General features: G+C 43.1%; 39 protein-coding genes and 1 other annotated feature. Of the genes, 17 read left to right on the forward strand and 22 right to left on the reverse strand.

Annotated features, from left to right (window positions below):
• Positions 1–331 precede the first annotated feature (331 nt).
• The 4 genes from yaaA (at position 332) to GKR71_RS01945 (ending at position 3,475) form a co-directional block, all read left to right on the forward strand.
• Positions 332–1,108, forward strand: coding sequence for a peroxide stress protein YaaA (gene yaaA / locus GKR71_RS01930; RefSeq protein WP_154633878.1), 777 nt, complete (start codon positions 332–334; stop codon positions 1,106–1,108).
• A gap of 207 nt (positions 1,109–1,315) precedes the next feature.
• Positions 1,316–2,311 (forward strand): aldo/keto reductase, encoded by a 996-nt coding sequence (locus GKR71_RS01935; protein WP_154609346.1) that lies wholly within the window; start codon positions 1,316–1,318, stop codon positions 2,309–2,311.
• 224 nt (positions 2,312–2,535) lie between these two features.
• Positions 2,536–2,754 (forward strand): hypothetical protein, encoded by a 219-nt coding sequence (locus GKR71_RS01940; RefSeq protein WP_132496147.1) that lies wholly within the window; start codon positions 2,536–2,538, stop codon positions 2,752–2,754.
• A 58-nt stretch (positions 2,755–2,812) separates the two neighbouring features.
• Positions 2,813–3,475, forward strand: a complete 663-nt coding sequence (locus GKR71_RS01945; protein ID WP_230085003.1) for a hypothetical protein — start codon at positions 2,813–2,815, stop codon at positions 3,473–3,475.
• Positions 3,476–3,546: 71 nt separating this feature from the next.
• On the opposite strand, the gene thrC is transcribed toward GKR71_RS01945, so the two are convergent.
• From thrC to thrL, 4 genes are all read right to left on the reverse strand, one after another.
• Positions 3,547–4,842, reverse strand: coding sequence for a threonine synthase (gene thrC / locus GKR71_RS01950; RefSeq protein ID WP_154633880.1), 1,296 nt, complete (start codon positions 4,840–4,842; stop codon positions 3,547–3,549).
• A 3-nt stretch (positions 4,843–4,845) separates the two neighbouring features.
• Entirely contained in the window at positions 4,846–5,775 is a 930-nt protein-coding gene (gene thrB, locus GKR71_RS01955; RefSeq protein WP_230085004.1) for a homoserine kinase, read from the reverse strand.
• 3 nt (positions 5,776–5,778) lie between these two features.
• Positions 5,779–8,238 (reverse strand): bifunctional aspartate kinase/homoserine dehydrogenase I, encoded by a 2,460-nt coding sequence (thrA, locus tag GKR71_RS01960; RefSeq protein WP_154633881.1) that lies wholly within the window; start codon positions 8,236–8,238, stop codon positions 5,779–5,781.
• A 24-nt stretch (positions 8,239–8,262) separates the two neighbouring features.
• Positions 8,263–8,384, reverse strand: a sequence feature (Thr leader region).
• Positions 8,323–8,418: a thr operon leader peptide gene (thrL, locus tag GKR71_RS01965; RefSeq protein WP_071992130.1), complete on the reverse strand. Its 96-nt coding sequence runs from the start codon at positions 8,416–8,418 to the stop codon at positions 8,323–8,325. It overlaps the preceding feature by 62 nt.
• A gap of 1,095 nt (positions 8,419–9,513) precedes the next feature.
• Between thrL and arcA the strand changes: the two genes are divergently transcribed.
• Positions 9,514–10,230 (forward strand): two-component system response regulator ArcA, encoded by a 717-nt coding sequence (gene arcA / locus GKR71_RS01970; protein ID WP_004905684.1) that lies wholly within the window; start codon positions 9,514–9,516, stop codon positions 10,228–10,230.
• A gap of 161 nt (positions 10,231–10,391) precedes the next feature.
• On the opposite strand, the gene creA is transcribed toward arcA, so the two are convergent.
• Positions 10,392–10,898 (reverse strand): protein CreA, encoded by a 507-nt coding sequence (gene creA / locus GKR71_RS01975; protein WP_148444759.1) that lies wholly within the window; start codon positions 10,896–10,898, stop codon positions 10,392–10,394.
• Between the two features lie 182 nt (positions 10,899–11,080).
• Here creA and robA point away from each other — a divergent pair, with 182 nt between their 5' ends.
• Positions 11,081–11,983: an MDR efflux pump AcrAB transcriptional activator RobA gene (robA, locus tag GKR71_RS01980; RefSeq protein ID WP_108479222.1), complete on the forward strand. Its 903-nt coding sequence runs from the start codon at positions 11,081–11,083 to the stop codon at positions 11,981–11,983.
• 76 nt (positions 11,984–12,059) lie between these two features.
• On the opposite strand, the gene gpmB is transcribed toward robA, so the two are convergent.
• Positions 12,060–12,707 (reverse strand): 2,3-diphosphoglycerate-dependent phosphoglycerate mutase GpmB, encoded by a 648-nt coding sequence (gene gpmB / locus GKR71_RS01985; protein WP_036950261.1) that lies wholly within the window; start codon positions 12,705–12,707, stop codon positions 12,060–12,062.
• A gap of 52 nt (positions 12,708–12,759) precedes the next feature.
• On the opposite strand from gpmB, the gene yjjX reads away from it, so the two are divergent.
• Entirely contained in the window at positions 12,760–13,296 is a 537-nt protein-coding gene (gene yjjX, locus GKR71_RS01990) for an inosine/xanthosine triphosphatase (RefSeq protein ID WP_006657125.1), read from the forward strand.
• Between the two features lie 104 nt (positions 13,297–13,400).
• Here yjjX and trpR read toward each other — a convergent pair whose 3' ends face one another.
• A complete protein-coding gene (gene trpR, locus GKR71_RS01995) occupies positions 13,401–13,718 on the reverse strand; it encodes a trp operon repressor (protein WP_036950344.1) in 318 nt (105 codons plus the stop codon).
• Positions 13,719–13,849: 131 nt separating this feature from the next.
• Complete coding sequence (gene sltY, locus GKR71_RS02000; RefSeq protein WP_195848951.1) at positions 13,850–15,766, reverse strand: murein transglycosylase; 1,917 nt, start codon at positions 15,764–15,766, stop codon at positions 13,850–13,852.
• A gap of 601 nt (positions 15,767–16,367) precedes the next feature.
• On the opposite strand from sltY, the gene GKR71_RS02005 reads away from it, so the two are divergent.
• The 3 genes from GKR71_RS02005 (at position 16,368) to ettA (ending at position 20,287) form a co-directional block, all read left to right on the forward strand.
• Complete coding sequence (locus tag GKR71_RS02005; RefSeq protein ID WP_230085005.1) at positions 16,368–17,054, forward strand: hypothetical protein; 687 nt, start codon at positions 16,368–16,370, stop codon at positions 17,052–17,054.
• An 11-nt stretch (positions 17,055–17,065) separates the two neighbouring features.
• Entirely contained in the window at positions 17,066–18,259 is a 1,194-nt protein-coding gene (locus GKR71_RS19985) for a hypothetical protein (protein ID WP_230083164.1), read from the forward strand.
• Between the two features lie 360 nt (positions 18,260–18,619).
• Complete coding sequence (ettA, locus tag GKR71_RS02015; protein WP_108479217.1) at positions 18,620–20,287, forward strand: energy-dependent translational throttle protein EttA; 1,668 nt, start codon at positions 18,620–18,622, stop codon at positions 20,285–20,287.
• A 44-nt stretch (positions 20,288–20,331) separates the two neighbouring features.
• Here the strand turns inward: ettA and nadR are convergent, their stop codons facing one another.
• The 3 genes from nadR to serB form a co-directional block, all read right to left on the reverse strand.
• Positions 20,332–21,576 carry a multifunctional transcriptional regulator/nicotinamide-nucleotide adenylyltransferase/ribosylnicotinamide kinase NadR gene (nadR, locus tag GKR71_RS02020; RefSeq protein WP_036950251.1) on the reverse strand — a complete coding sequence of 415 codons (1,245 nt, stop codon included), beginning with the start codon at positions 21,574–21,576 and terminating at the stop codon, positions 20,332–20,334.
• 173 nt (positions 21,577–21,749) lie between these two features.
• Positions 21,750–23,132 carry a DNA repair protein RadA gene (radA, locus tag GKR71_RS02025; RefSeq protein ID WP_036950249.1) on the reverse strand — a complete coding sequence of 461 codons (1,383 nt, stop codon included), beginning with the start codon at positions 23,130–23,132 and terminating at the stop codon, positions 21,750–21,752.
• Between the two features lie 204 nt (positions 23,133–23,336).
• Positions 23,337–24,314, reverse strand: coding sequence for a phosphoserine phosphatase (gene serB, locus GKR71_RS02030; protein ID WP_036950248.1), 978 nt, complete (start codon positions 24,312–24,314; stop codon positions 23,337–23,339).
• Positions 24,315–24,455: 141 nt separating this feature from the next.
• Here serB and GKR71_RS02035 point away from each other — a divergent pair, with 141 nt between their 5' ends.
• Positions 24,456–25,217: an AhpA/YtjB family protein gene (locus tag GKR71_RS02035; protein ID WP_036950246.1), complete on the forward strand. Its 762-nt coding sequence runs from the start codon at positions 24,456–24,458 to the stop codon at positions 25,215–25,217.
• Positions 25,218–25,230: 13 nt separating this feature from the next.
• Here the strand turns inward: GKR71_RS02035 and GKR71_RS02040 are convergent, their stop codons facing one another.
• Positions 25,231–26,013, reverse strand: a complete 783-nt coding sequence (locus tag GKR71_RS02040; protein WP_154600141.1) for an energy transducer TonB — start codon at positions 26,011–26,013, stop codon at positions 25,231–25,233.
• A 165-nt stretch (positions 26,014–26,178) separates the two neighbouring features.
• On the opposite strand from GKR71_RS02040, the gene GKR71_RS02045 reads away from it, so the two are divergent.
• The 5 genes from GKR71_RS02045 (at position 26,179) to GKR71_RS02065 (ending at position 35,120) form a co-directional block, all read left to right on the forward strand.
• Positions 26,179–26,715 (forward strand): RNA polymerase sigma factor, encoded by a 537-nt coding sequence (locus GKR71_RS02045; RefSeq protein WP_036950242.1) that lies wholly within the window; start codon positions 26,179–26,181, stop codon positions 26,713–26,715.
• On the forward strand, positions 26,715–27,716 hold the full coding sequence (locus tag GKR71_RS02050; protein WP_051422595.1) for a FecR family protein: 1,002 nt from the start codon (positions 26,715–26,717) through the stop codon (positions 27,714–27,716). The genes GKR71_RS02045 and GKR71_RS02050 overlap by 1 nt, the downstream gene beginning before the upstream one ends.
• A gap of 117 nt (positions 27,717–27,833) precedes the next feature.
• Positions 27,834–30,587 (forward strand): secretin and TonB N-terminal domain-containing protein, encoded by a 2,754-nt coding sequence (locus tag GKR71_RS02055; RefSeq protein WP_154633884.1) that lies wholly within the window; start codon positions 27,834–27,836, stop codon positions 30,585–30,587.
• Positions 30,588–30,634: 47 nt separating this feature from the next.
• Complete coding sequence (locus GKR71_RS02060) at positions 30,635–32,341, forward strand: ABC transporter ATP-binding protein/permease (protein WP_154633885.1); 1,707 nt, start codon at positions 30,635–30,637, stop codon at positions 32,339–32,341.
• Positions 32,331–35,120: a M16 family metallopeptidase gene (locus tag GKR71_RS02065; protein WP_154633886.1), complete on the forward strand. Its 2,790-nt coding sequence runs from the start codon at positions 32,331–32,333 to the stop codon at positions 35,118–35,120. Before GKR71_RS02060 ends, GKR71_RS02065 begins: the two co-directional genes overlap by 11 nt.
• A gap of 70 nt (positions 35,121–35,190) precedes the next feature.
• Here GKR71_RS02065 and GKR71_RS02070 read toward each other — a convergent pair whose 3' ends face one another.
• The gene (locus tag GKR71_RS02070; RefSeq protein WP_154633887.1) at positions 35,191–36,738 is read right to left on the reverse strand and encodes a hypothetical protein; all 1,548 of its coding nucleotides are present in this window, start codon (positions 36,736–36,738) and stop codon (positions 35,191–35,193) included.
• 106 nt (positions 36,739–36,844) lie between these two features.
• Entirely contained in the window at positions 36,845–37,606 is a 762-nt protein-coding gene (locus GKR71_RS02075) for a hypothetical protein (protein WP_154633888.1), read from the reverse strand.
• Between the two features lie 132 nt (positions 37,607–37,738).
• On the opposite strand from GKR71_RS02075, the gene GKR71_RS02080 reads away from it, so the two are divergent.
• Positions 37,739–38,239, forward strand: coding sequence for a GNAT family N-acetyltransferase (locus GKR71_RS02080; protein ID WP_036950229.1), 501 nt, complete (start codon positions 37,739–37,741; stop codon positions 38,237–38,239).
• Positions 38,240–38,311: 72 nt separating this feature from the next.
• On the opposite strand, the gene deoD is transcribed toward GKR71_RS02080, so the two are convergent.
• From deoD to GKR71_RS02120, 8 genes are all read right to left on the reverse strand, one after another.
• Positions 38,312–39,028, reverse strand: coding sequence for a purine-nucleoside phosphorylase (gene deoD / locus GKR71_RS02085; protein WP_006657106.1), 717 nt, complete (start codon positions 39,026–39,028; stop codon positions 38,312–38,314).
• A gap of 83 nt (positions 39,029–39,111) precedes the next feature.
• Positions 39,112–40,335, reverse strand: coding sequence for a phosphopentomutase (gene deoB / locus GKR71_RS02090; protein WP_036950225.1), 1,224 nt, complete (start codon positions 40,333–40,335; stop codon positions 39,112–39,114).
• A gap of 80 nt (positions 40,336–40,415) precedes the next feature.
• Complete coding sequence (gene deoA, locus GKR71_RS02095) at positions 40,416–41,738, reverse strand: thymidine phosphorylase (protein WP_036950222.1); 1,323 nt, start codon at positions 41,736–41,738, stop codon at positions 40,416–40,418.
• 101 nt (positions 41,739–41,839) lie between these two features.
• A complete protein-coding gene (gene deoC, locus GKR71_RS02100; RefSeq protein ID WP_154633889.1) occupies positions 41,840–42,619 on the reverse strand; it encodes a deoxyribose-phosphate aldolase in 780 nt (259 codons plus the stop codon).
• A 460-nt stretch (positions 42,620–43,079) separates the two neighbouring features.
• Positions 43,080–44,375, reverse strand: a complete 1,296-nt coding sequence (locus tag GKR71_RS02105) for a NupC/NupG family nucleoside CNT transporter (protein WP_036950218.1) — start codon at positions 44,373–44,375, stop codon at positions 43,080–43,082.
• Between the two features lie 295 nt (positions 44,376–44,670).
• Entirely contained in the window at positions 44,671–45,456 is a 786-nt protein-coding gene (locus GKR71_RS02110; protein ID WP_108479207.1) for a TatD family hydrolase, read from the reverse strand.
• The gene (locus tag GKR71_RS02115) at positions 45,449–46,525 is read right to left on the reverse strand and encodes a patatin-like phospholipase family protein (RefSeq protein ID WP_036950214.1); all 1,077 of its coding nucleotides are present in this window, start codon (positions 46,523–46,525) and stop codon (positions 45,449–45,451) included. Before GKR71_RS02115 ends, GKR71_RS02110 begins: the two co-directional genes overlap by 8 nt.
• Positions 46,526–46,667: 142 nt before the next feature.
• Positions 46,668–47,081 carry a BON domain-containing protein gene (locus GKR71_RS02120; RefSeq protein ID WP_036950212.1) on the reverse strand — a complete coding sequence of 138 codons (414 nt, stop codon included), beginning with the start codon at positions 47,079–47,081 and terminating at the stop codon, positions 46,668–46,670.
• Positions 47,082–47,423: the final 342 nt, after the last annotated feature.

Consider the following 47,423-nt stretch of genomic DNA (forward strand, 5'->3'; position numbering starts at 1 on the left):
AGGGGTGTTGGCTACATTCACTCACCCTTGCCATCTACCCGCAACTTAAACTACTTTGTGTATTATTAAGGAATTGAGGCTAGCGCCGCACCGTCCCATGATAATATCACGCATCTACGTTGCTGCAAGCGAGGAAATATCCTTGAAAGCAACTATTTGATCAGCAATCGTTTTCGCGGTATCCCTAGGAACTGAATGCATTTAGCTAGGTAGAGTAATCTCATCAGTAAACCAGATAACCACCATAAGCGCGACTTATTACAGCGATTCGCCATTTCATCTGATTTTTTGTTAAAGTAATGGATAAATTTACTATCACAAGGGTTAAGTTATGCTGATTACTATTTCACCTGCCAAGACATTAGACTACGAAAGCCCGCTCGCCATCGACACGTTTACTCAACCCGAGCTCCTCGCTGAGTCTGAAAAACTAATTAAAACATGCCGAAAACTCACGCCAGCGGATATCTCCAGCTTAATGAAAATTAGTGATAAACTTGCAGGGCTGAATGCGGCGCGTTTCGGTGAATGGCAGCCAAACTTTACCCCTGATAATGCACGCCAAGCCATCCTCGCCTTCAAAGGGGACGTGTATACCGGCATGCAAGCCGAAACGTTTTCTCCCGCTGATTTTGAATTTGCTCAGCAACATTTACGTATGTTGTCCGGCCTATATGGTGTGCTGCGTCCATTAGACTTAATGCAGCCTTATCGCTTGGAAATGGGAATTCGCCTTAAAAACAGCCGTGGTAAAGACTTATATGAATTCTGGGGAGATATCATCACTCAGCATTTAAATAAAGCACTGGCAGCGCAAGGAGATAATATCCTTGTTAATTTAGCTTCTGATGAATATTTTAAGTCTGTGAATACCAAAAAATTAGATGCTGAAATTATTAAACCCGTTTTCTTAGATGAGAAAAATGGCAAATATAAAGTCATCAGTTTTTATGCAAAAAAAGCTCGCGGATTAATGAGCCGTTTTATCATTCAAAATAAACTGACTAAATCCGAACAGCTATCTGACTTTAATCTAGAAGGCTACCAATTTGATCAAGCGCAGTCGAAAGGTAATGAATTAGTCTTTACACGACCTGAGCAAGCCTAATCATAGACTCACTACGTTGGCTTATGGGGAATGCATCACACCCTATAAGCCTCATACTCAACATACGATATCTTATTTCAAATCCCCGTCACAATCTGGCGATAAAATAATCACCTCTTAAGCTGTATAGCATTCTTTCACCAGTGAGCGCGACAGAGTTATGCCAAAATTCGAGTAAATCTTTGCCATTTATTTTGGAGGTGAGCCATGCCATATTCTGCTGCGTCACATCGTTACACAGATATGGAATATCGTCAGTGCGGTCGGAGTGGATTAAAGCTCCCCCTTGTCTCTTTAGGACTCTGGCATAATTTTGGTGACAACAAGCCAATTGAGAACTGCCGAGCCATGTTAAGACATGCGTTTGATCATGGGATCACCCATTTTGATCTCGCCAACAATTACGGGCCACCTCCTGGCTCCGCAGAACAACAATTTGGTCGCATTCTACAACAAGATTTTCGTCCTTATCGCGATGAAATGGTTATCTCCTCCAAAGCAGGTTACACCATGTGGGAAGGTCCTTATGGTGATTGGGGCAGTAAAAAATATTTAGTTGCCAGTCTTAACCAAAGTTTAAAAAGAATTGGCGTCGATTATGTGGATATTTTCTATCACCATAGACCCGATCCTCAAACTCCATTAGAAGAGACCATGGCAGCCCTTGATTTGATCGTTCGACAAGGTAAAGCGCTTTATGTGGGAATTTCGAATTACCCAGCAGAAACAGCGCAAGAAGCTATCCGTATTCTCAATCAACTGGGCACCCCCTGCCTTATTCATCAACCTAAATACTCCATGCTAGAACGTACCCCAGAAGAAGGCCTCCTCGATTTGCTCGAAGAGGAAGGTGTCGGCTCGATTGCCTACTCACCACTGGCTGGGGGTATTTTAACGGATCGTTATCTCAATGGTATTCCCGCTGATTCTCGTGCAGCAGGTAATCCATCACTGCCGCCTGAAAGACTTACATCCGCTATTTTAGCAAAAGTTAAAAAACTCAATGAATTAGCCTTAAATCGTGGGCAAAAATTGAGTCAAATGTCTTTAGCGTGGTTACTGCGCCACGACCGCATTACTTCCGTGCTTATCGGCGCAAGCCGTATCAGCCAAATCGATGACGCTCTCGGCATGATGGAAAATCGTGATTTTAGCCAAAATGAGTTAAAAGCCATTGAGCTGATCCTCGAAGACTCAATCTAAGCCCTTCCTATCGCTATCTCTTAAAATATATTTAAGGGATAGCTTTCTATTTATTATCTTTAATTTAAATACAAACGAACGAATAACATTCTGGTTTATTATTTTATATTCATACAAAACAAATTTGAGTCATTAATTAATCGATAACATTCTTTAATTATTTAAGTGAGTCATTTAAGCTTTATTTGCAGTTTAATTAATTCACTTTATAACGAGGAATTTATATGCGTAAAATCTCTACTGTCTTAATCACCTTATTATTCCCTTTATCCGCACTTTCCATGACTATATCGACCAACGCACAACAAACGGATACCGAATATCTGTGGAGCAACGGAGGAAATGGCGGTAACGGTGGGCATGGAGGCAATGGTGGTAACGGTGGAAGCGGTGGTAGTGGCGGGCATGGAGGCAATGGTGGTAACGGTGGTAATGGAAATTAAATAAACCCGATTATTTAATTATTTCCCCCTTCACATACGAAGGGGGATGGAGGATACAATGGTTAATCAATCTCTATTTCAATTTTTCTCTATTTTATTTCTCACTGCAATACCAACATTAAGTCATTCCAATTATATTCAATCAAATAAAAACACTTTATTCCATTTAAATAAAACCATTTTTATCGATAATATTTCTCAGTCTAATTCCTGCATTCCTTTTTATTACCGAAATTATTATTTCCATTTTTCCGAAAATGGCATAAATGGAACTCATGGACAAAATGGCAGTGGAGGAAACGGCGGTAATGGCGGAATCGGTGGTAATGGCGGCAGCGGAGGTAATGGTCAACATGGTGGAAATGGTGGCAACGGTGGCAGTCATGGTCATGGCAACCACGGAGGTCACGCGACGCCCGGCAGTAATGGAAATGGTGGCAACGGCGGAAATGGTGGCGTGAATGGTGGAGACGGCGGACACGGCGGTAACGGAGATGGTCTAGGTAACGGGGGGAACGGTGGAAATGGTTTCGTCAACGGCAATGGCGGCAATGGCGGACACGGAGGAAGCAATGGCGGTCATGGCGGTAATGGGGGGGATGGCTCTGGTAGTGGCGATGGCGGCAATGGAGGAAATGCAGGTATTGGAGGACAAGTGGGCAAAGGTGGTAAAGGAGGACCCGATGGCGGTCAAAATGGCACGGACGGCTCTAATTATTAGCTTTTCCTCAAAAAAAAACGGAAGCCAATACAGCTTCCGTTATTAAGATCCCCGTCAATCGCAGGTTTCAATTATTGTTTCGGTGCTAACTTCATTAAGAATTCGCGTAATTGAGCAAAATTTGACGGTAAGAAGTGAGAAAGCAGAGGTAAATCTGCACGTTCCGCCAGCTCTTTTGGCAGCGAAATTTGTTTATTTAAGATAGCTTCCACGCTCTCCTTAAATTTCGCAGGATGAGCAGTTCCTAAGAACAGGCCATATTCACCATCTTGCAGCTGATCACGCAGGACTCGATAAGCAACCGCTGCATGAGGCTCCGATAAATACCCTTTCTTATCTAACTCACGTACGGTTTCTTGAGTCACTTCATCACTCACTGCACCGTAACCTAACTCTTTCAATGACCAACCTTTGCGACGGAATAACTCTTCAATACGCGGCCAGTTATTTGGCTGGCTGACATCCATTGCGTTAGATAAAGTCGCAACGGTTTGATGTGGCGCCCATTTACCATCAACTAAATAACGCGGAACCGTGTCATTAACGTTAGTGGCAGCGATAAAACGTTTCACTGGTAATCCCATAGATTTCGCCAGCAAGCCTGCCGTTAAATCCCCAAAGTTACCACTTGGCACAGAGATCACTAGTTGATCGCGTTTTTTTGCTGGGATCTGAGCAACCGCTTCAAAATAATAACAAATCTGCGCTAACAGACGGCTAATATTGATGGAGTTCGCAGAGTTCAAATACAGGGCTTTTTTCAGTTCTTCATCATCAAAAGCGTGTTTGACCATCGCCTGACACGCATCAAAATCATCTTTGATAGCCACAGTATGGATGTTTTTACCCAGCGTACAGAATAGTTTTTCTTGCAGTGGGCTGATTTTGCCTTCTGGGTATAAGATAACCACTTGAACATTATCCAAACCATAGAATGCATGGGCAACAGCAGCGCCGGTATCACCAGATGTCGCGGTTAAGATAGTGACTGGCGCACCACCAGCTACTTGACCTAACGCTTGCGCCATGAAGCGACCGCCAAAGTCTTTAAATGCCAGTGTTGGTCCGTGATACAGCTCTAACGTAGCCACATCATCTTCAACTTTGGAAACAGGTGCAGGAAATGCAAAAGCCGTTTTAACACGCTCAGCGAGCTGCTCAGCTGGAATTTCATCTCCAATAAACGCGTTTAAGATACGGCTACTACGAGTGACAAAATCCAACTTCAGTAATTCATCAATTTCACTGGCGCTAAACTCAGGTAAGTCTTGAGGGAAAAATAGCCCTTGTTGCTTACCTAACCCTTGTTTCACGGCTTTCGCGAAGCTGACTTGTTCGTTGTTATCTTTTAAATTATACAGTTTCATCGTTTACCCTATTGTCCTTGCACCCGCCATATCTAAACGACAGATATGCACAAAGCCCTCATCATTTTGAATGTAATGTTGTTGTAGGTACTGCACCATCTCTTCTGCGATTTTTTTATCATCACAAATGGTAAAAATTGTTGGTCCTGATCCCGAAATACCACATGCCAGAGCACCAATTTGCTTCGCATGTTCTCGTGCCTTCGCAAAACCTGGCAGCAACTGAGTACGGTATGGCTCTGCGACGACGTCTTTGATCATCGTGACCGCTAGCTCAGGCTGATGAGTATGACATGCATGGATAAAGCCTGATAAATAGCGCCCATGATTTACAATATCATGGCGAGAATAGCTATCGGGTAAAATGGCTCGCGCTTCTGCGGTAGAGACTTTAATACCCGGATAGGCCATCACCCAATACCAGTTTTCAAACGCAGGGACGGGCTGAGAAATAATGCCATTTTGCTCGATGATCAGCTGTAAGCCCCCCAAGTAGCATGGCGCGACGTTGTCATAGTGAATACTGCCTGAAATACGCCCTTCTAGCTCGCCCATCATGCCAAGCAGTGCGGTTTGGTCAAATGGCTTATCTGCAAACTCATTGAGTGCCATCAGTGCAGCGACGACGGAGCAAGCACTTGAACCTAAACCCGAACCAATTGGCATATTCTTTTCAAGGGTCATTGCCACGTTCAGTTTTTTACCAAGACGCTCGCAAAACAGTTCCCAGCATTGGTAAACAATGTTGTGTTCCATTTTTTTCGGTAGCTTAGAAACAAATCGACCTTGGTTTTCTAATGAAAATGTCTCTGCCGCTTCAATGCTGACACAGTCACCGAGCAGTGAGCCATCAATCGGAGAGACTGCTGCGCCTAGCACATCAAATCCAACGCTCACATTACCAATTGAAGCGGGTGCATAAACTTTGATCACTTCTTAAACTCCCAATTTCCATGATAGGGTACGCAGCATATCCGCAAATACACCCGCTGCAGTTACATCATTACCAGCACCGTAACCTCTGAGAACTAAAGGAATTGGTTGATAGTAGCGTGTGTAGAATGCCAGTGCGTTTTCGCCATTTTTTACTTTAAACAGTGGGTCATTTCCATCAACGGCAACCATTTTCACCTGACAGCGACCTTCTTCGATAAGACCCACATAGCGTAACACTTTTTCCTCTGCTTCTGCCGCTTTTATCCGCGCAGCAAACTGGGCGTCAAGTTGTGGTAAACGCGCCATAAACTCGGCAACACTGCCTGAACTGTCGAAATCAGCAGGAAGTACAGATTCAATATTGATGTCGCTAAGTTCTAATTCATAACCCGCTTCACGGGCTAAAATCAGTAATTTACGCGCCACATCCATACCGGATAAATCGTCGCGTGGATCTGGCTCGGTGAAGCCTTTTTCCTTCGCTAACGTTGTCGCTTCTGATAAGGACATTCCTTCATCCAATTTACCGAAAATAAATGACAAGGATCCTGACAAGATTCCACTGAAATGAACTAATTCATCCCCTGCGTTCAGTAAGTTTTGTAGGTTTTCGATAACCGGTAAACCCGCCCCTACGTTGGTATCATAAAGGAATTTACGTTTTGAGCTCTCGGCGGCAGCACGAAGTTGATGATAATAATCCATCGACAATGTGTTGGCTTTTTTGTTCGGCGTGACGACGTTAAAGCCATCTTTTAAGAAGCTAGCATATTGCTCTGCGATCTCTTGGTTAGACGTACAGTCGATGATCACCGGGTTTAAAAAATGGTACTCACGCTCTAAACGGATCAGACGGCTGAGGCTAAACGCTTCTTTGGCTTCAGCTAATTCAGCTTTCCAATTATCTAAGTCAATTCCTTGCATATTGATCAGCATCGCTCTTGAGTTCGCTATCCCACAGACACGTAGATCAATATGTTTTTGTTTCAGCCACTGTTGTTGACGGTGGATCTGTTCGATCAACGCATTACCGACGCCGCCCACTCCGACAATAAAGGCTTCAATCACTTGCTCAGCATTGAACAGCATTTGGTGACATAAACGCACCGCTGAAGTGGCAGACTCATTGGCGATCACCGCAGAGATTGAACGCTCGGACGAGCCTTGCGCGATAGCAACGATGTTGATATTGCCGCGGGTTAATGCTGAGAAGAAACGTGCGGAGATGCCTTTTAATGTACGCATACCATCCCCAACAACGGAGATGATGGACAGTTGCTCCATCACATCTAACGGGTCTAATACCCCGTCTTTAAGCTCTAAATAAAACTCTTCTTCTAATGCGCCACGAGCGCGCTGTAGCTCATTTTGCGGCACGCAGAAGCTGATACTGTATTCCGACGATGATTGCGTGATCAGCACCACGGAGATCCCTTTACGGGACATGACCGAGAAAATACATGCTGCCATACCAACCATGCCTTTCATACCCGGACCTGAGACGTTGATCATCGCCATATTATTCAGGTTAGTGATCCCTTTCACTGGTGTACTAACATCCGTTTGACCATCACCAATCAGCGTACCCGGTGCACTTGGATTAGTGGTGTTTTTGATCAGGCAAGGGATTTGGAATTGTGCAATTGGGGCGATAGTACGAGGGTGTAAGACTTTCGCGCCAAAATAAGAAAGCTCCATCGCTTCTTGGTATGACATCCCTTTGAGTAAACGGGCATCAGGCACTAAACGTGGGTCACAAGTATAAACCCCATCAACATCTGTCCAAATTTCACAGCAATCTGCACGTAAACATGCCGCTAATACCGCAGCCGAATAGTCGGAACCATTACGTCCTAACACCACCAGTTCACCCTTCTCATTTCCAGCCGTAAAGCCTGCCATCAACACGAAATGATCTTTAGGGATGTTCAACTCTGCAATACGTTTAGTGGATTCATTGATATCAACGGTGGATTCAAGATAGTGACCTTTTGCTAGCAAGCTTTTCACCGGATCAATCACGGTGACTTTGTGACCGCGAGCTTTTAATACAGATTCCATGATGGCGATAGAGAGCTTCTCACCACGGCAGATAATAGAGGCGTTGATGCTATCAGGACATTGTCCTAGAAGAGTAATACCATGCAGTACTTGTTTGATTTGCGCGAATTCGTGTTCAGTCAGCTTTTTCAGCTTGTCATATTCAAACCCGGGCTGCTTTTCTTTCAATCCTTTTAAGAGATTAGCAAAAATCATTTCTGCATCACTCACATGCGTGATGACATCCTGACCTGCTGCCGTTTTTTCAATCATCGCCACTAAATGGTTAGTGATTTTCGCGGGTGCAGATAGCACCAACGCGACTTGTCCATCTGCCAATTTGCTTTCCGCGATATCAGCAACATTAAGTACCCGTTCGTCATTTGCGACTGAAGTACCGCCAAATTTAAGCACACGCATGGTATTTCTCTCCTGAATTAGCGCCAAAAAAAAGCCCACATCTTTTTAGGATGCGGGCTTTTTCATTTTTATTTTTTGGATGCGTCAGCCCGCCCCGTTTCCTGTGGTCACGGTGGTGGTGGTAATAATCGTAGTCAGGCTGATGTTACGCATAAAATTTGTTTGTCTCGTAGGGAACATTTCGGTTTCTCCCTATACGGTTAAAGTAATCACACAATAATGTCAAATTTATTTGTATTTATGACCTCAAAAGAAGCGGTAATTCAGCTCGGAGATCCACTGTATTCATCAAAAACATCTTCATAAAAAGAGAGCTAGCTTAGATATTCCAGTTGTAAAATTCATTAATTCTAAAATTAATAGATTTTAATTTTATTTAAAAAATTAGCGCCTCACATGTACAAAAAACAATCAAACACCAAATTTGATGACGGTATTTTAACCGTATTTCTCAACAGTAAATTTGAAATAAATTGCCACTGATGTCCTATCTTTCTCTCTTCGATTAATCTTGATCAAGATTTGCACCAACCTTAAAGAAACCTACTTAGTTTCAGATCAAAATTGCACATAAGAAACCAAATAGTCATTTAGTTAATTATAAGCATGCAAACATTAATTCAGATAGTTCTGAGGAGTCTTGTTATTTTTTTGTAAAACAAAATAGATTCACGCAAAGCAAGTAAGTGTAATCACCTAGTTTTTCTTATAAAAAACCAAAAATACTTTTTTTACGCGATTTTGATGTGCTAAACGAAATTTTACTCTCTGACAATTTTAAGGTGTTCTAAAGACACAAAAATCACTTACGTGACTTAGCTTAAGTTAAATCAAAATATCTTCATCCCTATTCATATCGACCTTTCTGTACGGTATCACGATGAAAAACGTGCATTATCTCTCTTTTTTCTCTTATTTTTATCGTCTATTCGATATCTCTATAACAAATAATTTTGGTATAATTATCTGCCTAACAATCATTGTTAACGTGCTACAATTGATTTTGATATGTATCAACAAAAGTTAGTTTTTTAGGTGGTAAATGCAGTATTAGCTGTTATATTGCTGTTAACAGCCCAATATTGGGAAAGTGCTTAAGTTTTGGTGAGTTTTATGACCTTCAGCCTAATGGATAGGCAACGCTAAGTCACTGAAAAATGTAAAGACAAATTTATACTCATAGACGTGTTTTTCCAGATAATCATACCAACAACCACCTAACTGGAAACGGCCTATGGGTTCAGTATTTTTATTTTAATACTTTAGGTAGCAAATATGCAGACCCCACACATTTTGATCGTTGAAGACGAGATTGTCACACGTAATACGCTGAAAAGTATCTTTGAAGCGGAAGGTTATGTTGTTCATGAAGCCACCGATGGTGAAGAAATGAACAATGTTCTTTCTGAACATGACATCAACTTAGTGATCATGGATATTAACTTACCAGGCAAAAACGGCTTACTGCTGGCTCGTGAACTACGTGAGCAAGAAAGTATCGCATTAATGTTCTTAACTGGCCGTGATAACGAAGTTGATAAGATTCTTGGTCTTGAAATCGGCGCTGATGACTATATCACCAAACCATTCAACCCACGCGAATTGACTATCCGTGCACGTAACTTACTGTCCCGTACTATGAATTTAGCGGGTGGTACAGAAGAACGCCGTCTGGTTGAGAGCTATAAGTTCAATGGCTGGGAATTAGACATTAATAGCCGTTCTTTAGTGAGCCCTGCTGGTGAGCACTACAAATTACCACGTAGTGAATTCCGTGCAATGCTTCACTTCTGTGAAAACCCAGGCAAAATCCAAACTCGTGCAGACTTACTGAAGAAAATGACTGGCCGTGAGTTAAAACCTCATGACAGAACAGTCGATGTGACTATCCGTCGCATTCGTAAACACTTCGAGTCTACGCCAGATACCCCAGAAATCATTGCCACCATCCACGGTGAAGGCTATCGTTTCTGTGGTGATTTAGACGAGTGATTTCATTCTGATTAATAAAAAGCCGGCGCAAGCCGGTTTTTTATTGGAACTTAAAATACCAAAAATATTATTCCAATTCTAAAAAATTAAAACTGAAAGTCATTCAAAAATCGCCACTCATTTTAAACATAATCAGTGGCGATTTTTATATTAAAGCACTATCACCACGGCATAATTGGCACGGCGCTTAACGCATTTTTAGGCGAGCCGTCGATCATCTTATCGGAATAGGTCAAATAGACGAGTGCATTACGTTTTGGGTCGTAAAAACGAACCACTTGGAGCTTTTTAAACACCAGTGACGTTCTCTTTTGGAAAACTACCTGCCCTTTTTTCGGGTTACGTTTCACTCGGTCATTTAGCTCAATAGGACCCACTTGTTGGCAAGAAATGGCAGCATCCGAGGTATCTTCCGCTAATCCAAGCCCACCTTTAATCCCGCCCGTTTTTGAACGGCTTAGGTAGCAAGTCACATTGTCCACATCCGGATCATCAAAGGCTTCAACCACTATCTTATGGTCAGGTCCTAGCACCTTGAATACAGTATCAACTGAGCCGATTTCCTCTGCGACTGCCATAAAAGATAGTGCAGACAACATTGATCCCAAAATGAGGTTTTTCAGTGTATTACCTTTCGCAATACCTTTTTTAAATTTGGAAGAACCCATACAGTATTCCCTTTTCAGCTTAACATCTGAATTTTAAATAACCTAAACGGCAATAATTCTGTTTATTAACTAATTCTTAAATACAACTCATTTACTATAAACGAAAAAGGTAAGTTGTTATAGAATAGCCACTCATTGATTACTCATATCTGTTCTGTGAGTCGTATTGCCTGGGGATATCCATGGATCAAACAAATATTATTCGCGACCTTCTTCGTTGGATAGATGATAACCTTGATAAACCATTGTCATTAGATAATGTTGCCGCGAGAGCGGGTTATTCAAAGTGGCATTTACAGAGAATGTTCAAGGATGTGACCGACCAAGCAATTGGTGCTTATATTCGCGCTAGACGCCTATCTCGTGCCGCGGTTGCACTGCGCTTAACGAGCCGTCCCATTCTTGATATTGCATTACAGTATCGATTTGATTCACAACAAACTTTCACTCGCGCTTTTAAAAAACAGTTCAATTTGACGCCTGCATTTTATCGCCGCACTGAAGAATGGTGCGCAACCGGTATTTGTCCACCGATCGTGTTGGATGAACATTCTCCATTGGATTATGAATTTGTCACGATGGTCGAGCAGCCATTGGTTGGTTTGGAGCAAAGTTGTTCCTATGTGCTTGAAGAGTGGTCAACTGCCTGCTCGCAAATGCGTCAGTCTTTCTGGCGCTATTATTTAGAGCACACCACCAAAGTGGCTTCTGAAGTCTTTGGCTTACATCATGCGATTCATAGTGCTGAGAAAGATGATGAGCAAACTGTGTTTTACACCACCGCAGTGAAACCCGAAGATGCGAGCTTTAGTAACACCGAATATAGCCATGTTACGATCCCCGCAGGCGAATATGTGAAATTTAATTATCGCGGTGAGACGACGAGAGAAAGAATGCAGGAGTTCCTTTACCATGTTTATGGGGTCTACTTGCCAAAACTGAATCTCACTCGCCGTCCAGGCTATGATGTAGAACACTACAAAATCAAGGATGTGACGCACAATGAGATAACGGATACGGATCCAAGAACTCACATTGAAGCATTTAGCTATTATGTTCCGATCAAAAAGCCTGAAGCTAATTAAGCAGTCATAATCAGACACCCAAAATAAAGGCGCTCCATACATTGAAACGCCTTTTTCTTTTTTGCTGTTTTACTTCTTAACCTTGCTGCTCATCAAGAGCAGGCTGAGAAAGATGTGTCACCTCCCCCGCGGTTTCCACAATCCAGCCATTGGCTAACCATGGGCTATTTTGGTAATCAACGCGAGATAACGAGCAGTTACGCAGACGTAAACGTCGTGGAGAGTTTGCAGGCACACCTAAGATACGACTTAATAATGTACTGAGCGCCAAGCCATGACTAACCAATAATGGACGGCTTCCTTCTGGTAGTTCAAGGCAATTATTTAACGCCGCAAACATACGCGTGAAAAGTTCATCCATCGATTCCCCTTCAGGAATACGACCACCTTCGACACCATTTATCAGGCTTTGACGCCACTGTTCTTCTTGCTCAGACAACGAGCCAATTTCTCGTTGCTCCAAGACACCCATATTTAATTCACGCAGACGCGGTTCTGTGATAATTTCACACCCGCACACTTGTGCAATAATTTGTGCAGTTTCAAGTGTGCGTCCCATATCACTAGTGATAATATGGGTAATACCTTCGGATTTAACCCGTTGAGCAACCTGCATGGCCTGTTGACGACCAAGTGAGGTCAGCGGGCTATCAGATTGTCCCTGTATGCGACGTGCAACGTTCCATTCAGTTTCGCCATGGCGAACAAGATAAACCTGTAACATAGATGTGTTCCGTTATTACTGTACAAAGTATGTGTTCAAAGGAAAATAATTAATGTACCAAGTTATAGCTGCAACGACGAATCCTGCCAAAATTAAAGCGATTCATCTTGCTTTCGATGCCGTTTTTGGGCCTGGCAGTTATCAAATTGAAGATATTAATGTCGATAGCAGTGTTCCACAGCAACCTATCGGTAATAATGAAACCCGTACAGGAGCAAGACAACGTGTGATGGCATCACGCCAAGTACGCCCAGAAGCTGACTTTTGGGTAGGTATTGAGGCGGGTGTTGAAGATGACATGACATTTGCATGGATTGTGATTGAGCACCATCAAATCCGTGGAGAATCACGCTCTGCCAGTATTATGATCCCAGAAAAAGTGCTTGCGGGGATCCGTGAAGGTCGTGAGCTGGGTGATGAAATGGCTGACCTTACTGGTATTGATAATATCAAACAACAAGGCGGTGCGATTGGCTTCTTCACCAATGGCGTATTGACGCGCACCAGCGTTTATCAACAAGCACTCATACTGGCTTTAGTTCCTATTAAACACGAAATTTATAAAGAGCTAAATCACATAGAAGACTAATTATACTCAAAACGATTTAAAATGCATGTGGGGCTCTTAGCAATAAGAGCCCCACATTTATTTTTAGAGAATAATCATTGGCTGCTATAAAAGATAATCAAAAACTACAGTAGCTTAGATTCCAGCCACTCTTTTACCGGAATAGGGGCTGATTTCAAACTGTTTGAACCACGAGTAATGGTTGCAATGCCTACACCGAGCTCATTTTTTAATTCACGCTGGCTCATTTCACCGCGCATTAATTCTTGAACAATCCTAACGCGAGTCCCTAAAGCCGTCCGTTCATCCGGTGTGAGTAATAGCTGAAGAATCGAATCCTGTATATTTTGCTCAAAGGCCATTTGTAGCAGTTCCACAAAACGTTGCCAATCCGCATTTTCATCGGCGGTTAACGCCGGGTCTGGTTTATATTCTACAGTCATCATTCTACCCTTCCATACTATTAAACTAGTACAAATAATAGCACAGAACACTATTTCGTATAGTTAAAAATACAGCGCTCATCTTGTTGGAGGTAAACCAAACCGACCAACAAGATGAAACGCCATACAAATTAATACTTCATATTCCATTCGTTCACGGATAACACATTGCCTTTTTCACCTAAGAAATGTTTATAAAACAAATCATAAGAGAGAACATTTTTTACATAACTACGGGTTTCTGCAAACGGAATACTTTCCACAAAAGCCACCGCATCGATACGCCCTGCGCTGTTACCTAACCAGCGAGTCACTCGTGATGGGCCGGCATTATACGCCGCACTGGCTAAAATACGGTTATTACCAAATTGCTGATAAACATCGTCAAGATACGCGGTACCTAACTCAATGTTCATCACAGGGTTAGTCAGTTGCCCTGCATTCACATAACCAGTGATGCCTTGCTTTTGCGCCGTATGTTTTGCTGTCGCTGGCATTAACTGCATTAAGCCTGTCGCGCCAACTGGAGATTGTGCTTGCGGGTTCCATGCGCTTTCTTGACGAGCAATGGCCATCGCATAGCTTTTTTGGATCATTTTACTGCGAGTGTAATTATCAAACTGTTTTTCCCATGCCAGCGGGAAACGCTCTTCAAGATGATCCCACAGTTTTGCGGTTATCGTGGCTTGAACGCTCAGATCTGCCCATTTATTATCGAAGGCATAACGGGCGAGCTGCTCTTGTTGATTAGGTGACATGGAAGAGACCAAATTGATCCACTCGGAGCGAGCCAGATTATCCATCTCCCAATACATTAACTCACGGATGCGCTGAATCTGCGGCATGCTGTGAATACTGGAATCAGGTTTCACGGCTTTATTCACCATGACTGGGTAATCCATTTTTAGCTGCTGAGCGGCAACCATTGGGTAGAATCCACGCTTCGACGTTAGCTCTCGCAGTATACTTTCACCTTCAGCCGTTTTACCTTGATCAATCAAGGTGATAGCCTGCCAATATTGCCACTCTTCCTTATTTTTTACGTCGTTCGGTAGTTGTCGCAACCATGACGCTAATCCCGTTTTATCCCCTTCTCCCAGCGCTAAACGTACGCGGCGCTCTTTTAAGGTGGCAGAGTTAGTTTCTCGGATCACTTCATCACGCCACATTGCCTGCTCAGGAGTGACATCAACTCCCATATATTGCCACGCAATGCTGTCTTTCATTTGCTGGTTTTCTGCCATATTCATTTTCTGGGCAGAGCTGATCCCTGCTAATGCAGTACGGGCTGCATCAGGGGATTGACGCGCATAGCGGCTAAATCCAGCTAATGTGGCTTGACGCGTAAAATCCGTCGGCGTCAATGTTTTCGCAAACGAGACAACCGAAGCGGGGTCATTTTGTAGTTTAACCAACGCATCAGAGATAGTTTTGTAGCTACTTGGTAAGCGTTTCGCGAGGTAAGTTGCCGTTGATGTATTACCATCTTTGATAGCAAGGTGAATACGCGCCAAAATCATATCCGTTGAAAGATATCCGGCTTTTTCCCATTCAGTAAACAGTTTGTCGCATGCTGCTGGCATGGAATTACCATTGAGCCACATTTTTTCAGCGCCCTGCCACGCGACCTGTTTATTTCCTGTCGCCCAATTCGCAAAATAGAAATTACATTGTGCTTCCGCAGGTTGTGGCGGCTCAGGGCTAAATGCCAATAACGATGTCCACTCTTGGCGACGCGCCAGCTCATTCACAAACCGACTTTTGAGGGTTTTCGCCACAGGCAACGTTGGGTATGCATCGATAAATTCTTGCGCTTGTTTTGGCGAGATAATATCTAAATCTTGCGACAGCTCGCGGTATTCCAAATACGGATACAGCGGGTAATCACGTAAGGTTGGTAATAAACGCTCGACTTCATCCATCTTATTGGCATCCCAAGCGACTTTAATTGCTTGATAACGTTCACGTTGTGCCTGTAAAGAATCTGCCCAGACTGTTGTGGATACCAACAGCATGGTGACCGGAACTGCCGCTAACCAACCTTTCATGTTTATTCGCTCCATCGCTTAAATCTTGTTAGAGATTGCTCTCAAACATACTCAAAGCATTCATTAGATATATCAATAATGTTAATGCTACCTAAAGTTTTCAGCCAGCGACAGAGGAGATTTCTTGAAATGGTTGGGTTTACAATCTTTTACTTATTCGATTCGTTAACCCTGACAACACGGATAACCTAGACCAGCCTAGGGGCAATCGGGTATAGGCCTCTGCCGACTTTCCCTAAAATAAGATAATTATAATTAGATTTTCTGCCCTACTATTGCAAAGGTCATATTCAAGAAGCAGGTTTGACAGAAACTCAGATAGTGAATATTTAAAATTTGTTGAGTTTGGCATGTTAGAAAGTTCCAAGTCGAAATGTCTCAATTAAAGTAGGGAGATAGAGTTATTTATTATCTTTTCATTTTTATTGAACAAAATTAAATTTTGTAATGATAATCATTTCCATTTACGGGTGTTATATGTAATATTTTTTTATGCTTTTTTGACAAACTAAAAGTGGATTTGTATATGAATTTTAGTTGTAAGCCTAATGTATTAATGTTCAGTATTGTGCTAATTCCTTTCTTTACAAATGCATACTCGATGCATAAAGGAGATTCGTTTGGATTTATCCCTTCTATTGCGGTACAGGATGCCGCTACATCTGCATTAATGGAAAATATTACTGGTAAAAACATCTACGCAGCTTATGCAACTGGCTTAATAAAAAATAATAAAAACAAAAAAGTATCTCAACACTTATGTAATGGAAAGGATGAAGTTGTAAATACTGCCTTAATTGGAGGGTGTTCGTTAGTTGAATCCGATTCATTTACTTTATTAGAGACTAAGCATTTCATAAATAAAAACGGTGAGATGGTAGAAATTGATGTTCATGATCCTAATACAATTATAACTCCCACAATGAGAGTAACAGTCAAATATATCACTGAACCAAATCCTCTAATTCGGCAAAACAGTTGTAATGACTATCGCATCAATGACACACCAACCTCTTGTTTTGTTTTCAAAATAGCACCTTTTATTTTTGATAATTTACAACAAAGAGAACTAGTCATTAATGCCATGGAAAACCCTTGTTCATTTTTAACCTCTGTTGAAGATGCAAAAAAATTTACCAACTTAAAATATCCATACATTTCATACTTAGGCAGAACAGGAGGTGAGGCACGTTACATTCTAGATTGTGATACAAAAAATCCAGAAACTTACTCGTCGATTGTAGATGAAAAGATGCAATCAATATTACTTATTCGCAATAAAAAATAAGGATTTTTTTTATGGCTCAACCATATATCCGTATTAATCAGTTTGAGGCTAATTACTCTGATGTAGGCGTTAAATCTGCAACAGGGCATGTTAATTTTACTTTTATCGATGGTAATGGTGTTAATAAAGGAACTTTTGGTGCAAATCTAAAAAATAAAGATCGCCCATCTGGTGTATCTAATGAAGAAAGTGATAATCGACGTAAAATCGATGCAAAATCACCGCATCATTTCAGTTACGCAAAGTTGTCATCTAATGATTTTACGAACGCGTTAAAATATGCCCAAAAAGCACATCATGAATCTAGTATTGGTAATATGAAATATGCGCTGGCTTGTGGCAATTGTGTTGACTTTGGAATGCAAGTATTTAATCAAACTACTTTAGGGCGTAGTCAATTGCCTAATTATTTACAACCAAATACTGCAGTGAGTATTTATGCAAACCTAAGTAATGCTCTTTGCTCTGGCGATAATTATCAAATTAAAGAAGCACGCAAAGTGGTATTAACCCCTAATAGATGGAGACCTGAACAATTACCTAATTGGGCTCAACCGTGTATAGATGCTGTTGTGCCAACTACAATTTCAGGGGGGAAATGGCTTGACACTAAATCAACGGATGCATGGGATGTTGCCAAGCATTTTACTATGGAACAGGGAACTTGCGAACTAGAAGTTCAGGAATTTGTGGTTAAGAACCTCACTGTTGCTTCACCGATTGTTATTAATCTAGACGGCTGTGGCATAAAAACGACCTCAATTTTTGATCAATCCGTTCAGTTTGATTTATTAGGAATTGGCCATAACGTTACCTCCGCGTGGATTATGCCAACTTCTGGTTTTTTAGTTTACAACAAACAAGGTATTGACAACGTAACTAGCGTTAATGATCTGTTTGGTGGCTCTGAGCGCATGGAAGGTTTCTTTAAACTTGTTGATTTGGACAAAGACAAAAAAGGATATATCGACAAAAATGATGAAATTTACGCTTCATTGCGCATATGGGTAAATCATCAAATGGACGGCATATCTCATGCAGGTGAAATATATACGTTACAAGAATTAGGTGTTGAGCGAATTAATACAGATTTCGACATTGTTGATTTTATTGATGAAAATAGTAACCTTATTGGCGAACGTTCTACAGCTATTATAAATGGTATCGAATGTGAAATGTCTGAGGTTTACTTCACTTATCTTTAATACCATTACTTCATATATTGGGGTCTAGCCGTTTGCAGTTCAGATCCCATCAATTATCATCCCAACCCTACTCAACACCTATTTCGAGCCTTTTGTTATATGTAATAATCGACATCAATAATGAATTAATATTGATTGCATGATGAGGTGATAGCCCCCTGAATTGTCATCACTTGCATGGGAAGTTATTGACATAAAGGCAGGAACAATTACAGTTAGACGCAATTACTTTTGAGTGGCTCGTTTTACACACTTTCGCTTTTGGAATCTCACTATTCGCCTTGAATTTATGAGTTATTACAAAGTGAATAACCGAGCGATGCGATTAAAAATTATGTTATAAAACAAAAGGTAAATAAATTGGCTCAATACGTTTACAGTATGTATCGAGTGGGAAAAGTGGTTCCCCCGAAACGTCATATTTTAAAGAACATCTCTCTGAGCTTCTTCCCTGGGGCGAAAATTGGTGTTTTAGGTCTCAACGGCGCGGGTAAATCAACATTACTGCGCATCATGGCTGGCATTGATACTGAGATTGAAGGGGAAGCACGCCCTCAACCAGGTATTAAAATTGGTTACCTGCCACAAGAACCGAAACTGAATCTGGAACATACCGTTCGTGAAGCCGTTGAAGAAGCGGTCAGTGAAGTTAAAAATGCTTTAACTCGCTTAGACGAAGTGTATGCACAATATGCCGATCCAGACGCTGACTTTGACAAGCTTGCGAAAATCCAAGGCGAGCTGGAAGCGATTATTGCCGCACAAGACGGTCATAATTTAGACAACCAACTGGAACGTGCTGCTGACGCACTGCGCCTGCCAGCTTGGGATGCGGTTATCGGCAACTTGTCTGGGGGTGAACGCCGCCGTGTGGCTATCTGCCGCCTGCTGCTGGAAAAACCAGACATGCTGCTGCTCGACGAACCAACCAACCACTTGGATGCTGAATCCGTTGCTTGGTTAGAGCGCTTCCTGCACGACTACGAAGGCACCGTTGTGGCGATCACCCATGACCGTTACTTCCTCGATAACGTTGCAGGTTGGATCCTTGAACTTGACCGTGGTGAAGGTATTCCATGGGAAGGTAACTACTCTTCTTGGTTGGAACAAAAAGATGAGCGTCTGGCGCAAGAAGCGTCAACAGAAGCGGCTCGTCGTAAATCCATTGAGAAAGAACTTGAGTGGATCCGTCAAAACCCGAAAGGTCGCCAATCCAAAGGTAAAGCGCGTCTGGCTCGCTTTGAAGAGCTTAACAGCGTAGAATACCAAAAACGTAATGAAACCAGCGAACTGTTTATCCCACCTGGACCGCGTTTAGGTGACAAAGTTATCGAAGTGGAAAACCTGAGCAAGTCTTATGGTGATCGCGTTCTGATCGACAACCTGAATTTCTCGATCCCGAAAGGAGCGATTGTCGGGATCATCGGTCCAAACGGTGCAGGTAAATCTACCCTGTTCCGTATGATTTCCGGTCAAGAGCAGCCAGATTCTGGTTCAATTACCTTGGGTGATACCGTGAAAATTGCTTCTGTGGATCAGTTCCGTGATGCAATGGATGACAGCAAAACTGTATGGGAAGAGATTTCCAACGGTCAAGACATCATGCGTATCGGCAACTTTGAGATCCCAAGCCGTGCTTACGTCGGCCGCTTTAACTTTAAAGGCGTTGACCAAGGTAAACGCGTGGGCGAGCTGTCGGGTGGTGAGCGTGGTCGTTTGCATCTGGCAAAACTGCTGCAAGTTGGCGGTAACGTATTGCTGCTCGATGAACCAACCAACGACCTCGACGTTGAAACCTTACGTGCGCTGGAAAACGCCCTGTTAGAATTCCCGGGCTGTGCAATGGTTATTTCCCATGACCGTTGGTTCCTTGACCGTATCGCAACGCACATCATCGACTACCAAGATGAAGGCAATATCACCTTCTTCGAAGGTAACTTCTCTGAGTACGAAGATTACAAGAAACGCACTTTAGGTGCGGATGCGCTGCAGCCACACCGCATCAAGTACAAAAAGATGACTAAATAATTCGTCTATTACGATCAAAAATGGCACCCTTGGGTGCCATTTTTTTATGCGGAAAGTGAATCATCCAGCATCAATAATTGCTGAACCAAAGAAACGCACTCTAAGAAGCGTGAATCGTAGTCTGACGACTCCACATGCACAAATTCAATATTATTTTTCTTCAGCATTTCAATCAGTAATGTTTGAAATTCCATTCTGTCTTTATCACTGCCTAAGCTGCGTAGACCATCTGCTACCCACGGAGTATTATTTTCCAGCAAGATAACAAGGTCAAAACGGTATTCATCGATCAGCGCCTGCACAAATGGGTGTTCTTTCCCTTCATAGCGCAAACAGAATGCTTGCGTGGTGACAAAATCCGTATCAATAAACGCCACTTTATTCGCATATTTAATTGCAAAATCAATATATTGAGCGTGACCCAACGCAATTTTATCGTAATCAGAATATTGCAGCGCCATCTCGTCACCGCCAAGGTGGCTAAATACATAATCGCGCCCATATTCCCACGCACTGGTAGTATTAAAGATATTGGCTAATTTATTGACGAGGGTGGATTTACCGCTTGATTCACCGCCTAACACCGCCACTTTACGCACAAAGAATGGCTTCACTTCGGTTGGAATATATTCCCAATAGCGGAATGGCGCTTGGCGAATTTGGTTGCCGCTAATGTTCATAAATGTGCGTTCAGGATCGATAAGAATAGTTTCGATCCCAAGGTATTTTTTATAGCGATGCACATCGTGAGGCTCGCCGGAATAGATAAAGCTCGGGTTTATGTTGTGCTTTTTCATAAAGCCTTTCATCCCGTCGCTCCATACTTCCCAACCGTGAGGGTATGGCTCTATCCCTTGCTCATCAAAAGAGTGAATATGAATATTTTTCTGATACTTAAAGGTTTGTAATAACCAACGCAGGCGGTCACTGACAGTAGGCTGTTGTGACATGGAGCTATTCACAAACAGTTCTTTATCACGAGGCTCATCATGACAGAGGATCACGTGCAACTCATCCACTTGGCTACAAGCCCGTTGAATCAAATAGATATGCCCTGTATGGAGCGGATAAAACTTACCGAAAACAACACCAATCGTTTTTTGTTGAAGCGGATACTCTAAGCCTAAAAAGCGATGAAGTGCCGCGATTTTGTGCGCGCTGGGGCTTTTAATTTTGTCGTTAATTAACTGGCTGAGATAGCCTTTGGTCATCTCGGTCGCATCCGCTACTTGCTGCAATGTGTAACCCGCACCTTTGATGGCACTCTTTAGATAGTCAAATTCAGCCATATTATTTATCCTTTCGTTTTGAGCGCCTTACAACCATTTCTACTCATAATTATCTAAATGATCCGTGTTGTCGCTGTCGCTAGGCGCTAAGTGGCGCTAATCCCTAGGAGCATACACAAAGTATGTGACTAGGGTTAGCAAGCGCAAGCAACAGCGCGGAGCATGACGATAATTTAGAATTCATCGAGAATACTAAGCGCATCCGCCAACTTCTTCACCCCATAAACCTTCATATCGGCAGGTAACTTTTTCGGCATATTGGCGTGAGGCACAATGGCCCGCTTGAAGCCATGTTTTGCGGCTTCGGAAATACGTTCTTGCCCACTTGGGACTGGGCGAATTTCCCCAGCCAGCCCCACTTCACCAAATACCACAAGGTCGCGAGGTAATGGGCGATCACGAAAACTTGAAACTAACGATAATAGCAGCGCGAGGTCGGCACTGGTTTCTGTCACTTTTACCCCGCCCACGACGTTCACAAACACGTCTTGGTCGGACATTTGTAATCCACCGTGGCGATGCAATACCGCCAGCAAAATCGCTAAACGGTTCTGTTCCAGCCCCACCGCAACACGGCGCGGATTCGACATCATAGAATGATCGACAAGGGCTTGGATCTCCACCAGCAATGGTCGAGTGCCTTCCCATACCACCATGACAGAACTGCCCGAGGTAATTTCATCTCCACGACTTAAGAAGATGGCGGACGGGTTACTGACTTCTTTTAAGCCTTGTTCCGTCATGGCAAATACGCCCAGCTCGTTGACGGCACCAAAGCGGTTTTTGTGGCTGCGTAAAGTGCGAAAACGGTTGTCGGCATCACCATCGAGCATAATGGAGCAGTCAATACAGTGTTCAAGCACTTTAGGTCCTGCTAATGAGCCATCTTTAGTGACGTGACCCACCATAATAATCGCCACGCCGCGAGTTTTTGCGAAGCGAGTTAGATATGCCGCGGTTTCACGCACTTGCGCCACACTGCCCGGCGAGGATTGAATATCCGCCATGTGCATCACTTGGATGGAGTCGATGACCATCAGCTTGGGTTGCTCTTGCTCTGCGGTCAGGCAGATTTGTTCAATACTGGTTTCCGACAGCATATTGAGTGAATCAGTCGGTAGTCCTAATCGGTGGGCACGCATGGCAACTTGCTGTAAGGATTCTTCCCCCGTGACATACAGGGTTTTCATCTCCCGCGATAGTAAGCACATGGTTTGCAGCAGTAAGGTACTTTTCCCCGCTCCGGGGTTCCCCCCGATAAGGATGGCACTGCCTGGCACAACCCCACCACCTAGCACGCGGTCAAATTCTTTAAATCCAGTGGTAAAGCGTGGCAGTTCTTCGAGGCTAATCTCAGAGAGTTTTTGGACTTTACTGACGCCCGCCGCATTACCGGCATAGCCCGTCAGCCTATCCGTACGTGCCGCAGTCGTCGATGCCAAACGCACTTCCGTAATGGTATTCCATGCATTACAGGCACTACACTGCCCCTGCCAGCGCGGATAATCCGCCCCACACTCATTACACACAAATGCCCTTTTCGCACCTTTCGCCACAGCCACTCCTTAATCACCCAAAAAAATGTTTAACGCTTTATCTTTAAATCTTTAAATCTTTAACTGACACAAGTTCTAATCTTCAAAATTATTCGCGTGACAACTAGGCGGCAAACGCAGACAGCCCTAGGAGCATACACAAGTATGTGACTAGGGTGGCTAAGAGCAGCCAACAACGTTGTCACGCTAAGAATGAAGAAGATTTTAGCGTTCTTCGTGCTTGAGACCACCACTTAGGACACAAAGGACTCCCATGAGGTCCGCATGCTTAATCCCCACTTTCGCCCTTGCAAACACTTTTGGTTTTGCATGATACGCTATCCCCAGTCCTGCTTTTCTGAGCATTTTCAAGTCGTTTGCTCCGTCACCGATGGCGACGGTTTGCTCCATTGGGATATTCAGTTTTTCTGCCAGTTTAACGAGGGTTTGCGCTTTGTATTTTGCATCGACAATCGCCCCTTTAACTTTACCTGTCAGTTTGCCATTTTTGACTTCGAGGTGATTGGCAACTGCCGCGACCAGTTTTAATCGCTGGCGTAGGTTATCGGCAAAGAACGTAAATCCGCCGGAAGCAATAGCAATATGCCAGTCCATCGCTTGTAACTTACGAACTAAGCTGGTTAACCCCGGCATTAACGGCAAGGTTTCGAGCACTTGGTCGAGAATAGCCGCGTCGGCACCTTCGAGCAGTGCCACACGAGCACGTAGACTTTCTGTGAAATCGAGCTCCCCTTGCATGGCGCGTTCGGTCACTTCAGAGACTTGATCGCCGACTCCTGCCAGACGGGCGATTTCATCGATACACTCGATTTGGATCGCGGTGGAATCCATATCCATGAGTAAGATCCCTGGGGATCGTAAACGTGGGATTTTACCGAGTGGCACCACATCCAATTGGCTTTCATCTGCCAATTTTTTGATGCGAGGGGTAATGCTGCCCGCGATGCGCACAACTTGGTAATCATCAATGCGCCAAGAGGAGACAATCACAATCGCTATCCCTAAACGCTGCTGGAAATCACTGATACGTGCTTTATCTAAGCCGCGACCATATAACAACCACCCAGTGTCCCCCGCACGATAATCCAATGGCATCACTTCTTCACCACTTAGCGATAAGGGTAAACCCGGCCATTTTTGAATTTCATCAGGCAGATAACAGTAGGTCAAACTCGTTGGCATGAAAATTAGCTCCTGTTGTGGATACAACTTTTTTTATAATGTATACCCTGCATAAAATTACTATACTTAAATTTTCCAGCAAGTTAACGCTTCATAACTTTGCTAATTGCGATAAAACAGACAAAGAGCACGATTATTCCTATGAAACTCCCATTTAGGCTGCACAAAACCGTTATTATCATTGTTTGCGTTGCGCTGATAACCTTCCTAATGCACGGGGTTTCATATTTAGGTTATAACCAAAGCCAGAGCAGACTAGAGCAATTTAAGCAATTAACTCAAGTATTAGCTGAGCAAGTGGCATTCAGCTTATCCGATTATGTGGTTCCCGGCAGCAAAGATTTTAATTTAGAACGAATTAATGCCAATTTAAATCATCTAGCTAAAGATCACTATATTTTGGATGTCGGTTTATACACGGCGGCAGGCGTGTTAGTCACCCAAGTGGGTGAACCCGCCACGGTCAAAGAGCGACTTTCCCTCGAAGGAAACACTGGACTACAGAATTTTCAGTATCAATTAGTGGTTCCCGTTCAAGGCGCCAAAGAACCTAAAGGCTATTTACGCCTGACCATCGATACTGAGTCGCTCACTACTGATCTTCAGCAAGCCGATAACACCGTTAATATCATGCGTGTATTTATTTTATTATCTTTGTGTATTGGCTTTATTTTGGCGAACACCCTAATGCGCCTGAAGAAAAAGAAAGGTCAGCAACAATTGATTATCGAACCTGACGAAAACGCGGAAGAGAGTGAAGATAAGCCCGAGGAACAGAGCATAGGGACAAATGGGGCTAAAAATACACGTAGCCCCTTAAAATCACCACGCGCCAAACGCCGTAAAGAGCCAAGTCCACATCGACCAAGACGGGTGGCGCGCAAGTTTACAGAAAAACAATAACCGTTAATTCCGCCTAGATTGACGTCGTATCAAACACGATCGGCGCAATTAGCTCCACTTTTCCGTTGGCTAGCAAAGTCTCAGGTGGCATCGGAAACGGTGCTGCGCGTTCGATAGTCGCTAGCGCTTCTTTATCGAGGAGCTTGGTACCTGACGAATTAATCAAGCTAGCACTTACTAACTGGCCTTGATTATCCACAATAATTTTGACTTGAGAAACGCCCGTTGAACGAAAACGCAATGCAGCGCGTGGGTATCGCTTTGCTTTCGCTAATCGTTGATGAACTTCACTTTCCCAGCCATGATGACCACTGACGGGTGCAACGGCACTGCTCGCAAAATTCGCACTGCTATTCGAAGCGCTGCCAGAAGTTGGCACCGACGTCACTTCGGATTCTTGAGTCGAAGCGGGAGCTTCTTCCACCACTTTTTTCTCTTGAACTGGCTTTTTCTTTGGCGGGCGTTTTTTCTCGGTGACGCGCGTCAATGTCCCATTATCAACCAGTGGTGTTTGGGGTAACTTCTCTGCTTTTTCAACAACTTCAGGCTCAATTTCTTCTCGTGTTGCCATCTGCTGTTTAGGCGCATTATTAACTTCAGGCTCCTGCTGCTGTTCCAGTTGATAAAGCCCTAATTGTAAAGAAATTGCGGGGGGTAAAACCCCAGTTTTGGGTAGGTTTGATGTAAACCACCCAATAAAAAGCATTGCCAGTATTCCATGGAAAACAAGACTTCCACATAAACCGCCCAGAGGACGAAAAATTGGGCTTCCCAGCTGCCCCACACTGCTGTTCATATTTTGCCTCACATCTTTATTTTTCGCTGATTATAGGCATAATACAAATCAAAATGATATTCATTATTATTAATAAAATAACAATAGTAACTACAAGGTATTGATTTAATTTATAAAGTCAATTTGAGCTAATTATTAAACTATTTTCACTTTTGACACCAGAAAATGACTATCGATAAATCCCTTGCCCGCAAAATCAGCGGCGCATATCAATCAACCTACGGTCAGCTTGTGCGATTTTTCCGCAGTCGACTAGGTAATAGTAACGATGCGGATGATTTATCACAGGATGTGTTTACACTATGGCTAAACCGTAAAGCGCAGGATCCTGTGAAGGAGAACCGTGCTTATCTGTTTAAAATCGCTAGCAATGTGTTAATTGACCATTGGCGACGGAATCATCAACAGAGCCAGTCCCATACCTCGATTGATGAAGTGGTGCATGAACAAAGTTTTGAGCAAACCACCGCCGACCCTAGCGAAATTTTAGAGCACCAACAGCGAATTGCGCGACTTGGCGAGGCGATTGATCTTTTGCCTCCACGGCGTAAAGAAGCCTTTTTGCTGTATCGCTTTGATGGGTTATCTCAAAGTGAAATTGCAGAGCGTATGGAAATTTCGATCAGTATGGTGGAAAAACATATTGCAGCGGCATTAGTGCATTGTAAAAAATATCTAGACGATAAGAGCAATCATCCGTAATGGCAAACAACCAAACCCAGCAGCCAGAAAATACCTCGTCAGTCGAGCAACAACGCATCGACGAAGACGCGGCGCTGTGGTTTACCCGTGTTCATAGTCAACAGCTCAGTGACCAACAATCTCAAGAATTTAAAATTTGGTTACGTGCTTCAAAAGCCCATGAGGATGCCTATGAAGCAATTGCGGGGATTTGGCAAGATATTGAAAAAGTTCCGCGCCCTGCGCCTGTTAAATCGACAGCGTCAAAATTTGGTTTTTCATCGTTTTGGAAGCCTCTCGGTCATCTAGTTGCCGCCTGTTTTATTGCTGCCGTCCTGTTTTTACCTTACAGCCAGCTTCCCTCCATGTTGCTCAATAACATGACGCTGGTTTCCACTGACTCCACCAAAGAAGTGACATTGTCAGATGGCTCTCAGCTGTTTCTCAATCGCGATACCCGCATTCGAGTCGCTTATGAAACGCCAATCCGCCAGCTCTACTTAGACCAAGGTTCCGCTTATTTTAAAGTGAAATCCAACCCTTATCGCCCGTTCGTTATCAATGTCGATCAACGGCGAATTCAGGTCGTCGGAACGGAATTTGAAGTGAATAAAAAAGGCGAGCAGGTGGCGGTCAGTGTCAGCCAAGGCATTGTGAGTTTTCAAAGCCTCAACAGCCAAAAACCTGTATTACTGCTTGCCGGACAAGGGGCGTTAAGCCCGAGCATCAATGGAAAAATCGCGCTCAATTCAGTCTCCCCGCAAGAGGTGGCAAGATGGCGTTTCGGTGAGCTCAGCTTTGTGGATAAGCCCCTCGGTGAAGTTTTGTCTGAATTAAAAACCTATTCCGACTTTCAGGTTGAACTCTCTCCGAGCAATTTAGCCAACCGGAAAATATCCGGACGCATTAACCTTCAGCAGCCAGATGCCTTTTTTCAGGCACTTCCCTCACTCCTTCCTGTGCAAGTCGTGTATCAGGATAAAAATAACCTACTGATTATCCAAAACAAAAAAAATAAATAAAAAATATTTTCATTTGCAGGTGAGGATAATTCTCATTTCACCCTCTTCTTAAGTAGCTTCATTTTATTGATGACTTTTTAGCACATTTTTCGTGCAGCTTAAGAATAAGGGATATCCATGGCAATTCAATTCACACTCGGTCGATTCAAGCCGATTGCGCTGTCACTGGCGGTCACCAGTGCTTTAGTCAGCCAATCTGCTATCGCCCAAGAAATTACTTTCTCGTTACCCGAACAAGGTCTTGCGAGCGCTATTGATCAAATCAGTCGCCAAGGTCAAGTTTCACTGCTGTATGACAAAAGCCAGCTCAACGGGCTACGCGCACCCGCCCTTTCTGGCAGCTATACCCCACAAACCGCATTACAAAAAATTCTTATTGGTAGCGGGTTAGAGCTGATTAACGAAAACGGCATGCTGGTTATTCGTCCTCAAAATTTAAACCAAGGCACGTTAGTTTTACCTGAAACTCAAGTGTCGGGCGTGGTACAAAATCATCCTGCCATGGACGTCATGTCTGCACCGCAATACGTCACCTCAGAAGAAATCAGCCAAAAAAATACTGGTGACGGCAATATTACCGATTTAATGAAAACCAACCCTGCCGTGCAGTTTGCGAATAACGATAGCAACTCCATGAACCAAGGGGAAATTAAGCCTTCGCGTATTTCTATTCATGGTTCCAGTAGCTACCAAAATGCCTATCGCCTTGATGGCGTGAGCTTCAACAATGACTTTGACCCTGCCGACAGTGGCTTAGGTGAAACCGCCACACGACTGAGTAGCAGCGACCAAGGGATTTACATCGACAGTCGCTTGATTGATAGCATGGCCGTTTATGATAACAACATCCCTGTGGAATTCGGTGGCTTTACGGGAGGAACCGTTGAGGTAAACAGTCGTCGTTGGCAAGGGGAAAATAGCGCTCACGCTTACTACCGCTTAACCCGTTCTGGCTGGAATAATCTGTTCAACGATCCGAGCCAGCCCATTGATACCGCCAAAAATGACACTGCCAACCCTGCTCGTTTCCAAGATCGTTACGATAAAAATGATTTTGGTGGCTGGTTTGAATTGGGTGTGACAGAAAACTCAGGTGTGGTGTTCTCCGCATCTCGCCGTAGTTCGACGATTCCGATGACGGTGACGGGTGGAACGGGAGTGACACTCAATGGTAGCGGTGAACTAGAAGAAATTTATTCCGCAGAAGGCACCAGAAAACAGCGTCGTGATTCCGATAACTTTTTCCTGAAATATACGATGGATTTGACTCCACGGGACTCTGTTGACCTTTCTGTAAACTATGCAAAATACGATAGCTATCTATTCGCTAGCTCAGTATTAAACTCAGGCTATGACAGCACTCATGATGGTCTTGGGTTTACTGGTGTATTCAAACATGAATTTGATATCGGAAAATTAGAGTTAACCGCCAGCACACAAGATCTCAAAGATGATCGTAAAAATGATCAGAAAGATTATGTGGAGCTGCTGGATTATAGCGATTGGAAAAACCCACAATCCTTACGCAGTGGTGGTCAAGGTGACTTAACCACAGAGCAAAGAATGCATTCTGCAAAAGCAGTAATGCGTTTAAACTCAATGGTAGATGGACTCGGAATAACCCACCAGCCAACACTGGGCTCCGAAATTGCGTATACCAAAGGTACCTATAAGCGTGATAAAGACTATTATCGTTACCGTTTTGTGGGCAATGCGGATGATCTCCAATGGGTTGGCGCGGCACAAAATATCACGCGATTCCAAGCTGGCACTCACTCGGCTGATTACACCAATTACGCTATCTTCCTCGATGATAATCTGCAATATGGCAAATTAACCTTACGTCCCGGCGTTCGCCTTGATCGCGATGACTTTGTTAATCGTACTAACGTTGCCCCTCGTCTTTCAGGCACCTATGACCTATTTGGCGATAAGCAAACCCTACTAATTGCAGGGGCAAACCGTTATTACGGTCGCTCAATGCTGACTTATGCCCTTTATGGTGCGCAGAATGCGGGAATGCAGAACTGCACCTTTATGTGCGATGTTGATCCTAATAAAAATGATTGGGATGACGCCCGTGACTACGAAGGGATCGATTCTCTTAAAACCCCTTATAACGATGAGCTAACCCTCGCGCTACAACAAGAAATTTTATCGACCACTTGGCGCTTACAGTATGTTCATCGTGAAGGCTATGACGAAGTGCGTACCCGCACCAAATACGACAGTCGCGATGCCAATAAACGTAGCATTCGTATGTACGACAACGGTGGGCGCAGTTCTCACGATACCGTGACATTATCCGTCAACAATAGCCAACCGTGGGAATGGGCAGAGGCATCACATGTCATGACCGCCTCGTTCACATGGCAGCAAAGCGAAAGTAATACACCAAAAGACTCTGGCTATAACTCATTCGATCCAGGTAACAAAGTTAACCTCAACAAAGTGTGGTACGACGGCAAAGTGATTGATTCATCAAAACTGCCATCCACCAGCTTTAACTCGCCGATTAAGCTTAACCTAGAGATGACCAGTGTTTGGGATGAGTATGACGTCACATGGTACAACCGACTTCAATGGTGGGGTTCTCGTGACCAAGCGGTTCGTTATGACAACGCTTACTACACCGATCCTGAATATGGTCAGTTACGCAAATACACCAAGCAAAACTTTGCGAGCAAATACACATGGGATACCCGCCTAGGCTGGAAACCTGACTTTGCTTACGGCTTTGGGTTCTCGGTTGAAGTAAATAACGTACTGAATAATAAAAATATTGCAGACCGCTTTATGTTCGATGACCGCACGATCAAATCTTATGATCCGGGTCGTCAGTTCTGGCTACAAGTGAATTACGATCTCTAAGTGATAGCCGTGAGCAATGTCAAACACATAACCTAAGAAATCGAGTCATGAAGACCATTAAACAATTTCTCTATTTAGTTAAACCTTTTTGGGGGCAGCGTGCTGCCCTTTTGTGCTGGGTGCTGCTGTTTGCCTCGTTAGGGCTTACCCTTTCTTCCGTCTGGTTCAATGTCAAAATGAACATGTGGAACGGGGATTTCTATAACGCCCTGCAAAAGCTAGACGGACAAGCACTGTATGGGCTGCTGCAATACTTTGTGATTTTAGTCAGTGGGCTGATTTTTGTGGTGGTGATGGGCACCTACCTCAAGCAGATGCTAATTATCCGTTGGCGTAAAGGCATGACCGAGCAAGTACTTGGTCGCTGGCTTTCGGGCAACAGTAAGCACTATATGCTGAGGCTCGCCTCCCAAGAGCCAGATAACCCAGACCAACGTATTGCGGAAGATATTCGCTTACTGATTGAATCCACACTGAATCTGTTAGTCACCTTCCTGCACTCAATGCTGACATTGATCTCCTTTGCCGCGATTTTGTGGACCCTTTCAGGAAGCCTTTCATTTAATTTCGCCGACAGCGATTGGACCATTCCGGGCTATATGTTCTGGGCCTGTATTATTTACACCATCATCGGCATCGCGCTAACCCAGCTCATTGGTTTCCCACTGCGCCGCCTGCATATGGATAAACAGCGCCGTGAAGCAGATTACCGTAGCTCGTTAATCAATTGCCGCCAACATGGGGACGCTATCGCAGGGCAACGGGGTGAGCCACAAGACCGCAAAGAGCTGATGGCCCGCTTTAGTGAAATTATCCGTAACTGGAATCAGTTAATTCGCTGTGAACGTAATTTATCGTTTTATACCGTTGGCTATCAGCAAGTGACCGCTCTCGCCCCTGTGTTACTCGCATTACCTAAGTTTTTAGCGGGTGAGATTATGCTGGGTGGATTAATGCAGCTACGCCAAGCTTTCACCAGTGTTGCAACTTCATTGGGCTGGTTTATTTTTGCCTATAAAGAGATTGCCGCATGGCAAGCCACCGTCGCGCGTCTGTATAACTTCGTGGTGTTATTGGAAAACGATAAAACCCCAGAGGCCACTATCAACGAAGATAGCGTACCATTAACGGCAAACTTGAGCCTGTTTACGGCAGATCATCGCCCACTACTGAGCACCGTCTCTCTTAGCATCAACAGCGGTGAGCTGATGTTGATCTCCGGCCGTTCGGGTATTGGTAAATCCACGTTACTGCGCACATTAAGCGGTCATTGGCCATTTTTTGACGGCAAAATTACGCGTACGGATAACTTAATGTGGATCCCGCAGCGCCTTTATTTACCAATAAGTCGTTTAGATAATTTATTGGCTTACCCACAAGATGCCAGCCAATTTGCAGCGTCGGATCTGAAATATGCGCTAACCCTTGTTGGGCTGGAAAAACTTCATTCACAACTGGCTTTGGAAACCGATTGGAACAACCGACTTTCTGGCGGGGAACAGCAGCGCATTATGTTTGCGCGACTGCTTCTGAATCGACCTAAGTTAATGCTATTGGATGAAATGACCTCCGCTCTTGATGAGCCAAGTGCACTCGCTTTACTGAACATGCTGAAAGCCCAGCTTCCCGCCAGCAGCATCATTTTGGTTAGCCACCAAGGCTTTATTGACCAATTAGCTGACAAGCATCTGCGTTTATCTGAAACAACGCGAAATACCCCATTTATGACAGGAGCCCCAGAATATGCTTCGTAAAATTACCTTGGTCGCCGTCATTACCGCACTTTTAGGCGGCTGTGTTAACGGCGCACCTCGACAATCTGGCGAGCAAACATTGCTGCCAGTACGCCAAGATCTGCAACATTATCAACTCGATAATGGGCTGCAAGTTTATCTGCTTCAGCGCAATCAACCCGGGGTCGAGCTGCGTTTACTGGTCAATGCAGGTTCATTGCAAGAAACCGAGCAGCAACTCGGTTTAGCTCACTTCACTGAGCATATGGCGTTTAAAGGCACCCAACATTTTCCGGGTACCACTGGCTTTAAGCAATTAGAACAACAAGGGCTGAAACTCGGTAGCCACGTCAATGCGATCACCAGCATCAACAGCACCCTATATAAATTATCCTTGCCAAATGCCACGCCAGCGCAAGTCAGCACAGGATTACAAGTGATGGCGGATTGGGCGGCGAATATGACCTTCGATGCAGAAGCATTTGAAAAAGAGCGCCCCGTCATTATTGAAGAGTGGCGTTTACGCCAAGGCATGGGCTATCGCATTAATGACAGCCTCGAGAAATTACGTTACCACGGTAGCCGCTACGCAGAGCGCAATCCTATTGGCTCTCTTGATGTGGTTCGCCAAGCCCCTATTGAACAAGCCAAAGCCTACTACAAAACGTGGTATCAGCCTCAGCGCATGAGCTTATTGGTTATTGGGGACTTCAGCGCATCAACAGTACGTGATGAAGTAAAAACGTTGTTTGCGTTACCAAAGCCGGAAAAAATTTCCCAAGACTCTCCAGAATGGAAGCGCTTTACCGATTCCAACAATATGCTTGTTCAAGGGGTCTTTGATAAAGAACAAGGTGCGCGCTACGTTCAGTTTTCACTGCAAAAAAATGTCTCCGCGCCGCTGAATACTCGCCAAGGTCAAACTGACGATCTGATGGATAATTTATGGTTAACCATCTTGAATCAGCGTTTTTCCGTGATGGTCGATAATGGTATTTTGCCGTCGATTAGTATTAATGAACAAGGAGCAATGCTAGATAACCAACGCCTTCAGCAGCTCATGATTATCCATCCAAAAGGTAATGATTATGCGGGTGCAACCGAAATTTTGTTTACTGAGCTACAACGCCTAGCGACCGAGCCTGTGACGCAGCAAGAGCTGGATAGCGCTAAACAAGGCATGCTGAAGAAACTCAGTCAACAAGCCGGTTCCGAGCAGCGTTACAGTAATGAATACTTAGCAGGGCAACTGACCACCGCACTCGAATATGAGATGCCGATGTGGAACAAACGCCAGCAGTTGGATAATAGCTACCAATTAACCAAAAATATCCAGCCTCAAGATTTACAACGCCATGTGGCTAACCTTTTACAGGTGGCATCCCCACGCTTAGCGCTGATTGGCCCTGATACCGATGAAAAGGCGGTGAACAAACAAACCTTCAGTGAACAGTGGCAACGTATTCGCCAAACACAGCCGGGATCGTTCACACTACGCTCGCAAGCCATTAGCCTGAAATTACCTGTCGTAGCAAAAGGCACAATTACCGAGCAGACGTCACTACCTATCGAAAAAACGGAACAGTGGACACTCAGTAATGGCATTAAAGTGATTGTTAAAACGGATAAAAATCTTAAAGATGATATTCAGTTTAACTTACAGCTACCGGGTGGACGTTCCCTTGAAACCCTGCAAACCGCAGGCTTAACCGACTGGGCAATGAAGCTGCCAGAAAGCAGCGGTTATGGCAATTACAGCGCCCGCGACTTAGCATTGTTGGCGAAACAAAATCAGGTCAGCGTTCGCCCTTATAGCGAATTACTCAACCACGGTTATCGCGGTAAAACCCCGGTAGATAATCTTGAAACGGCGTTGCAATTACTGAATTTAAAACTGACTGCACCGCAATTTAGTGGAGAGAAACTCGAGCAGCAAAAGCAGGCTTTCGCACTGAACTTATCGAAAATGCCTGTAGAGCGCACCTTCCTTGACCATATTAATCAGCAAAGTTACCAACATGGTGAGCTGCTGGTGATCTCCCCTGAAGGCGCTTGGAAAACCTTTACCGCTCAGCAGCTTCAACAAGCCAACCGTCAATTACTCTCCTCCACATCAGATATGACATTGGTGATCACTGGTGCGATGAATGCCCGCGAACTGAAACCATTATTGGAGCAGTGGATTGCGACGCTACCTACCCATGATAGCAAACTGGCATGGCGCAACCAAGGGATCATGCCGAAGATGACGAGCTTTAATCAGCAGTATCCGATCAGTAGCAGCGATAAGAGCATGATCAGCATTCAATTTGCTGCACCTGCCCAGTGGTCTCAGCAAGATCAGCTGGCTCTGCAACTGATTGATACCATTGTTAGCCAGCGCCTGCGTAGCGAATTGCGTGAAAAAGCCAGCGGTATTTATGCCCTTAGCTTCTCGCAAATGTTAGCGAAGAAACCACAACCCTATTATACCGGACGCTTAAATTTCACCACCGCGCCTGAACGAGCTTCAGAGATGGTGAAGTTGGCACACAATACCGTTGCGCAGCTGCGCCAAACGGGCGTAACGGAAAAAGAGTTAACGGAAGCCAAAAATATTTGGCTCACTGAAAATGCGCAAGTCACGGATAGCTCTAGCTATTGGACTGAAGCCCTCGCGCAAGTTGCGGCGGATGATGGGCAATATCAGCGCCTCACGCAAGAACGTGCGGTGATTGAATCCTTAACACTCCCACAGATAAATCAATTAGCTAGTAAATACTTAGGTCAAAATCAGAAAGTATTTATGATGACGCCATAAGATCGGCAGCAAAAAATCAACCGCTTAATTTATCAAGCGGTTGATTTTTGTAGCCACATTAGCCACACCCTTATTTAAATGCATGTCTTACATTATAAATGAAGTTTAACACCCGATTATTTAAGTCATTAAATAATGAATAAAAGCGCTCTTTGAATGATGGTTTCTTGGATTTTGCCATTTCAACCTCTGCTCGTAATTCATCTGTTGAAATATTCAGATAGTGTTCAATATCGTTAGCAATTTTGTTGGCCTTGACTCTCTTACACTGAAGAATATCGATAATTAAGTCAATTTTAGAGGAAAAAACATCTACCTCCGTGCTACTTCTTTTTTTATTAATAATTTCAAACACAGCACCCACAATATTTTTAGATATGGATTTCATTACTAACATTGATTTAACTCTATTAATACCAGTCTCTATAACTTCATTTTTCTCTTTAATGTACTTATCATATACGATTTTTTCTTCGTCGCGTTTGGCATTATATTCAGATTGTAATAATTCAATACCCGAATTCATTTTCTCTTTGATAAATTCAATAATGCGCCCATCTTTTACATCATGGCTCAGCTCCGTTAAAAACTTTCTATTCTCGCTGGTAAATTCATTTTCGGAAAGAATACCTTTGATTAAATGGATTTTTTCAATACTTTCAACTCCCTTAAAAACCTCAAAATCCGAATGTTTCTTTATATTTTTAATGAACTGTTCATACTCAGGCTCATTTATTTTAAGTTTACAGAGGTATTTATAAGAATAATCAATAATATAATCTTTGATTTTCTTGATTATTTCTCTAGGGAATCCTTGTTTCTCAAGTAAATAGACTACTGCACAAGTTTCAACTCGACAGGATGCGTTATATATAGAAATGAAGCGCTGCTCTTTAAAAACTCTATGAACTATTTTCTGTTTATCAACATCATGATTTAATGCGTTAATAATAATCTTGAAAAGATTATCTAATTCTACTCTTACCTTATCTTTTTCATCAATAGTTTTTTTCGATATAATATAGCTCATCAACATTTTTATATAGCTCAAATCGTTTTTGGATAAGCTCTCTCCGTTTTTTAAATTATCGATAAACTTATCATAATCACTATAGTACGTTTTTTTTTCCTCTAAGCTCTCTTTATTTTCATTTATTTCTTTTAGCTTATTTAAATCAAGCTTATTTTTTACCTCTGCTGATAATTGAGTAAGCGTTCTCTCAATTTTTTCCAACACAGGGTGTGATTTTACTTTTTTCTCGCCAGAAGGAGAGGCTTCAGTAAGTTTATCTGGTGAATTTTCGCTTTTCGGTTCTGATTTTAAATTCGCCTTTACACATTCATTTTTCATAATACTCACAACCTTTAAGGCTTTATGAAAATACTTTTCAGCTTTTCTTTTCGCTTCCTTACACCCATTCTTCTTAGCAATGTCCCATGCCTCACTTATTTCTTTTCCACCATCCGAACTATTATTGTTAACTTTTTTTATTTCATTGATGATAATATATTTTCTCCCTCTGAAAATTGTTGGGTTTTTGACTATTTCCCTTACCATATCGCTTAATGAATAATTCATTAATATAGAATCTTGCAGTTTAGTTTGAAAAATTCTCATATATATTCCTTTTTGTATAAACTAGTTTAGCTTTAAAAAAGAGCTTATCCTTGGTCTTAATTAAGAAACAAGCTCTATTGAGAATGGTAAAATTACTTTATTAAAATTATTTACTTAAATTTTTCCTAACTATAGTAGCATCGTGAAAATCTAATCCATTAATTATATCCCCATGGGTCTCTTGTAAATTAAAATATTCATCAGTTATTCCCTTGATTTTATTTTCAAAAACGAAAGGGTTATTTTTATTACTGTTTTCCTCATCAACTTTCTCAATCGAAGGAATAATATTAATATTTTTATCGAGAATATATTTTTTGTTTTCAGCTAAATTCATTTCAGTACTAGGATGTTCTTTATTATAATAAATATCAATTCCAAATTTACGATTAAGCATATCGCTAATTTTATCACGTACAGGTTTATTAGCTTCTCTCGTTTTAGATATGATTGCTTCATTAACTCCCTTACAATCTAGGAAAGATTTTTTCTTGTAAATTTCCGTGATTTTATGCTCTATTTTTCTTAGTGATTTTTCTGAAATATCATTATTCGCTGACTTAAATTCAATGGCTTCAATAACTGAATGATAGCTTCTAATTATTTTTTTACGGAAAACCATTTCACTGATTGAATCAAGATTATTTTTAATAGATAAAATAAAGCATCCAATCTTTGCATTCAATGCATTTTTGAACCCAGGATTTTTCTGAATATCATAATTTATCGACTTTTCCAGGGAAATATTGTTGTTGTTTTTAACTGAACTATGTTCAATAAGAGACATACTCACTTCCTTAATTTTAATGACATAAAATAAAAATAATAATATTTTTTTAATTTCCTCAACGATATCAAATATCGCCACTTATATATTTCCCATATAAAAATTAATATTTCTTATATTAATCCAAGGAGATAAATCATTTACTTCGTTGACATACATTGCTTTTAATGTGATTAATATTCTTCTAAAAAACGATAATAAAAGGAAAAATTTGTGAACAACGTAATAATACGTAGAGCCACCTTGGACGATGTCCACGCTATCACACAAATGCACGCGGATTACTCCGCTTATGCCAACACTTTGCAATTGCCTTATCCCACTGAAAAAACCTGGGAAGCACGACTGGGAGCCAACGATCCGCTGGTGACTCAATTTGTCGCCACACTCGATAACGCAGTGGTTGGGTTACTTGTCGTGCATCAACCAGCTCAAATACGCCGCCGACATGTGGCGAGTTTCGGTATTACCGTGAGTCAGGCTTATCAAGGCAAAGGAATTGGTTCGAAATTAATGCAAGTTATGGTGGATTATTGTGACAATTGGCTGAATGTTCACCGCATTGAATTAGAAGTCTTTGCCTCTAATGGTAGCGGCTTGGGTCTATATGAGAAATTTGGCTTCAAGCAAGAGGGGATTTTACGCGATTATGCTTTTCGTGATGGTGAGTATGTGGATGCTATTGTGATGAGTCGAATTAAATCAAAAATTTAAGCAGATTTATAAATCAAAAATGCCACGTTTAAAGTGGCATTTTTGTATTCAAATTAGAGCGCTAATCAACGATTATTTATCGCCTAACAGAACTGAATCCAGTGCAATTTCAATCATTTCATTGAACGTGGTTTGACGCTCTTCTGAGGTTGTTTGTTCGCCAGTTTTGATGTGATCAGAAACGGTACAAATAGTCAGTGCGCGGGCACCAAACTCAGCAGCCACACCGTAGATACCAGCAGCTTCCATTTCCACACCAAGGATGCCGTATTTTTCCATCACTTTAAACATGTCTGGATCTGGAGAATAGAACAGATCCGCAGAGAACAGGTTACCAACACGAACGTTTACGTTACGCGCTTTTGCCGCTTCAACAGCGTTATGCACTAAGTCATAATCTGCAATTGCCGCAAAATCATGGTCTTTGAAACGCTGACGGTTCACTTTAGAGTCTGTGCATGCGCCCATACCGATAACCACGTCACGCAGTTTCACGTCATCCATGACTGCGCCACATGAACCAACACGGATCAGCGTTTTAACGCCAAAATCAGTGATCAACTCTTTTGCATAGATGGAGCATGAAGGAATACCCATTCCATGACCCATAACGGAAATTTTACGACCTTTATAAGTCCCTGTGAAACCTAGCATACCGCGTACGTTATTCACTTGGCGAACATCTTGAAGGAAAGTTTCTGCAATGTACTTCGCGCGCAGTGGGTCACCTGGCATCAGTACGACGTCTGCGAAATCACCCATTTCTGCATTAATATGTGGAGTAGCCATTCGTATTCCCTTTTAATCATTAAAATTGTGCACAATAAATAAGGCAGTTTCCTGCCTTATTTTCAAATCACCCTGTCGCAAGCTTAAAACATCGGCTTACCGTATTCCATCGGTGATAAATCAAAATAATTCGCGACTGTCTGGCCAATATCCGCGAACGTTTCACGGTGACCTAAAGAACCAGGTTTAACTTTTGGTCCGTAAACCAGCACTGGGATGTGTTCACGAGTGTGGTCTGTGCCTGGCCAAGTTGGGTCGCAGCCATGGTCAGCGGTTAAGATCAGAATGTCGTCTTCTTTAACCAGTTTCAGCATTTCAGGTAAGCGGCTATCGAATAACTCTAATGCTGCGGCATAACCAGCAACATCACGACGGTGACCGTATGCAGAGTCAAAATCTACAAAGTTAGTGAAAACGATGGTGTCATCACCCGCGATTTTCATCTCTTCTAAGGTTGCGTCAAACAGAGCATTAATACCTGTTGCTTTGATTTTTTTGGTGATACCAACGTGTGCGTAGATATCGGCAATTTTACCGATAGATACCACTTCACCTTGTTTTTCTTCCACTAATTTTTGCAGAACGGTTGGCGCTGGTGGCTCTACCGCTAAGTCATGACGGTTCCCCGTACGCTCAAAGTGACCCGCTTTGTCGCCAACAAATGGACGCGCAATGACACGACCGATGTTGTAACCACCTTTGGTTAACTCTTCACGGGCAATTTCACACAGCTCATACAATTTGTCTAAGCCGTAAGTCTCTTCATGGCACGCGATTTGGAATACAGAGTCCGCAGAGGTATAGAAAATTGGCTTGCCAGTTTTCATGTGCTCTTCACCCAATTGGTCCAGAATGACCGTACCCGATGAATGGCAGTTACCTAAGTAACCCGGTAAGTTGGCTTTTTCTACCAGTGTATCCAGCAATTCTTGTGGGAAACTGTTTTCGTGTTTTTCGAAATAGCCCCAATCGAATAGAACAGGAACGCCCGCAATTTCCCAGTGACCAGACGGTGTGTCTTTACCTGAAGATAACTCGCTTGCATAACCATATGCACCGATAATTTCTGCATTTGGATCCAGACCCGCAGGGAATTTTCCGCTTGATTCTTCCCCTGCTTTTCCTAAACCTAATTTTGTTAAGTTCGGCAGGTGTAATGGACCTTTACGACCTTTGTCTGCTTCCCCGCGAGCACAAGCTTCTGCGATATGACCCAGAGTGTTCGAACCTTCGTCGCCGAATTTGTGGGCATCACCTGCAGCGCCGATCCCGAAGGAATCCAGTACCATGATAAATGTGCGTTTCATATTTATTCTCCTGCGATACAGCTTATCTGTTCATCGCGTCATCTAACCCGCACCCTTCTGTGAAAGATGCGGATATCGGTTTATTCACTAATTTGACGATAGACCATTGGTGTCGCTTCTGGGGCTTTATCCCCAATAATCATAGCAGCGCGAACTTCTTTCGCCGCCTCTTCCCATGATTTTTCGCTATTGGCATGAATGATCGCAAGTGGAGTTTGGGTATCAACTTTGCTACCTAATGCTGCGATATCACTTAAACCAACGCTGTAATCGATAGAATCTGAAGCTTTACGACGACCACCCCCTAACGTTACCACAGACATACCCAGTGCTCGTGTGTCCATTTGTGTGATAATGCCCGCTTGAGGCGCGTAAACGGCTTTACTGAGGACAGCTGTTGGCAGATATTTGCTGTAATTCTCAACAAAATCTTTTGGCCCTTTTTGTGCTGCGACCATACGTCCAAACACTTCAGCCGCTTTACCGTTATCCAGCACCGCTTGTAATTTCTGACGCGCATCGTCACGATCCGACGCCAATTTACCTGAAACAAGCATCTCCACACACAGCGCCATGGTGACTTCGAACAAACGTGGGTTACGGTATTCGCCCGTCAAGAATTGCACGGCTTCGCGGACTTCAACGGCATTACCGGCGCTAGATGCCAGTACCTCGTTCATGTCAGTTAATAATGCGGTGGTATTGCAGCCTGCTCCATTGGCGACTTGCACGATAGATTCAGCCAGTTGCTCTGATTTTTCGTAGGTTGGCATAAATGCACCAGAACCCACTTTAACGTCCATCACTAACGCATCTAACCCTTCGGCTAATTTTTTACCTAAGATAGACGCGGTGATAAGCGGAATAGAATCCACAGTCGCCGTGATATCGCGAGTCGCATAGAAACGCTTGTCAGCGGGCGCTAGTGAGTTGGTTTGACCAATAATCGCTACGCCCACATTTTTGATAATGTCGCGGAAACGCTCATCGTCAGGGAAGATATCAAACCCAGGGATAGCTTCGAGCTTATCAAGGGTTCCACCGGTGTGACCTAAGCCGCGACCGGAAATCATCGGAACATAACCACCACATGCAGCAACCATAGGTCCCAACATGAGTGAAGTCACGTCACCCACGCCACCGGTGGAGTGTTTATCCACGAGTGGGCCATTAAGATTCAGTGATTTCCAATTTAATACGGTACCTGAGTCACGCATCGCTAGCGTTAGCGCAACACGTTCTGGGGTTGTCATATCATTGAAATAGATGGTCATTGCTAGGGCTGCAATCTGACCTTCAGAAACCGTGTTATCACGCACACCATTGATGAAGAAGCGGATCTCTTCTTCGCTTAATGGTTTGCCGTCACGTTTTTTACGAATAATTTCTTGAGCGAGAAACACAATAGGCTCCTTAATTCACATCGAATTCTTCGGCTAAATAGTCACGGCTGTTGCCCAAGTGAGATTGGGCAACAGTCTGATGTCACTAATAATTGCGATTATTAATAGCTGCTGGAAGATTTTTTAACGTCAAATCCCAGCGTATTTAATAAATTCGCTAATAAGCTAGATGCGCCGAAACGGAAATGGCGAGCATCAGCCCAGTTATCGCCTAAGATTTTGCTTGCTAAGGCTAAATATTGTGCTGCTTCTTCAGCGGTACGAACGCCGCCAGCAGGTTTGAAACCAACACTTTTCGCAACGCCCATATCATGAATGACTTGCATCATGATTTCTGCGCTTTCTAAAGTGGCATTCACAGACACTTTACCTGTAGATGTCTTAATAAAATCAGCACCTGCATTAATTGAAATTTCAGACGCTTTACGGATTAAAGCGGCATCTTTTAGTTCGCCAGTTTCAATGATCACTTTAAGTAATACATTTGCAGCCGCACAAGCATCCTTACATGCTTTCACTAAATCGAAACCGATTTTTTCATTACCAGCCATCAGTGCACGGTATGGGAATACAACGTCAACTTCATCCGCACCATAAGCAATGGCAGCTTTAGTTTCTGCTAAAGCAATCTCAATATCATCATTACCATGTGGGAAGTTGGTGACGGTTGCAATGCGGATATCTGGCGTTCCTTGCTCACGTAAAGTTTTACGTGCGATAGGAATAAAACGAGGATAAATACAGATAGCAGCGGTGTGACCTGCTGGGCTTTTTGCCTGGTGACATAAGGCGATCACTTTTGCGTCAGTGTCGTCGTCATTTAACGTGGTTAAATCCATCAGGGTCAGTGCGCGTTGCGCTGCTGCTTTTAAATCAGTCATATAACTCTCCAACGATGTTAATTCTTTCAGAACGATACGTTCTTTGTTGGCGAGCGGGCTTGTTCCATAAAGATGCTAGTTAGGTTTTCCAAACTCAGCAGCTGAGATCCATCTCACCGCACGATGCCCTAGAGCCAGTTGACTCTATGAACTATCAGTTCCGTGGCAACTTACTGTTACCTATTTGACCACGTAACTGGGGTATTTTATGCGCTACAAATCACATTTATCGACTGAACGTTACATTATTAAATATATATTCGTGAACGATATCACAATTTCATAGGTAATTGCTCACTCTTTGTCAGCCATTATACAGGCTGCAGCCTTCTCGTCTTAAATTGATTACGTTAAGAATAGTTGAAAAAGTAAGAGTTACGATAAAAACCAGAAAAAGAATATCGCAGAAGAAAATGACAGCGGAAAGACCAATCGCCTTTCCGCTACACAAACAGGGGGATTACATTGCGGTCATTGCAGCTAATGTTAAGAAGAAGCCAGCAATCGTTGCACTCATTAAGTTAGAGAGTGTACCCGCCATAACAGCTTTCATACCTAAACGAGCCACATCACTACGGCGATTTGGTGCCATTCCACCTAAGCCGCCCAGCAAAATTGCCACAGAAGATAAATTCGCAAAACCACACAGCGCGAAGGAAATAATCGCTTTAGTGTGATCAGACAGAACTTGTTTGCCCGCCGCAATCACATCCGCATCTGCTTTCATATATTCGCCGAAGTTCATGAAAGCAACGAATTCGTTTACAACCACTTTTTGCCCGATGAAAGAACCGGCAATTGTCGCTTCGCTCCACGGCACACCAATCAGGTATGCGATTGGGGCAAATACCCAACCTAGTAATAATTCGAGGGATAATTGCGGATAGTCAAACCAGCCACCCACGCCACTTAAAATACCGTTAATTAATGCAATTAATGCGATGAACGCCAGTAACATTGCCCCCACGTTCAGAGCCAGTTGCATACCGGATGCTGCACCAGATGCGGCTGCATCGATGATGTTCGCTGGGCGATCTTCTTCTGCCACTAAATCTTTAGCATCCACATCATCTTTAGCAACTTCAGTTTCAGGAACCATTAACTTAGCAAACAGTAATCCACCCGGTGCCGCCATGAAGGATGCCGCAATCAGATATTCCATTGGAACACCCATTTGCGCATAACCCGCTAATACTGAACCCGCTACAGACGCTAAACCACCACACATGATGGCAAACAGCTCAGAGTTAGTCATGGTAGAAATATAGGGACGAACAACCAGAGGCGCTTCAGTTTGACCGACGAAAATATTCGCGGTTGCAGACAGTGATTCGGTTCTTGACGTTCCCAGTACCTTTTGCAGACCACCACCTAGAATTTTGATGACCAGTTGCATGATGCCGAGATAATACAGGACTGCAATCAGAGATGAGAAGAAGACGATGATCGGCAATACACGGAAAGCAAAGATAAAGCCGCCGCCGCCAAATAATTCAAACATTTTGTCGGAAACTAGACCACCAAAGATGAAGCTCATCCCATCTTGACCGTAACCGATAACTTTAGAAACACCGTCGGACATGCCTTGTAAAACGCTACGTCCCGCTGGGGAGTAAAGAACGAATGCGCCGATAGCGACTTGGATTAAAAAAGCACCGCCGACTGTACGAAGTCTAATTGCGCGACGATTGCTGGAGAAGAGAACGGCTATCGCAATAAGCACCGCCATCCCAACAATACTCAAAATGAGTTGCATGGAAGTATCCCTGTTCACTTAATTCTAGGTTAATGTATAAAGAAACTCGCAAGATTCCACGAATCTTAGTTCGATGATTATAACCAGTCATCATTAATAACCCCCAACATTCATCACAAATCCAAAGTGCAATAAGTAACATAAATTCAAATATTGTGACGAAAATCACAATAGAAGATCAGTTTAGTCTGGAAAAGCACTAAAGCGATAGTCGAAGAGGTAAAAAGCTGAATGGATTTACTCGGATAACTACATAAAATACTTAAGAAATAATTATTAATTGACTAATTATAGTCTAAATTAGATTAAATAACGTCCGGCTATTGTTGTAAAGTTGTTGTGCTATTTCATCCGGAGATTCGTGGCGCAGCTCACACAAAGATTGAAATACCCATTGAATACGCTCAGGCCGATTAGGCTCACCTTGAAAACCGGATACAGGCATATCCGGTGCATCGGTTTCAAACACAAGACAACTTAGCGGGAGTTGAGCCATAACTTGGCGGGTTTTATTCGCGCGCTCATAAGTGATTGTCCCGCCAACACCAATGTAATACCCCAGTTTCACAAAACTTTCGGCTTGAGAAAGGCTGCCAGCAAAACCATGCACTACACCACGTGCGGGGACTTCATAGCGACGTAACATCGCAACCAACTGGTCATGGGTTTTTCGTGAATGCAGAATAACGGGTAAGTCAAACTGCTTAGCTAGCTTCAACTGGCGTTGAAGTAATATTTGCTGCCTTTCAAATTGAGGATCTTCCATATAGAGATCAAGCCCAATCTCTCCTACCGCCACGCACTTCTGGCTTTTACGCATCAGAAAATCCGTCAGTTTTTCAAAATGTGATTCTTGAAACTGACTTAAATATAGAGGATGAAATCCCATTGCTGCATGGAGTTGAGAATACTCATGCGCTAAATTCCATATGCGTTGAAAGTTATCCTGACTAACCGCAGGAATAATAATATCCGTAATTCCACCTTGCTTCGCGGTTTCTAGACTTTCTGTAAGTGCCTCACTGAACGGGGGAAAATCAAAATGACAGTGGGTGTCAATAAATCGAATATTATCACTCATGAGCAGGATTGCCTTGCAGGGCGCTAGCACTTGCTGCCTCAACTGTTTTTCCTGCTAATAAAGACTCTCGCTGATCTTCCATATGCATCAACTCTAATGAATTCGAGTTCTTAGAAAATCGACCGAAATCAGCATCATTACTCGCAAACTGTTGAGCTAATGCCGCAATAAAGTAACGCCCACAGCGTCGTCCGACATGGTAATCTTGGTTTAAGGCACTAATTTTACTGCCTAAAGCACTGCTTTTCAGTGGTGTTGGTGGGTATATTTCAAAAATCTGCACGCCATCGGGTGGATTTTCGATAAATTCCTGGGTTTTTCGATAACTCTTCAAGTGAACTTTTAACATGGCCGCCATGCGTTGCAGCGCCGAATTATCACCTTCCAGCCAGCGTGTCATTCGTTTTACCCATTCAGGCGTAAAGTACATTTGAGAAGGTACAGTGCGGATCACAACTATCGTATCAGCCCCACGACGATAAGCTTCCTCGACAGGGATCGCTGCGCTTATTCCTCCATCGTGGTATCGCACGCCGCTAAACTCTACGCCAGTTCGATAAAATCCTGGAATGGCGCTAGAGGCACGAATGATATCCAACCAAGAATCCGCATCAGGCTGTAAAAATGCTGCTGAAAAATCATCGCTACGACTGGCTCCCATATAGAATTCACGACCAGAATCTAATAATTCAAGCCCTGCATCCATATTAAGTGGAAACTCTTTAGCCGTCGTTTCAATCAACCAATCAAGGTCAATTAAGTTTCCTCCACGAATAAACCTCAGCGGGTTAAAAAAATTAAGATTTGTGGTATAGCGAGTAATAACTCGGCGGGCATATCCTGCTTGACCACAAATATAAGCGGATAAATTTTGGGCGCCCGCAGACGTCCCTATCATCAAATCAAAAGGGTTAAAGTTTTCTATCAGAAATTCATCCAATACACCGGCCGTAAAAATACCACGCTGACCGCCACCTTCGCAGATAAGGGCAGTTTTTCTTCCGTTAATTTCATCAGAAAACGCGAGTGGCTCAATCGTGCCTAAAGTGACTGGAACATGCTTTCCCATAGTAACCCTTTCTCTATATTGACGTGTATTTAATCAATCCCATTATAAATATGATTAAATTAAATGATTCTCATTAAACCGCTTTTCTCAGGGAGAGCAAATAGTAAAATGAGCTTTCGGCTGAAAGCCCATTTAAAAGAAATTACTTGTTCGTCAGAACTAAACCATTCTGTACTGATTTTACCCCTTTCGCGGTCGATGCAATCTGTACAACTTGATTTATCTGCTCGCTAGATTTAAGAAAACCAGAGAGGTAAACCACACCCTGAACAGTTTTCACCGACACACTATTACTTGGGAGCCCACTGGTACCTAAGAGTTTGCTTTTAATATCCGCAGTAATGGACGAATCATCAATATAGGTATCGGTGCTTTTCACACCACTAGAGATGGCATTACCTGTATCTTTTCCCGCCATTTCAACAGTTTTAGCTGCGCTGTCCCAAGTTTCTGAAGCTTGTTTTTTCAAGGCGCTATCAGATGATGAGCTACAAGCAAAAAGTGCCCAGCTCAATCCAATGACACCTAAAGAACGTAAAACGGCGATCTTTTTCATTGGAACCTTCCTCTTGGTATGATTAATAAACTAACAATGTCATAGCCTAAGTAAAAAACAGGTAAAAATAAAGTCAAATAACTCATCTTACAGAGTATGACTCAAGGTAATTTTCAGTTTTGAGATAATTAATCTTAATTAGATGATTTGAATAAGAAATTAAAAATAATTGTCTAATATCTATCGATGAGAAAAATAGAAAAAGGGTGCCTGTATCACCTAACCCGCAATCAGAGAGAAATGTGGGGGATCGCTCCCCCACCAGACTACTCAACGCATAACAGAGTAGCTTGAACCATTGTGTTTCCACTCACTACGTTAACCGAACAAAGTCGGTCCCGC

The sequence above is a fragment of the Providencia sp. wls1922 genome (assembly GCF_009706505.1).
GTDB lineage: Bacteria > Pseudomonadota > Gammaproteobacteria > Enterobacterales > Enterobacteriaceae > Providencia > Providencia lanzhouensis.

Bases quoted from the DNA above. Each gene is read 5' to 3' on its own strand.
- yaaA (WP_154633878.1), top strand. From the start codon at position 332: ATGCTGATTACTATTTCACCTGCCAAGACATTAGACTACGAAAGCCCG.
- GKR71_RS01935 (WP_154609346.1), top strand. From the start codon at position 1,316: ATGCCATATTCTGCTGCGTCACATCGTTACACAGATATGGAATATCGT.
- GKR71_RS01940 (WP_132496147.1), top strand. From the start codon at position 2,536: ATGCGTAAAATCTCTACTGTCTTAATCACCTTATTATTCCCTTTATCC.
- GKR71_RS01945 (WP_230085003.1), top strand. From the start codon at position 2,813: ATGGTTAATCAATCTCTATTTCAATTTTTCTCTATTTTATTTCTCACT.
- thrC (WP_154633880.1), bottom strand. From the start codon at position 4,842: ATGAAACTGTATAATTTAAAAGATAACAACGAACAAGTCAGCTTCGCG.
- thrA (WP_154633881.1), bottom strand. From the start codon at position 8,238: ATGCGTGTGCTTAAATTTGGCGGTACTTCAGTCGCAAATGACGAACGG.
- thrL (WP_071992130.1), bottom strand. From the start codon at position 8,418: ATGTTCCCTACGAGACAAACAAATTTTATGCGTAACATCAGCCTGACT.
- arcA (WP_004905684.1), top strand. From the start codon at position 9,514: ATGCAGACCCCACACATTTTGATCGTTGAAGACGAGATTGTCACACGT.
- creA (WP_148444759.1), bottom strand. From the start codon at position 10,898: ATGGGTTCTTCCAAATTTAAAAAAGGTATTGCGAAAGGTAATACACTG.
- robA (WP_108479222.1), top strand. From the start codon at position 11,081: ATGGATCAAACAAATATTATTCGCGACCTTCTTCGTTGGATAGATGAT.
- gpmB (WP_036950261.1), bottom strand. From the start codon at position 12,707: ATGTTACAGGTTTATCTTGTTCGCCATGGCGAAACTGAATGGAACGTT.
- yjjX (WP_006657125.1), top strand. From the start codon at position 12,760: ATGTACCAAGTTATAGCTGCAACGACGAATCCTGCCAAAATTAAAGCG.
- trpR (WP_036950344.1), bottom strand. From the start codon at position 13,718: ATGACTGTAGAATATAAACCAGACCCGGCGTTAACCGCCGATGAAAAT.
- sltY (WP_195848951.1), bottom strand. From the start codon at position 15,766: ATGAAAGGTTGGTTAGCGGCAGTTCCGGTCACCATGCTGTTGGTATCC.
- GKR71_RS02005 (WP_230085005.1), top strand. From the start codon at position 16,368: ATGCATAAAGGAGATTCGTTTGGATTTATCCCTTCTATTGCGGTACAG.
- GKR71_RS19985 (WP_230083164.1), top strand. From the start codon at position 17,066: ATGGCTCAACCATATATCCGTATTAATCAGTTTGAGGCTAATTACTCT.
- nadR (WP_036950251.1), bottom strand. From the start codon at position 21,576: ATGGCTGAATTTGACTATCTAAAGAGTGCCATCAAAGGTGCGGGTTAC.
- serB (WP_036950248.1), bottom strand. From the start codon at position 24,314: ATGCCAACGAGTTTGACCTACTGTTATCTGCCTGATGAAATTCAAAAA.
- GKR71_RS02035 (WP_036950246.1), top strand. From the start codon at position 24,456: ATGAAACTCCCATTTAGGCTGCACAAAACCGTTATTATCATTGTTTGC.
- GKR71_RS02040 (WP_154600141.1), bottom strand. From the start codon at position 26,013: ATGAACAGCAGTGTGGGGCAGCTGGGAAGCCCAATTTTTCGTCCTCTG.
- GKR71_RS02045 (WP_036950242.1), top strand. From the start codon at position 26,179: ATGACTATCGATAAATCCCTTGCCCGCAAAATCAGCGGCGCATATCAA.
- GKR71_RS02050 (WP_051422595.1), top strand. From the start codon at position 26,715: ATGGCAAACAACCAAACCCAGCAGCCAGAAAATACCTCGTCAGTCGAG.
- GKR71_RS02055 (WP_154633884.1), top strand. From the start codon at position 27,834: ATGGCAATTCAATTCACACTCGGTCGATTCAAGCCGATTGCGCTGTCA.
- GKR71_RS02060 (WP_154633885.1), top strand. From the start codon at position 30,635: ATGAAGACCATTAAACAATTTCTCTATTTAGTTAAACCTTTTTGGGGG.
- GKR71_RS02065 (WP_154633886.1), top strand. From the start codon at position 32,331: ATGCTTCGTAAAATTACCTTGGTCGCCGTCATTACCGCACTTTTAGGC.
- GKR71_RS02070 (WP_154633887.1), bottom strand. From the start codon at position 36,738: ATGAGAATTTTTCAAACTAAACTGCAAGATTCTATATTAATGAATTAT.
- deoD (WP_006657106.1), bottom strand. From the start codon at position 39,028: ATGGCTACTCCACATATTAATGCAGAAATGGGTGATTTCGCAGACGTC.
- deoB (WP_036950225.1), bottom strand. From the start codon at position 40,335: ATGAAACGCACATTTATCATGGTACTGGATTCCTTCGGGATCGGCGCT.
- deoC (WP_154633889.1), bottom strand. From the start codon at position 42,619: ATGACTGATTTAAAAGCAGCAGCGCAACGCGCACTGACCCTGATGGAT.
- GKR71_RS02105 (WP_036950218.1), bottom strand. From the start codon at position 44,375: ATGCAACTCATTTTGAGTATTGTTGGGATGGCGGTGCTTATTGCGATA.
- GKR71_RS02110 (WP_108479207.1), bottom strand. From the start codon at position 45,456: ATGAGTGATAATATTCGATTTATTGACACCCACTGTCATTTTGATTTT.
- GKR71_RS02115 (WP_036950214.1), bottom strand. From the start codon at position 46,525: ATGGGAAAGCATGTTCCAGTCACTTTAGGCACGATTGAGCCACTCGCG.
- GKR71_RS02120 (WP_036950212.1), bottom strand. From the start codon at position 47,081: ATGAAAAAGATCGCCGTTTTACGTTCTTTAGGTGTCATTGGATTGAGC.